Source organism: Ruegeria sp. CL7 (assembly GCF_056536445.1).
Genome location: NZ_JBQFPQ010000010.1, coordinates 55,893 through 109,904, shown reverse-complemented (window position 1 = coordinate 109,904; position 54,012 = coordinate 55,893). Strand labels below are relative to the sequence as shown.

Below are 54,012 nucleotides of genomic sequence, written 5' to 3'. Positions count from 1 at the left end.
GTCTACATCCCCGAGGAAGATCGCGGCACGCTGTGTATCTCGTCTCAGGTGGGCTGTACGCTGACCTGTTCGTTTTGTCATACCGGCACTCAAAAACTTGTACGAAACCTGACATCCGCCGAAATCGTTGGCCAGATCATGATGGCGCGCGACGATCTTGAAGAATGGCCAACCCCCGGCGCACCTAAGGACGAAACCCGCCTGCTGTCGAACATCGTTCTGATGGGTATGGGCGAGCCGCTTTACAATTTCGAAAACGTGCGCGACGCGATGAAGATCGCCATGGACCCCGAGGGCATTTCTCTGTCGCGCCGGCGGATTACTCTGTCGACCTCGGGCGTGGTGCCCGAGATCGCGCGCACCGCCGAGGAAATCGGGTGCCTGCTGGCGATCTCGTTCCACGCCACTACGGACGAAACTCGCGACGTTCTTGTGCCCATCAACAAACGTTGGAATATCGAGGAACTGCTGACCGCTTTGGCCAGCTATCCGAATGCTTCGAACTCTGAACGGATCACGTTTGAATATGTGATGCTGGATGGTGTGAATGACAGTGACGAAGATGCGCATCGTTTGATCAATCACATCAAGCGACACAACATTCCGGCCAAGATCAACCTGATCCCGTTCAACGAATGGCCCGGCGCACCGTACAAGCGCAGCTCGAACAACCGCATCCGCGCCTTCGCAAACATCATCTATCAGGCCGGCTATGCCTCGCCCATCCGCAAGACACGCGGTGAGGACATCATGGCGGCTTGCGGTCAGTTGAAGTCGGCGACCGAACGGGCGCGCAAATCACGCAAACAAATCGAGGCCGAAACGGGTCTGAGCCGATAGGGTTTGGTCCATCTGGGCCAGGCTTGATTGGATCGCGCCTTAAGTGTTTTCTGGCTTTGTCTGCACGTCACAATTGTTTTGTTCAAACTTAATGTTTCAGATGCTGAAACTACATGCATGATTTGCTATATTTCTCGTGCCCGTCGCTGAATTTGCCTCTTCAATTCGATGCACAAGCCGGTGAGGTGTCCGGGTCAGAGATGGCAAGTTTTTGCGATTCCGCTAGACTGTTCCAAGTGGTGCAGAAAGCGCTCAGGTGAACTGAATTTCAGGTGGGCCACGATTATGAATGCAAGTTCTTTTTCGATCATCCGTTTTGGTGCCGCTGCGCTCGCTATCGTCTCGGGTTCAAGCTTGGCCTTTGCTGACGGCCAGGACGCTCATATTGCAATCGAAAACCCTGCCGAGTTGAGCAAAAAAGAGGCTTTGGAACACTACCGATCCCTCAATCGCCGCATGGCGCGTGGCTACGCCGTGGCGCAACTGGACCTGATCCTCAACTACCAAAGCTGGCCGATTTTCAACGATGCGCCCTATATTTCGGCAACCCACGGGCAAAGGTATGTGAACAGCTACGCCAATCGCATGGCGCATAACTACGCGACGTTGCAGGAAGGTGAAGAACTTCCCATGGGGTCGGTTCTTGCCAAGGACAGCATGACCGTGACGGATGAAGGTCACGTGCATCCCGGTGCCATGTTCGTAATGGAGAAACTGGCAGAAGATGCCAGCCCGGACACGGCGGATTGGCGTTACATCATGGTCTTGCCGGACGGCTCGGTCTTTGGGGACACTATGGGCGACCGCGCCGGTGCCGTGGCCTATTGCCATGTCTGCCACGAACAGGTGGCAGATCGGGACTATACGTTTTACGTGCCGGAAGAGTATCGAACACGCGACTGAGCCGGCTCAGGCTTGTTGTGCGCCCGGCAGCTTCAGTTCCGTCGCCTCACGGCGGCTGAGTTGTTCGCCCTGCTTGCGCTTTGACAAAACTTCACGGGCCAGCGCGTATTTGTCGTCCTGCCAGAAAATCAAGCAGCCGTTGCAACCTTTGCCACAGCAACCCTCGGTGCCGATGCGGTTGGTTTTGAAACGGCGTTCGTTGCCGTCTTCGCCGATCTTTTCAACCAAGGCGTCGCGACGGCGGGCATAGGCGCCAGGGTTGTCACGGCCCGAGGTTTCCAAACCCTGCACCAGCTTGTCAAAGCGGATGCGGCTCCAGTGTTCGTCAGTCAGGGCGCGTTCCTTGCGCAGAACGGAATAGGCGGGGAACCGGGCGCGCAGATCGTCGATATCCTCGTGGTCGAACAGGGTGAAGGGCAGGCGGATCACTGTTTTGGTGCTGCCATGCACTACGTCCATCCGCGCACCATCGGATGCGCGTTCGAAATCATAGACCCTCAGCAGAACCGTCTCGCGCGAGATGGGCGAGACGAAATCCAGCACATCGCCGGGTTCCAGCTTGTTCTTTACCTCGACCAGAAAGGCATCCTGGGTCACTTCGGTGACGATCCCGGCATATTCCCATTGCGCGATGGACGCCGTGTGCTCGTAATCATGGGCGTAGTTGGTCAGACGCCCCTCGTGGAAGGCCAGCGTATAGCCGCGGTTTCCCACGGTCTCCAACTCGCGCATATAGGGTTTCGGGTCCCAGTTCTGGGGGTCGGCATAGTAATCGTCGATGGCCATGCGATAGGCGCGCGCGACGATGGCGGCGTAGTATTCCGACTTGCCGCGCCCCTCGACCTTGAGGCTGTCGACCCCGATCTTCAGGTATTCGTCCAGCTTGGGCATGATGCACAGATCGCGCGAATTGAGGATGTAGGAACCGCGGTCGTCTTCCTCGATCGGCATCAGATCGCCGGGGCGGCAGCCTTCTTCCAGCAGGAATTCGAACAGGTCGGCGTTTTCTTCGGTGATGCGCAATTCCTGATGTGTGCCATCCTTCAGGCGCAGTTTCAGCGCATAGTTCCAGCGGCAGGAGTTGGCGCAGTTGCCCTGGTTGGCGCCACGTTCCGCCATGAAATTCGACAGCAGGCAACGGCCCGAATAGGTCATGCACATGGCCCCGTGGACGAAGGCCTCGAGCTTGATGTCGGGGCATTTTTCGCGGATTTCCACCAGTTCGGGGTAGGAAACCTCGCGCGCCAGAACCACCAGTTCCGCGCCCTGATCCTGCCAGAACTTCACCGACAGCCAGGAACAGATATTGGCCTGGGTCGAGATGTGCAGCGGCAGTTCCGGCGCGCGGTCGCGCACGTACTGGAACACGCCGGGGTCGGCGATGATCAACCCGTCCGGCTGCACTTTGCGGACAGTGTCGATATATTCGTCCAGCTTCGGGATGTCCTTGTTGTGCGAGAACAGGTTCAGCGTCAGATAGGCGCGCCGGCCATGGCTGTGGCAGAACTCGACGCCCTCGATCACCTCTTCCAGCGAAAACTCGGATTTCGTGCGCAGCGACATATCGGGCGTGCCCAGATACACCGCATCCGCCCCGTAAAGGACAGCGAGTTTCAGCTTGCGCAGATTGCCCGCAGGCATCAGCAATTCAGATCTGGACTGGGTCATGGCGCCACCTGTCAAAGGATCAAGCCGGCCTTCTAATCCAAATGTTTCGAGTCCAAAACCCCGTTATCTGCGACGGAATCGCGCTGTACCGATGACCTTGACCAGTTGCTGCCGCACAGGTTCGGGTTGCGCCTCGATCGCGTTCAGAACTTCGCGCAGTTCGGCCCGCAGCCCATGCAGCTGGTCGATCAGTGAGATCATCATCGACAGCGCATCCGCCTCCATGTCGTACTGTTCGTGCAACTCACAGGCCAGTTCCAGACGGGCGACGTCGATATTTTGATAAACCAGCCCTTGATCCGACTGTTCCGGAATCACGATTTCCGCCGCCAGGTATTCGGTCAGGCGGTCCGAGGTCAGGCGGGTGACCGTTTCGATCAGTTCCTTTTCGGTCAGGATCATAGCTGCATTCCTTTCCGCGGATCATAGCGGTGCTTTTGACGCCAGGTTTCCATGAACTGCTTCAGTTCATCATCGATCTTGTCCGGTGTCGCAATGGTCAGCTCAATCAGCTGATCACCACGGGCGGACGAGCCGCGCTTTTTCACGCCTTTTCCGCGCAACCGAAGCGTTTTGCCGCTGCTGGTGCCTGCCGGGACGTTGACATTCACACCGCCGTCTATGGTAGGGGCCGGGACTTTTCCGCCCAGAATGGCCTCGTCGATTGTGATCGGCAGCGTGATATGGATGTCGTCGCCCTGACGTTCAAAAACCGGGTGCTTGGCGACCGAAACCGTCACCAGTGCGTCACCTGGAGGGCCTTCGCCATATCCCGGCGCGCCTTTGCCGCGCAAACGGATGGTCTGGCCGTCGGTGATCCCGGCCGGGATTTTGACCTCGATCCGGTCTCCATCCGGCAAGGTCAATTTCTGACTGGCGCCGAACACGGCATCCAGAAAGCTGATTTGCAGTGAATAGTTCAGATTGTGACCCGGTGCGTGAAACTGGTGGCCGCGCTGGCCCCCAAAACCGCCGCGACCACGCATGAACTCGGCAAAGATGTCTGACATGTCGTCGGGATCCGCCTGACGCCCGCGATAGGGGTTTCCAGCAGCCTCGGCATAGTCCCGGTAATACTGCTGTTGCGGGCGTTCCTGACCCGAGGCGTCTATTTCCCCGTTGTCGAAACGCGCACGTGTTTCAGGATCTTTCAACAGATCATAAGCAGCGGCGGCGGCCTTGAATTTGGCCTCGGCCGTGGCATCGCCGGGTTTCAGATCCGGATGGCAATCCTTGGCGATACGCCGGTAGGCTTTTTTGATCTCGGCTGCACTGGCGTCCTTCGAGACACCAAGAACGGTGTAGGGGTCGTCGCTCATCTCACTCTCACAGGTCAGGGGCGGGTCTGATCACGATGAAGGTGTTCTACCATTTGATTTCAATGGTTGAAACGGAAGAGGCGATTGAATTGTCTCGTAAAATCCCGAAGACCTGATAGTATATGCATATTTATACTTGTCGAATGACGGAGACCGCCGCATGTCACGCAGAATAAAATCCGCCCTGGCCCTGATGGCCGGGAATGCCATTGGGTTGTTGCTTGCCGCGCTGATATTGTCGGGATTTGCGATCAAGCCGATCTCGTTCATCGTGGTGGTGATTGTCTTCACCGTCGTACAGGTCGTGGCTGAACCCCTGATCCTGAAACTGGGCGAAAAGAAAGCGCCCGCCCTGAAAGGTGGGATCGCCCTGATCGTAACCTTCGTGGGCCTTTTCGTGACCGACCTGATTGCAGCCGGGCTGACCGTTGGCGGGGTTTCGAACCTGCTGGCGGCAACATTGCTGGTCTGGCTGGGGGCGTTGATCGCCAGCGTTGTGCTGCCGATCTACGTGTTCAAAGAACTGCGTGAGCCCAAAAAGTAATCACACGACGTTCAGGCTGGCTTCGATAGCTTGCCACAATTCTTCCACGGGTTCGCATCCGACGGATAGGCGGATGAAGGCCGGATCAACGTCGTCGCCCCAGCGCGCGCGCCGCTCGGCCGAGCTGTGGACGCCTCCGAATGACGTGGCTGGGCGCAGAAGCGAGCAATTGTTGATGAAGGCTTCGGCCCGGTCTTCGCTGTTCAGCGTCAGGGACAGCAGAAATCCGAAACGTGTGGTCTGTTCTTGCGCCAGTTTATGCGACGGGTCGTTGGCCAGCCCGGGATAGCGCACCTGTTTCACTGCGGGATGTGCCGTCAGGCGTTCGGCCAATACTTCGGCCGAGCTGCACATCCGGTCGAACCGAACGTCCAGCGTTTCAAGTCCGCGATGAAGAAGCCATGCTTCATGTGGCCCCGGAATCGAGCCGGAGACTTTCCGCCATTCCTCGACCCGTTCCATGATGTCGCCGTTGCGGCTGGCCACATGGCCCATCAGCATGTCGGAATGCCCGCCCATCGCCTTGGTATCGGACGAGACGACCACATCGATGCCCAGATCGAGAGGACGCTGACCCAGCGGAGTCATCGTCGTATTGTCGGCAATGGTTATGCCCCCGGCAGCGCGCACCCGATCCGCCACCTCGGTCAGATCGATCATGTCCAACCCCGGATTCGAGGGGCTTTCGGCAAAGACCACATCGAACCCGTCAAAACCGCCGTCGGCAAAGGCGGTGGTGGGGCGTTCCTCAACGATCACGCACAGCCGCGACAGGAAACGATCGGCCAATAGGCGCGTCACGTAATAGCCGTCGGAGGGGATCAGCAGGCGTGATCCGGCCTTTACGGTGGCAAACAGTGCTGCGGAAATCGCTGCCATGCCCGAGGGAAAGCTGAGGCAGGGCGCGTCTTCCAAATGCGACAGAACATGCTCCAGATGCACCCAGGTCGGGTTGTCCACCCGGCCGTAACTCGCCTGCCCGTCCGGGGTGCCCGGCAGGTGGTACATGCTGCTTTGGGTCAGTGGCAGCGCTACGGGTTCGCCCTTGCTCAGGGCATTTCCGCGCAGATGCAGCATCTCTCCGGTCTTGGGCGCCATGGTTCAGCGCCCCGGTATTTCGTCGCGGGGCGGGGCGGGCTCCCAGTTTTCAATGATCTCGACCGCTTCCTGCGCCGTGTCCACAAAGCGGAACAGGTCAAGATCCTCGTCCGAGATGGTTCCGGCATCGGCCAGCGCTTTCCAGTTGATGACCTTTTCCCAGAATTCGCGACCAAACAGCAGGAAGGGCACGCGGTCCATCCGGCCGGTCTGAATCAGGGTCAGGGATTCGAACAGCTCGTCCAATGTGCCGAAACCACCGGGGAAAATCGTGATGGCGCGGGCGCGCATCAGGAAATGCATCTTGCGGATGGCGAAATAGTGGAAGTTGAAGCTGAGATCCGGCGTCACATAAAGGTTCGGGGCCTGCTCGTGCGGCAGAACGATATTCAACCCGATCGAGCATCCGCCCGCGTCCTGTGCCCCACGGTTGCCTGCCTCCATCACACCGGGGCCGCCGCCCGTGACGATCACGTTTTCACGGCAGCCGGTCTCGTTCGATTTCACGGTCATCAGCCGCGCGAACTCGCGCGCCTCGTCGTAATAGGTCGACAGACCAGCCAGCGTTTCCGTTCGTGCGGTGTGTTTCTGCGATGGTTCAGGGATGCGCGCGCCGCCGAACATCACGATGGTCGAGGTGATCTCGCGCTCACTCATGATCATCTCGGGTTTCAGCAGTTCCAGTTGCAGACGTACCGGGCGCAGCTCGTCGCGGCACAGGAATTCGTCATCGGCAAAGGCAAGGCGATAGGCGGACGATCGCGTTTGCGGCGTGTCCGGCACTTCGCTCGCGGTCGAACGATCTGTCTGCGCATCGCGAAACGGATTGTGGCGGTCTTCTCTCATGGGTGATCGATCCCTGCTTGCGTGTTTTCCAAACAGCTATAGGGTTCGCGGGCAGAGTGCCAGTCACGGAAAGACAAGAATGAATTGGAAGAGCGAAATATCAGCGGCGCGGGATCGTATCGCCGGGCATACGCAGGTGACGCCGGTGATCGAGAGCCGAGTTCCGGGCCATCCCATTGAGCTGAAGCTGGAGCACATGCAGCACACGGGCAGTTTCAAGGCGCGCGGTGCGTTCAATACGTTGCTGAGCCTCGACGTGCCCGATGCAGGTGTCGTGGCTGCATCCGGTGGCAATCATGGTGCAGCGGCGGCCTTTGCGGCGCAGGCGCTTGGTTATCCGGCCAAGATTTTCGTGCCCGAACTGGCGGGGCCATCCAAGATTGCATTGATCCGGCAAACCGGCGCGGATCTGAGCGTTGTGCCCGGCGAATACGCCAATGCGCTGACACAGGCGCAGGCGCATGAAGCGGAGACCGGCGCGATGCAGATTCACGCCTATGATGCGCCGGCTACCGTGGCGGGGCAGGGGACCTGCTTTGCGGAATGGGATGCGCAGGGCCTACAGGCAGATACGGTGTTGGTCGCCGTGGGCGGGGGTGGGCTGATCGCCGGGGCGTTGGCCTGGTTTGACGGAGCGCGCAAGGTCGTGGCGGTCGAACCCCAGACCTCTTGTGCATTGAATGCGGCGTTGCAGGCCGGTGAGCCGGTGGATGTTTCCGTATCCGGCATCGCGGCAAATGCGCTTGGCGCGCGCCGGATTGGGCAGATCTGTTTCGACCTGGCACAGGGGATGACGTCGGTCCTGGTGTCGGATGATGCCATCGCGGCGGCTCAGAAGACGTTGTGGCAGGCGCATCGTATTCTGGTGGAGCCGGCGGGCGCCACGGCGTTGGCAGCCTTGACCTCGGGCGTGTATCGGCCCGAACCGGGCGAGCGCGTGGCCGTTCTGGTGTGTGGTGCGAATGTCGCGCCGGACCCGCTTGCGGGGTGAATTATCTGGTTGAGGATAGCTGTCGTAGATTTTATCTATAATTTATGACCGCTACGATCTCGGACACGATTTACCAGAACCTCAGCCAGCAAATCATAACCGGAGAGCTGAGCGCCGGGGAAAAGCTGCGGCAGGATCATATTGCCCGCACCTTCGACACCAGCCATGTTCCGGTGCGGGAAGCCCTGTTGCGGCTTGAGGCGCATGGACTGGCCCGGCACGAGCCGCGCCGGGGCATGCGGGTCACGGCGCTGGACCCGGCAGAGGTGCGAGAGGTCATCGAAATGCGCGTGGCGCTGGAAACACTGGCGTTGCAGCAATCGGTGCAGAACATGTCTCCGGTCGCGTTGGACAAGATCGACCGCGCACGCATCGCCTGTGACGAGGCGCAGACGATGCCCCAATGGGAGGCGTTGAACAGAGCATTCCATCGCGCCATCCTGACACCTTGCGGGCTGCCCCGTCTGTTGCACACCATCGACGATCTGCATATCGCAAGCGCACGCCACTTGTTTGCGCACTGGCGGTCGAAATGGGTGCAGCAAACTGACAAGGATCACGCCGCACTTGTTCAGGCACTCAGGCGGAAGGACCTGAGCACGGCAAAAGGTATTCTGACCCGACATATACGCCGCGCCAGCTGATTGCGGGCCTTTCAGACGCAAAACGGCCCGTGTTCGTCGCATTGCGCCATGGGCCCGGCTTGCGTATAGGCCAAACCAACATGAACAGATTCTGTAGGGAGACGCCCCATGTCCAACGCGCAACTGGAAGCCGCCATCGAAGCCGCCTGGGAGGCGCGCGACACGATCACACCTGCCACGGCAGGTGAACAACGCGAAGCGATCGAAGACACGCTGAACGCGCTGGACAGCGGGTCGCTGCGTGTTGCCGAAAAGCTGGAAAACGGCGACTGGCACGTGAACCAGTGGGCCAAAAAGGCGGTTCTGCTGGGCTTTCGCATCAAGGACATGGAAATTCAGACAGGCGGTCCGCAGGACGGCGGCTGGTGGGACAAGGTGGACAGCAAGTTCGCTGGTTGGGGTGAAGATCAATGGCGCTCGGCCGGGTTCCGCGCGGTTCCCAACTGCGTTGTCCGCAAATCGGCCTATATCGCGCCGGGCGTGGTGCTGATGCCATCCTTTGTCAACCTTGGCGCCTATGTGGATGAAGGCACCATGGTCGACACCTGGGCGACCGTCGGCTCATGCGCGCAGATCGGCAAAAATGTCCACCTGTCGGGCGGCGTAGGTATCGGTGGCGTGCTGGAGCCGATGCAGGCCGGCCCGACCATCATCGAGGACAACTGCTTTATCGGCGCGCGCTCCGAGGTGGTCGAGGGCTGCATCGTCCGCGAAGGCTCGGTTCTGGGGATGGGCGTGTTCATCGGCAAATCAACCAAGATCGTGGATCGGGAAACCGGCGAAGTGACATATGGCGAAGTCCCGCCCTATTCCGTGGTCGTCGCGGGTTCGATGCCGTCAAAGAACAACATCAGCCTGTATTGCGCGGTGATCGTGAAGCGGGTGGATGAAAAGACCCGGTCGAAAACCGGCATCAACGAATTGCTGCGGGACTGATCGCCCCGGTTGTACAGAAAGGCCGGAGCTGACCCGCTCCGGCCTTTCCGTTTTTTGGGGTGTTTGACTTATGCGACCGCACCTTGGTCAGAGCCTGTCCTGAGATTGTGTCCTGGCTCAGACGAACGCTCTGTGTGGGTCAGCGATTTTCACCCTGCATAGCGTCAACTTCTGAGTTTCCTGCGTTGGTTTCCGTGCCTTCGCTTTCGTTATCGCCGCCGCTTTCGTTATCGTCGCCGCCTTCGTTGTCGCCGCCGCCTTCGTTGTCGCCGCCGCTTTCGTTACCGTCGCCGCCTTCGTTATCGTCGCCACCTTCGTTGTCGCCGCCGCCTTCGTTGTCGCCGCCGCCTTCGTTATCGTCGCCGCCTTCGTTGTCGCCGCCGCTTTCGTTATCGTCGCCGCCTTCGTTGTCGCCGCCGCTTTCGTTATCGCCGCCGCTTTCGTTATCGCCGCCGCCTTCGTTGTCGCCACCGCTCTCGCTATCGCCCCCGTCTTCGCTATCGCCACCGCCGTCTTGGGCGTAAGCTGCACTTGGCGTCACAAAAGACAGCACGGCGACAGCAGGTACTCCGGAAAGCACAATCACACTTGCAGTTGTCATCATTAACTTGGACAGAACACTCATTTTAATTCTCCTGTAAAAAAATGACTTACGCAGTGGCACCATCCTAGGGTTGGCTTCTCTTCACCGTTGTGAAAGGCAGGAAACGCGTCGAACTCAGCAGGAAATGGCTAAAATTGAGGTCAAAATGTGGCAAAAATGTGCCCGATTCAACTTAAGGAATGGAGTTGAAGCGCGGCTCAATTTTTGGGCGAAAATGGGGAAGGGGCTTTGCTGAGTCGCATTCCTTCAAATCCTCTAGGCTTGTGGGCCGGGCAGGGGGCTGCGGAAGATTCCACGCTCAAAGCCTGGATCGATGGAAGCAGTTGACCCTCCAAAACACCGCGCGTAATGCAAGGCCCATGGAAAAGCAAAAGAAGCCCTCTCGTCAGCAAGTCTATACCCTTCTGGTCCAGATCGGCCGCAAGGACGGCGACGGGCTGCCGGACGGTGCGACGGGGGCGGCACTGATCTGCTACGCCAGCGGCGTGGACGAAGCCGAGGCCGTGCGCGAGACGGTGGCTATTCTGAAGCAGGCCGACACCGCGCCTTTGGATGTCACCGGCTACGGGACCCTGGCCGAGCGTGAGGCACAGGGACATGACATCGAACCTGACGAACGTGCCCTGATGCAGCGTGCCCTGGATGAAAACGCCGTGATCGTCGCGCAGATGACACCGTTCTTCGGGGACGAGGCGCCGGCCTAGTTCCGCATACCGAACCACTTGCGATAGATTTCGTCATAAGTACCGTCTTCACGCAACGAAAGCAGGGCCTGGTTGACATCCTCGACCAGAGGCGACCCGGTCGGGAAAGCGATGCCATAGTTCTCGCGCAGGAAGACGCCGCCTGTCATCGACGCCGTTCGCCGGCCTTCATGGGCCGCATAATAAGACAGGATCGGCGCGTCGAATACGACAGCATCCAGTTGTTTGGACTGGAACGCATCCAGCATCTGCTCCAGCCCGGGATAGCCGGTGAATTCAATATCACGCCGGTTCAGAAAACTTGCCGCGGTCGAGTCCGAGATTGTCCCGACATTTTTGCCATACAGGTCATTCACCGAATTCACGCTGCCCGTGATCGCATCCACCGTCATGACCGAGGTGATGCGGGCCGTGAAAACGGACACGATGAACAGTGACGAAACAACCAGAATGACACCCAGAAGCCGGCCGAAAGGCGTGCGCGGCATCCTCTCTTCGAACCCGCCGTTCACGACGAGGTTCAGCGCCCACCAGAACGAGGGAAACCATGCCTCGTTCAGCTTGCGATCGAAATAGGGTTGAGCACTGCGCTCAAAGCTCCACATCAACATGCCGCCGCCCAACAGAATGGCGAAGGCCAGGCCGATGGCGATAAAAAGCTCTTTTGAGAGCAGCGCATGCAGCAGCGAAGGCTGGCGCGCGGCTTCCGATGGCACCATGATCTGTAGGCCCGCCTCAAAGATCGGCTGGCTGAAGTCCATTTGCGTTTCCCGCAGCGCAGTGATCGAGATATTGGCGACTGCAAGATCGGCGGACCCATTCTGAACCGCCTCCAGCATATCCGAGAATGAATCCACCCGATTGATGGAATAGTCCCAGTTCAGCGCTTCTGCCAGCGCGGCGAGCAGATCCATCGAAAAGCCGGTTTCCGCACCGTCTTCGACATAGGAAAACGGGGGGCGGGTCACCGTCGTGACCGTGAGGGACTGTGCCATGCTCTGCTGCGCTAGGACGGCGAAAGTCAGGCAGATCAGTGCGTAGAATGCGCGCTTCATTTTCATTCACCTGTTTCGCGGCCCTGTAACGCGATTGCGCGGCTGGCGGCAAGATGGTCGCCGGGTAAACCGCCATGATTTGTCAGGGTATCGCTTTGATATCTGCTCAGTCGGGTGAAATGATATTTTTGCGAATTGGGGTTGGAAAACCGGCCAATTCGTTGAATCTGTGCGCGAACCCGCGAAAGACACCGTTCCAGAGGCCATTGCATGACCGACCCCGTCCAATTGACAGCCGATCTGATCCGTTGCCCATCGGTCACACCAGCCGAGGGCGGCGCGCTTGTTCTGCTGGGATCGAAGCTGGCGGATGCGGGGTTTGAATGCACGCGTGTCGACCGTGGTGGCGTCAGCAACCTGTTCGCACGATGGGGCCAGAAAGGCCATCCGCGCAGTTTCGGGTTCAACGGCCATACCGATGTTGTGCCGGTCGGCGACGAAGCCGCATGGACGATGCCGCCTTTCGGGGCCGAAATACGCGATGGTGTGATGTATGGGCGTGGGGCAACGGATATGAAATCCGGCGTTGCGGCGTTTGCGGCGGCGGCAATCGATTTCGTGCGCGACACCCCGCCTGACGGCGCCATCATCCTGACGATTACCGGCGACGAGGAAGGCGACGCGCTGGATGGCACGACCGCCTTGCTGGATTACATGGACGGCGCCGATGAACATATGTCTGTCTGTGTGGTGGGTGAGCCCACTTGCCCGAACAAGATGGGTGAAATGATGAAGATCGGCCGTCGGGGGTCGATGACCGCATGGTTTACGATCACCGGTGTTCAGGGGCATTCGGCCTATCCGCATCGTGCCAAGAACCCGTTGCCAGCCATGGCCCGGCTGATGGATCGGCTGGCGGGTCACGAACTGGATCAGGGCACGGACCACTTCGATGCTTCGACATTGGCAGTGGTGACAATCGATACCGGGAATGCGGCCACCAACGTAATCCCGGCGCAGTGCAAGGGAACGGTGAATATTCGATTCAATGATCTGCATTCCGGGGCCGGCCTGAGCGACTGGCTGAAGTCGGAAGCAGATCAGGTGGCCGCTCGGTTCGGCGTTGAAATAGATGTCGCAATCAAGATTTCAGGCGAAAGCTTTCTGACCCCGCCGGGGCCCTTGTCGGATCTGGTGGCCAAGGCGGTAGAGGCGGAAACAGGCGCAACGCCCGAGCTTTCGACGACCGGTGGTACGTCGGATGCGCGTTTCATCAAGAACCATTGCCCGGTTGTAGAGTTCGGTCTGGTCGGTCGCACGATGCATCAGGTTGACGAGTGCGTCGAGGTGGCCCAGATCCAGCAACTCAAATCGATTTATAACCGCATCCTGACCGATTATTTCGCCTGATCCATGCAGCGCACATTGGTGATCATGGTGAAGGAACCTCAACCGGGCCGCGTCAAAACGCGGCTTGGACGAGAAATCGGCATGGTCGCGGCGGCGTGGTGGTTTCGGCACCAGACTCGGACCTTGATCCGGCGGCTGCGTGATCCCCGTTGGCGAATCGTTTTGGCCGTCTCACCCGATCAGCAGGGTCTGAACAGCCGGGTATGGCCCGCTGACCTGCCGCGCGCCGCGCAGGGGCGTGGGGACCTGGGGGATCGTATGGGGCGGATGCTGCGCGGGATGCCCAAGGGCCCGGTTTGCCTGATCGGTGCGGACATTCCGGGCATTTCGCGCCGCCATATTGCCCGTGCTTTCCACGCTTTGGGGCGTTCTCAAATGGTGTTTGGGCCAGCCCCGGATGGTGGCTATTGGCTGGTCGGCGGGCAACGATATGCAGCCTTGCCGGCAAGTCTGTTCCAAAACGTGCGCTGGTCGACGGAACACGCATTGGCTGACACGCTGGCCTCGATTTCTGGCGGTCGGGTGTCATTGCTTGATCAGCTGCGCGATGTGGATACGGTTGCCGATCTTGACCCCTGAGGCTTTTTGGTCATGACGCGGTCGCAAACGCGTGCTAGGCCGGACGTATGACTCGCATCCCTACCAAGCAGGAGGTCCTGGACTGGATCTCGGCGAACCCCACCCTGACCTCAAAACGCGATATCGCCAAAGCCTTTGGCATCAAGGGCGCGGATCGGATTGATCTGAAACGTATCCTCAAAGAGCTTGAGGCTGAAGGCCATCTTGAGAAGCGCAAGCGCAGTTACCGCGACCCGGATCGCCTGCCGCCGGTCAGCGTGTTGCAGGTAAAGGCGCCGAATGCCGATGGCGACCTGTTCGCGCGGCCGCTGGAATGGCATGGCGAGGGGGTCGAGCCCATCGTTCTGATCATTGCTCGCGCCAGCGACCCGGCGCTGGGCGAAGGTGATCGCATTCTGGCTCGTCTGACCGTGGTGCATGAGGAAGATCACAATTACGAAGCCCGCCTGATCCGCCGTATCGGAACGAACCCTCGGAAAATCGTGGGTATCTTCCGCAAAGGGGCCGAAGGCGGGCGGATCGTGCCGATCGACAAGGCCGGATCGACCGAATGGCTGGTGGCCGAAGGCGCTGCGCTGGGCGCCAGGGATGGCGAACTGGTCGAGGCCGAGCAAGCCGGGCCGAAAAACCGCATGGGGCTGCCACGCGCGCGTATCGTTGAACGGCTGGGCGACCCTACTGCGCCCAAGGCCGTTTCGTTGATCGCGATCCATCAGCACGGCATCCCGGATGATTTCCCCGACAAGGTGATTGCCGAGGCCGACAAGGCCAAACCTGTCGGCCTGAAAGGCCGCGAGGATCTGCGGGATATGCCTTTGCTGACGATCGATCCCTCGGACGCGCGCGATCATGACGACGCCTGTTATGCCCATGCTGATGACGACCCGAAAAACCCGGGCGGTCATGTGATCTGGGTCGCCATTGCTGATGTCGCCGCCTATGTGCGGCCCGGCACCGCGCTGGACCGCGAGGCGCGCAAGCGCGGCAATTCCAGCTATTTCCCCGACCGCGTCGTGCCGATGCTGCCCGACCGTCTGTCGGGTGATCTGTGTTCGCTGCACGAAGGCGTGCCGCGCGCCTGTATCGCGGTGCGGATGCAGATCGACGCGGATGGCAACAAGATCGGTCACCGGTTCGTGCGCGGTCTGATGCGCTCGGCAGCCTCGTTGAACTATGCCGAGGTGCAAGAGGCCATCGACGGTCATCCGAACGACCGCACTGGGCCGTTGCTGGAGAGCGTTCTGAAACCGCTTTATGCTGCATATGCCGCGCTGAAAAAGGCCCGTGCTGATCGCCAGCCGCTGGAGCTGGACCTGCCGGAGCGCAAGATCGTTCTGAACGACAAGGGCGAGGTCGAAAGCGTAGCCTTCCGTGACCGGCTGGACGCGCACCGGCTGATCGAGGAATTCATGATCCTGGCCAACGTGGCCGCCGCCGAGACGCTGATCGCCAAGCGCAGCCCGCTGCTGTTCCGCGTGCACGAAGAACCCGCGCCCGAAAAACTGGAAAGCCTGCGCGAGACGGCGCAGGCCGCCGGGCTGAATCTGGCCAAGGGGCAGGTGCTCCAGACCCGTCACCTGAACGCGCTGCTGAATGCCGCCGCCGGCACCGAGGATGCCGAGCTGATCAATCTCAGCACCTTGCGGTCGATGGCGCAGGCCTATTACAGCCCGGAAAACTTCGGCCATTTCGGGCTGGCGCTGCGTAATTACGCGCATTTCACCTCGCCCATCCGGCGCTATGCAGACCTGATCGTGCACCGGGCGCTGATCTCGGCCCATGGCTGGGGCAAGGACGGGCTGACCGAGGATGAAATTGCCCGGCTCGAAGAAACGGCCACGCATATTTCGGATACCGAACGCCGCTCGATGATGGCCGAGCGCGATACGACCGACCGCTATCTGGCGGCCTATCTCAGCGAACGTGTGGGCAACGAATTCACCGGGCGGATCAGTGGCATTGCCCGGTTCGGGGCCTTCGTGAAAATGGACGAAACGGGCGCGGATGGCCTGGTGCCGGTGCGGTCTTTGGGGCGCGAATTCTTCCATTTTGATCGAGAGGCCGGAACGCTGATGGGCTCGGATTCCGGGCTGATCATCGCCATCGGCCAGCGGGTCACGGTGAGGCTGACCGAGGCGACACCTGTGACCGGCGGGTTGGAGCTGGAACTGCTGTCCATCGACGATCAGGCCCTGCCGCGCGGGCGCGGGCCCGCCAAGCGGTCGACGCGACGCAAGGCAGCCAGCACCAAGCGCAAGAAGGACAAGATCAAGCGCAAGGTCGAACGCAAGCGCCGTCAAAGGTGATAGGTCAGCGCCCGGGCAATCAGCCAGCCATGGCGGGTTTCATCGATCTGGCTCGGGTCATCGAACAGAATGGCCCGGTTCCCGTCGATTCGGTCCTCGCCCGGAAAGGCCGTGGTGAAATCACCGATCAATCGGCTTTGGCAGCGCACGAACAGTGCGAAATCCGCGGATTTGTGAGCCCCCAGCCAGATCGTTGACCCTTTGGGGGCAAGATAGGCGGGCTGGCCCCAGCGCAGCTCTTCTCGCAATGGAGTGGCGGCGGGCAGAGACTCTGCTGTATTCAGTATCAGATCACGAAGCGCCAGGGCTCCCGCGCGTGCTTGCGGGGGCAGGGCTTCAAAGGCCGAGGCGACTGTCGGGTCATCAAAAGGTTTCATGCAATCGGTATCGCCTGTTCCATCCGGTCTACGTAACTGTTCAACAGATTATCTTGTTTGATCCTTCGGGTCAGTGGGGTATCGGCAGGCGTTGCGCGCATGGCGGCGAGCATTGGGCCGACGCTCATATCTGCTGATGTCGGTTGATCCGCCAGCAGGAACCGGGATTGCCACAGATGGGCCGAGATCGCCTCGAGATCGCGTTCGACCCGGTCCAGGCGCTCGGGCAACGAGAACCGGCCGATCCCTTGTGACCTGGTTCCTTTCAGAACGGATTTTCGGATCGCATTGGACGCCGGCTTTCGGATCAGAGCCGGAATTCCGGTGAAAAAGGTTTCGCGAAGGATTGGCCAGACCTCGTCATTGCCCCAGCGGTCCAGAACGATGTGGAAATACAGATGCTCTTCGGCCATTCGTACCAGCGCGCGGGATTGCGCTTTTTCCACATCCGAAAGCCCCTGATCGAACTCCGCCCCCTTCCGTTCCAGCCAATCGCGGATCAGATCGCTGTCCGGAATCAACCGCTCTGGCGTGCGCAGCACTGGCAGTTTTTGATGCGGCATCCTGCGCGGGTCAAGCATGTCCGAACGCTGCCAGACCTGACCGGAGTGCTGAAGCATCAAGGCTGTCTTGACGCAGAACGGACTGGCGCTGAACAGTCCGAAGGCGGAAGGATAGGTGAGAAGGGTCAGCATCGCGTGGCTCCGTATATTTGACGTGCCGGATGAGTAAACCGAGCTGATGACAGTTTTTGTCATTAGGGATAGGCTAGGGTTCATCATGTCCCGCACCGCCCGATTGTTCCAACTGATGCAAGCCCTGCGTTCTGGCCCATCGCCCAGAACGTCTGAACAACTGGCGCAGGATCTGGGTGTTTCTGCCAGAACGATACACAGGGATATTGACGCGCTGCGTGGTCTGGGGGCCGTTATCGACGGTGAGGCAGGGTTTGGATTCACCCTGATCGAAGATGCCACTTTGCCGCCATTGGGTTTCACCGATGACGAGCTTGAGGCCCTGGTTCTTGGCTTGCGCGAAGTTCAGGTGATTGGTGACCCGGCCTTGTCAGATGCAGCCAGCGCCGCCCTGCGGAAATTGCAGGGGCGATTGCCACAGCGTCAGTCCCATCGGCTGAGCCACGCGGTTCTGGCGGCAACGCGGTTCAATCGCCCGCCCGCGCCAACAATCGACGTGGCCATTTTGCGGCAGGCGACGTGGGACGAACGCGCGATCGAGTTCTCGTATACGGACGCAAAGGGCGGTGCCACACAAAGACGGGTCAACCCGCTGAGCATCGTCTATATGGATCGATCAAATGTGTTGCTCGGCTGGTGCCACCTGAGACAGGATTTTCGCGTCTTCCGGTTGGATCGCATGCAGGACATGTCCGTGACAGATCAAAGCTTTAGACCTTACCGGGTGCCCATGCTGCGCGAAGTTTTGGCGCAAATCCGCGCAGCGCGCGACGCGCAAGAACGCGATGAGGACGCCTGAGACTTTGTGATTCGCCGATTTTGCGCTACCCTGAGGTCGAGCAGTAATCAGGAAAAATCGGAATGCAAAAATGCGTAGGCGGCGTCATGACCGTCGCATTGTGGGCATCCATGGTGCAGGCGGACATATCAGAAAATACGACTTGGCCAGACAGTGCAGTGTCCGGCAAAACGATACAGCTGGCCTCGGCGGATGTGGCGGTTTCGATCCGTCCGGTCCCGCGCCCGGCGGTTGAGGCTTTGCGGGTGTCCGCGGCCGTGACCGCACGGTTTCAGGCCTGGCTCGGCGCGTTTCACGAGCGCGCGAAGCAGCAGGGTATATCGGAAAGAACATTGAACAGGGTGTTCCCGGACATGATCTTTGACGAGGACATCCTGAAACGAGACCGCAATCAGGCTGAATTTTCGAAACCGATCTGGGCGTATCTGGATTCCGCCGTCTCGGACACGCGCGTTTCCAATGGTCGTGCCGCGATGCAACGACATCGGCAGGTGTTGCAGCAAATCGAGGCGGTATATGGCGTAGAAAAGGAAGTGGTCACGGCGATCTGGGGGTTGGAAACATCATTCGGCTCTTATCGTGGCAGCAACCGGACGCTGAGTTCCTTGGCGACGCTGGCCTTTGATGCACGGCGGGCGCAGTTCTTTGAAACGCAGTTGATCGCCGCGCTGAGGATCGTGCAGGCAGGCGATGTCAGCGCCAAAAACATGCTGGGCAGCTGGGCAGGTGCGATGGGGCACACGCAATTCATGCCAACTTCGTATCTGGATCACGCAGTTGATTTCGATGGCGATGGTCGGCGAGACATCTGGTCGGATGATCCGACGGATGCGCTGGCCTCGGCCGCGTCCTATCTGGCGCGACACGGTTGGAAAAAGGGGCAGCCCTGGGGCGTCGAGGTGCGCTTGCCCGAAGGGTTTGACTATGCCACCGCCAAACGGGACTTCACCCTGCTGCCGTCAGATTGGGCGGCGCGTGGCGTGGTCGGGCGTGACGGCAAACCGGTCCTGGATCACGGGCAAGCCGCAATCCTTTTGCCCGCCGGGAGGCATGGCGTGGCGCTGATGATTTTCGACAATTTCAGCGTGATCGAGGCCTATAACGGGGCCGACGCTTACGTGATCGGTATCGGACACCTGTCCGACCGGCTTGCGGGTGGCGCACCGTTTCAGTCCGACTGGCCCCGAGGGGAGCGGGCGCTAAGCTTCACCGAGAAGAAAGAACTGCAAACCCGCCTGACCAATGCGGGGTTCGATACAAAGGGTATCGATGGGCGTACAGGGCCGAATACCATCAATGCGGTTCGCGCCTACCAACTGGCGCAGGGCTTGGTGCCGGACGGCTATCCAACTGCGACACTTTTGGAGCGGTTGCGGTGAACGATAAGAGGCGACCCAGACGGGCCGCCCCTTAATAGAACCTTTTTCTGATCTCAGGATGCGGCTTTCATCAGTCCCTGAGCGATGATTTCCGCCTGTGCTTGGTCCAGAGATTTGTAAATCCGCACGAACATCTCGTCGATATCTGCCGGGGTCAGGATCAGCGGCGGCGAGATGATCATGCGGTCGCCCACATGACGCATGATCAGATTGTTGGCAAAGCAACGGTCACGGCAGATATAGCCGACCGTTCCGGGCTCGGACGCGAATTTGGCGCGGCTGGCTTTGTCGGGTGTCAGAGCGATGGAGGCCATCATTCCGACGATCTTCGCCTCACCCACAAGCGGGTGATCGACCAGGGCCTCCCATTTCTGTTTCAGATAGGGGGCTGCAACGTCGCGCACATGCTCGACGATCTTCTCTTCTTCCAAAATGCGTAGGTTTTCAAGCGCCACGGCGGCGGCGACGGGGTGGCCGGAATAGGTGTACCCGTGGTTAAATTCCGTCCCGCCGATCACTTCGGCGATCTCATCATTCACGATGGACCCGCCGATCGGCGCATAGCCCGAGCTGAGCCCCTTGGCGATGGTCATGATATGCGGTTTGATGCCCACGGTTTGCGATCCGAACCAGTTGCCGGTTCGGCCGAACCCACAGATCACCTCGTCTGCAATCAACAGGATATCGTATTTGTCGCAGATGCGCTGAATTTCCGGCCAGTAGGTATCGGGCGCCACGATCACGCCGCCTGCACCCTGAACCGGCTCGGCGATAAAGGCCGCGACACGGTCCTCGCCCAGCTCCTGTATGGCCTCTTCCAGCTCGCGCGCGCGGGCCAGGCCGAATTCCTCGGGCGACATGTCGCCGCCTTCCGCCCACCAGTTCGGTTGGTTGATGTGGTGAATGTTCGGGATCGGAATGCCGCCCTGCGCATGCATACCTGCCATGCCGCCCAGCGAAGCCGACCCGACAGAAGACCCGTGATACGCGTTTTTCCTGCTGATGATGATATTTTTGTCCGGCTGCCCCTTCTCGGCCCAGTATGTGCGCACGAGGCGGATGTTGGTGTCGTTTGCCTCGGACCCGCCAGCTGCGAAAAAGACATGGTTCAGATCACCTGGTGCCAGTTCGGCGATTTTGGCCGCCAGTGCGATTGCGGGCACATGGGTCGTCTTGAAGAAGGTGTTGTAGTAGGGCAGTTCGCGCATCTGACGCGCCGCGACATCGGCCAGCTCATCGCGGCCATAACCGATATTGACGCACCAAAGTCCTGCCATTGCGTCCAGGATTTCCTCACCTTCGCTGTCGGTCAGGTAAACCCCGCTGGCGCGTGTAATCACGCGGGCCCCTTCCTGCCCCAGCGCACCATTGGCCGAGAAAGGATGGATGTGATGCGCCGCATCCAGCGCCTGCAATTCGGCGGTCGGCATATGGTTGGTTATGGTGGACATCGGAGAATCTCCTACAAGAACGCGGTTGCGGATCACAATATGATCAAATTCATCGCTGTCAATCGAATCAGGCTGAGTTAAGCGGAAGTCAGGGCGTCCGACATCAATTCCATGCCTTGTTCGATGTCCTGAGCCGTTGCCTTTGCCGCTTTTTCGGCGTCGCCTTCGCGCAAAGCGGAAATTATATCCTTGTGTCGATCCGGCAGGCTTTGAGTCCCGAATCGACCACACACGACACGCAGCGAAGGGCCGAACCGCAACCAAAGCCTTTCGGCGAGATCACTGAGAATCGGTGCGTTTGCATGAGAGTACAGCGTTTCGTGGAACGCCTGGTTCAGACGCAGATATCCGCCCACATCCCCGTCGGCGATCATACGGTCCAAATGCGTATCAAGCCGCTCAAGATGATCGATATCCTCGGCCTGCAAATTCGACGTCGCGCGCCTTGAAAGCTCTGATTCTATTGAGGTTCTTGCAAAGATCATTTCCTGGATATCGCCCGGGGACAGCAGCGGCACACTTACACGCCGATTGCCCTGGAACACCAATGCCCCGTCCGAGATCAACCGGCGGATGGCTTCGCGCACCGGTGTCATGCCAACACCCAGCGAATCAGTTAGGCCCTGGATCGTGACAGGCTGGCCCGGAACCAATTCGCCGAACAGGATCTGTGATCTGAGCGTTTGATAAACCTGCTCATGCGCGGGCTGTTTCCCTTTGTCGACTATCGACGCAGATGCCTTATTTTTGATCAAATCCAATCGGTTCTTCCCATTTCGACTAACCCTGACTTGTCAGGTGACAGACCTCGTGAAACCATACGCTGGATCGAGGGAAAACGCAAAACTTGATCAAATCCAAAAAAACGGGAAAATAGCCGTACACTTGCAGGGAGAAGAATATGACAATCAAAACGCTGACCATGACAGCGGTCATCGCATTGGGGACTTCGGCGGCATTCGCCGAAGAGGTGCGTGTTTATAACTGGTCCGACTATATCGACGAAGAATTGCTAAGCAAATTCGAGGAAGAAACCGGTCTGACCCTGATTTACGATGTGTTCGACAGCAATGAGGTTTTGGAAACCAAGATGCTGGCCGGTGGTTCGGGATACGATGTGGTGGTGCCGTCGGGCACATTCCTGCAACGCCAGATTCAGGCGGGCGCGTTTCAGGAACTGGACATGGCCAAGTTGCCGAATGCGGAAAATTTGTGGGACGTGATTCAGAAGCGTACCGCAGGATATGATCCGAACAATGCCTACTCGATCAACTACATGTGGGGAACGACGGGCATCGGCGTGAACGTCGACAAGGTCAGGGAAGTCTTGGGTGACGACGTGGCCCTGAACAGCATGGATTTGGTTCTGAAGCCAGAAAATATGGAAAAGTTGGCCTCGTGTGGCGTTCACTTACTTGATGCGCCAGCCGAAATGATACCGATGACCTTGCAGTACATCGGTGAAGACCCCGACAGCCATGACCCGGAAGTGATCAAGAAGGTCGAAGACGTTCTGACAAGCGTTCGCCCCTACATCCAGAAGTTTCACAGTTCGGAATACATCAACGCGCTGGCCAATGGCGATATTTGCGTAGCCGTGGGTTGGTCCGGTGATATTTTGCAGGCGCGGGACCGCGCGGCCGAAGCCGACAACGGTGTGAACATCGAATACCACCCGTTCGCAGAAGGGTCGTTGATGTGGTTCGACCAGATGGCAATTCCTGCCGACGCGCCGAATCCGGAAGGTGCGCACAAGTTCCTGAATTTCATTCTGGATGCCAACAACATGGCTGCTGCGTCCAACTACGTATACTACGCCAACGGCAACAAGGCGTCTCAGGAGTTTCTTGAGGAAGACGTGATCGGCGATCCGGCAATTTATCCGGATGAAGCCACGATGCAGAACCTGTACATCACGACTCCGTACCCCGCGAAAACACAGCGGGTCGTGACCCGTCTTTGGACCAAGATCAAGTCAGGCACCTGATCCGGTCAAAAGCGCGGGGCGGTCTGGCGATCGCCCCGCCGCACTATTGTCCAAACTGACCATGCGGGGGCTGCTTTGAGTTCTGACGTTTTTGCGCCGTGGAATGACCCACAGGCGAAACCCTTGATCCAGTTCCAGAACGTGACCAAGCGCTTTGGCGAGTTCACGGCGATCGACAACCTGTCTCTGGATATTTTCGAACGTGAGTTTTTTGCCCTGCTAGGCCCTTCTGGGTGCGGCAAAACAACGATGATGCGGATGCTGGCCGGGTTCGAGACCCCGACCGAAGGCCATATCCTGCTGGGCGGGCAGGATATTGACCCCATCCCGCCGAACAAACGGGCCGTGAACATGATGTTCCAGTCCTATGCCCTGTTCCCGCATCTGAGTGTCTGGGAAAACATCGCTTTCGGTCTGCGCCGAGACAACATGCCCAAGCACGATCTGAAAGATCGGGTCGAAGAGATGCTGCGCCTGACCCGGCTGGAACAGTTCGCCCGTCGCAAACCGCATCAGATCTCGGGCGGTCAGAGGCAGCGCGTCGCGCTGGCGCGCTCGTTGGCCAAAGCGCCCAAGCTTCTGCTGCTGGATGAACCGCTGGGCGCGTTGGACAAGAAGCTGCGTCAGGATACCCAGTTCGAATTGATGGATATCCAGGAAAAGACCGGCACCACCTTTGTCATCGTCACTCATGATCAGGAAGAGGCGATGACAGTCGCCACCCGCGTCGCGGTGATGGATCAAGGCCAGTTAAAGCAAGTGGCCACCCCGGATCGCATCTATGAAAACCCTGAATCTGTTTATGTCGCTGACTTCATCGGAGATGTGAACATAATCGAAGGCCGCGCGACTCCATCCGGAGAGGACGCCTATCAGATCGATTGGGCCGAAGGTCAGGCCCCGTTCACGGCATCTTCGCCTGCCGGTTTCTCAGACGGCCAGCCCTGCCATCTGGCGATCCGCCCCGAGAAAGTGACAATCTCTGCCGAACGGCCCGTCGATGCGGTCAACGCCGTGCAGGGCAAGGTTCACGACATTGCCTATCTGGGCAATCTGTCCACCTATCACGTTGAATTGGCAAACGGCACAATCATCAAGGCGCAGACGGCCAACACCCGCCGCATCTCGCGCCGTTCTTTCACCTGGGAAGACCCGGTCTGGCTGTCCTGGACAGCCACGGCTGCGGTTCTGTTGGCCAACTGATGCGCCGCGCCGTTCTGATCGCCATTCCTTACGTCTGGCTGTTGGCACTGTTTCTGGTGCCGTTCTTCATCGTTCTGAAGATTTCGCTGTCGGATACCGCGCTTGCCATACCCCCTTATGCTCCGACTTTGGACCTGTCTGCCGGTTGGGCGGGGATAAAGGAGTTTTTCAGCCAGCTTGATCTGGAGAATTATGTCTGGCTGACCGAGGACGACCTGTATTGGAAAGCCTACCTGTCCAGCGTCAAGATCGCTTTGATTTCGACCTTCCTGACACTGCTGGTGGGCTATCCCATTGCCTACGGCATGGCCCGCGCGCCTCAGGAATGGCGACCGACACTGATGATGCTGGTCATCCTGCCCTTCTGGACTTCGTTCCTGATCCGGGTTTACGCTTGGATGGGCATTCTGTCGAACGAAGGGTACCTCAACCAGATCTTGCTGTGGACCGGTATCATCTCGACGCCGCTGACGATCCTGAACACGTCAACTGCCGTCTATATCGGCATTGTCTACACCTACCTGCCTTTCATGATCCTGCCGATCTATTCTGCGTTGGAACGGTTGGACGGATCATTGATCGAAGCGGCCGAGGATCTGGGGTGTTCCCGTTTGCAGGCCTTCTGGTTGGTGACCATCCCGCTATCCAAACCCGGTATCATTGCAGGGTGTTTCCTGGTGATGATCCCTGTGATCGGTGAATTCGTGATCCCATCCCTTCTGGGTGGTTCCGGTACGCTGATGATCGGCAAGGTTCTGTGGGAAGAGTTCTTTTCGAACCGTGACTGGCCGGTGGCAAGTGCGGTGGCCATCGTGCTGCTGCTGATCCTTGTCATTCCCATCGTGCTGTTCCAGCGCAACCAGCAGAAACAGGCGGAGGCCGAGGGATGAACAGATTGAGCTGGTTCAACACGGTTTCGCTGACGCTGGGTTTTGCGTTTCTGTACATCCCGATGATCATCCTGATCGTCTTCAGCTTCAACGAAAGCAAGCTGGTCACGGTCTGGGCCGGGTTTTCGACGAAATGGTACGGAGAGCTGCTGCGGAACGAAGCGTTCCTTGATGCCGCCTGGGTCACGATCCGGGTCGCGGTCTTTTCGTCGACGCTGGCGACAATTCTTGGAACGGCCGCCGCTTATGTACTGGTCCGCAGCGGGCGTTTCTTTGGCCGGACACTGTTTTCCGGCATGATCTATGCACCGCTGGTCATGCCCGAAGTGATCACCGGCCTGTCGCTGCTTTTGCTGTTTATTGGCATCGGCCTGGATCGGGGTATTCTGACCATCGTTCTGGCGCATACGACCTTTTCGATGTGTTTCGTTTCCGTTGTCGTATCCTCGCGCCTCATCACCTTTGACCGGTCGCTGGAAGAGGCTGCGCTGGACCTTGGGTGTTCGCCCGCGCAAGCCTTCCGTCTTGTTACCCTGCCGATCATCGCACCTGCGGTAATCTCGGGCTGGTTGCTGGCCTTCACCTTGTCACTTGATGATCTGGTGATTGCATCCTTCACTTCGGGGCCGTCGGCGACGACATTGCCGATCAAGATATTCTCGGCCGTGCGCCTTGGTGTCAGCCCGGAAATCAACGCGTTGTCGACGATCATGATCGCTGTGGTGACGGTCGGGGTAATCACGGCCTCGCTTGTGACCAAACGCGCGATGGTACGTCAGCAGCAGGACGAAATGGCCGCAGCGCGCACCGAATGAAGCGGATTTTTCCAGACTACGCCTTTGGCAGCGAACCTCGCGACGGCTGTTGGTGGGACGAAACTGTTGCCAGCCCGGATTGGCCGAACTTCCAGGGCGACATGCATGTGGATGTGGCCATTATTGGCGGTGGTTTTACAGGCGTTTCGGCTGCTCTGCATTTGGCTGAAGATGCTTCGGTTGCGGTTTTCGAAGCCGGCGCACCGGGGTGGGGTGCCTCGGGCCGAAATGGCGGGTTTTGCTGTCTTGGCGGCTCAAAACTTGGCCACGCATCCATGCAGCGCCGATTTGGCCGCGATGCTGCTTTGGACTATGCGGCAGCGGAACAGGAAGCGGTCCGACTGGTCGCTGATCTGTTGGCACAGCATCAGATCGATGCGGATACCCACTCCAGCGGGGAAACCCAGCTGGCGCATTCCAGGCGGGCGATGGACATGCTGCGCCGCAATGCCGACGAGGCGGGAACCCTGCACGAAGCCAGAGACCTGCCCGCGAAGGGCATGGGTGGCGCGTTTCATGGTGGATACACTTCGCCGGTTGGTTTCGGGTTGAATCCCCGCAAATACCTGTTCGGGATTGCCCGAGCCGCCGAAGCAATGGGCGCGCATCTGTTCCGGAATTCCCCAGTTCTGAGCGTTGAAAAAACGGCGTCCGGCTTTGTGTTGCAAACGCAGAGCGGGCCAGTCAAAGCGCAGGCGGTGTTGGTGTGTACCAACGGCTACTCCAGCGAGGATATCCCGGCCTGGATGTGCGGACGATACATGCCTGCCCAGTCGACCGTCATGGTAACGCGACCCCTTGGCCAAACCGAGCAGATGGCACAGGGATGGACATCGGATCAGATGTGCTATGATACGCGCAATCTGTTGCACTATTTCCGCCTGATGCCGGACGGGCGTTTTCTGTTTGGTATGAGGGGCGGCCTGCGGTCATCGGCCGAGGCTGAAGCAGCCATTCGGCGAAAGGTTCAGCAGGATTTCAAACATATGTTTCCTGCTTGGTCGACGGTCGAGGTCACTCATATCTGGTCCGGTTTGGTGTGCCTGTCGCGGGCCCTGACACCTTTTGTCGGCCCCGTTCCGGATCAACCGGGGATGTTCGCCGGTTTTGCATATCACGGCAACGGCGTCGCCATGGGCACGTATTGCGGTCGAGCATTGGCGCGGTTGGTTCTGGGGCAGGACTCCAGGCTGCCGGCCGTGATGACGCAAACACCGGGTCGGTTTCCTTTGGGTCGCTGGCGCCGTGTGCTCATGCCGCCAGCCTACGCCATGCTGGCACTGGCCGACCTGCGATGAGGCGGGGCGTTACAGAATTGCGGTTTCCAAGTTCAAACCTGTCGCGTAATCGGGCGCACCATTTTCAGCGCGCCAGAGGCAATACGTCGCCATGCGCCACGCATACCATGGCCTGAGCTGTTCATAGCGCGCGACGATTTCGGGCCTGCCGTAGGCCGAAAGAAACTGGTCTTCCTCTTTCTTCGACAGCGGTGAGCCTCGGTAAAGCTGCTGCATAGCAGGCGACAAAAACAGCGCAAGGTCTTCGCAGGGATCGCCCTGGGCCGGGCATTGCCAGTCGATCAAGGTCAGACCACCGGTCGCCACCAGGATATTGCCTGCCACGGGGTCGCCATGGATCAGGCACGTCTGTTGCGTGGGTGCGACCGAATTTGAAGGTTGCAAATCAGCGAGTTCGTCGCGCCCGTTTGACGTGCAGCCTTGCAGAATTCTTTTTCCATGAGCGCGCAAGTCTGCGCTGCCATTGCATCCGGCTGGCGCCTGGACGGCAATGGGCAGGGTATGAAGCTTGCGCAGCAAGGCGCCAACCTGGGCTGAATCCTGCCGCCAGGGGGCTCCGGGGGCGTGGTCGTAAAACACCCAACGGGCTTCTTTGTATTGCCCTGTGGCCCGCAACCTTGGCACGAAGCCCGTGGTGCCAAGCGCCTTCAGACATTGGGCCTCCAACTCTGCATCATTGCGAAACAAAGGATTGCGCAACGCTGTGCTGTAGAGTTTCAGGACTTTGTCACTGTCGCGGCCCTTGACCTTCCACACCCTGTTGGTGCGCCCGCCGTACAAGGTCTCGAACCGGGGATGCGCGTTGACCAATCCTTGCGCGTGGAGATGGTCAACCAGATCACGAGGGGGGGCAGGCAGGTCGGGCAGAGGTTCCATCACTTCTTATGGCGAGTCGATTTGCCAAGGTTTGGCCCGTCCCGCCCGACAGATCAAGCACCAGTTCGGACTGCGGTGACCTGAGTTGCGGGAACCACCTGACCGCCCTGCAAGGTCAGCAAAACAGCATCGTCGCCAACCTGTGCTTCGACGACGCGATTGTAGGCGGCGACAGGTTTTTCGGAGAGCAACTTGTCGCCCTTGTAGCTTTCCAGTGTTGCGGTGTAGTTGCCTGATGCCAATGGATTGCCTGAAGAATCCACTCCGGCCCAAACAAACTCCTCAGTTGTCGTGGGCACGGTGACATTATCGATCACCGTGCCGTCACTGTCGCGGATCACCAATTTCGTCGCGTACGCATCAGGGCCGGCCTGGGCAAACAATGTCACGGGCTGGCCGGCAAAGTGAAAGGCTGATGTCGAACGGACGTCCATGCCCACCCAGCTTGCAAGCTCGTTCAGTTTTGTGCCGCCCAATGCGTTGGCCAGGTTGGACAAGAGGTCATTGGTCTGGACTTGTTGCTCGACCATCGAGAACTGCGCCAACTGAGACGCATATTCGGTCGAATCCATCGGCTCCAGCGGATCCTGATTCTTTGCCTGCGCCGTTAGCATCAGCAAGAAAGTCTCAAAGTCGGACGTAATCGCGGATTTCTGAGATGCCCCGGCCTTTTGTTGATCCGCAAAGGGCTGCGCGGTGTTGACAGGCGTAATCATTGGTCAAAACCTCATGTCGATGCCTTGGCCCGAGGCCAGATACTGTGTTTGGGAAGTTGTGTGATCGATCCGTTCATGCGGCGCAGCTTCAGAATGTGAAGGGGATTGTGTGTCAGCGTCGTTTGCATCCTTTTGATGTGCGCTAGAACCCCAAGAGGTTCCCAGGTCAAAGCTCAGATCCCCATAACCCAGCTTCTGAAACTCTTCTGTCAGAACGGACAAATGACGCCGCATTAATTCGAGGGTTTCCGGGCGCTCGGTCGCAATGGTGATTTGCAGGCCGTCCTCCCGACCGTTCAGAACAATCGACACACGCCCAAGCTCTTCCGGATTCAGCGCTATTTCCGTTGCTCCTGATCCGATACGAGTCTGGACAGCTGCTGACAGCTGACCAGCAATCGACCGGGCGATTTCCGTTCGGGCAGCAGTGGACGGAACCGTAATTTGAGGCGCGGACTCACGCGAGGTCAGCGGCAAAGGTTCCTCTCTGGCGGCCGGCAGGGCCTCAGCTTCGATAATGGGTGCCACGGGTTCGGCTTCAACGGCAGTTGCCATCAGCTGAAGCTGCGCCACCGAGGGCGCCCGGTCAGGCGCTGACGGTTTGGGCGTCGGAATGTTCACTTCGGGCAACGGCTTCTTTTCAGGGTCCAGCGGAAAGGGGACGGCCCCCATTTGTTCGACCGTGCCTGTGGGCTTTGCAAGCTGATGAAACATCTGGCCGATTTCGGTCATGGCTGTCACTTGCACAGGTTGGGACGTCGGACCCAGCGCCTTCTGCGAGAGCGCCGGAACCGGGGAAGGCGTGTCGCTTTGTGTGGGCAAACCTTTTGGTACTGATACCGGTGGTTGTTTCAGTGTTTCCGAGGGTGCTTGATTTACCTCCGCCAACTGAACCGGCACCACCTTTACCTCGTCCAGGTCCGGGGTTTCCAGAAATGCAGAAGGGGGTTGCTGTTCGCCGATGTGTTCTGAAATCGGGGTGGGATGGGCCGTTTCAGATGCCTCGGCCGTTGTCTCCGGCACAGGTTCGGGCTCTGATTCGACAATTTTCAGCTCGGCATTGATGGCAGCGTTTTCGCCTTCAGGGCGGCCGGTGGCACCAACCTCTTGCCCGAGGATATCCTGAAAGCTCTCCGAGCCAGTGTTTTGGCCCGGAGCCTTACGAGATGTGACGGCTTTCTCGGTTGTGGTCGGCGTTGCGTTCGCCAGCGTTAGGGGGTTGGGCATTTTGCTCCGGCTCCGTGTGACTGGTCGGAACACTGCCTGTAGGAAGTTACGTTTATTTTAACCGCTTTCACCTTTGATCGAGAAAGTTCGAAGCAAATTCGGAGAATGCCATGAAGGTTTCCACCCTTCCTCACGTATCTCAATTACAGTCACCCCAGACCCGGCTGAAAAACGCCGCCATAGAGCTGGAGGCCGCGTTTCTGGCCGAAACGCTGAAATCTGCCGGGTTGGGAAAGACCCGTCAGTCCTTTGGCGGTGGCGCCGGTGAGGATCAGTTTTCTTCGATGCTTGTTCAACATCAGGCGCAGCAACTGGCCCGGTCCGGCGGCGTGGGCCTTTCCGAAATTCTGTTCAAGTCACTGATGGAGAAAACCGATGACTTCTAAGGCCGATAAAGCGTTGATCAAGTCTTTGGAAGAAGTCCTGGATTTGGAACGTGCAGCACTTGTGCAGGGGGATCTGGATCGTTTGTCCAGCATGGTGCCTGAAAAAGAAAAGCTGATCGGGGCAATCAATGATCTTCAGGTGCTGGAAAGTGAGGCACTGATTCGCGTTCAACAGAAAGCCGAGCGCAATCAGGCGCTGCTGAACAGCGCGGCTGAAGGCATCCGGGCGGTCGCCAGCCGAATGGCTGAATTGCGGCGCGTTCGGCAGGAATTCAGCACCTATGGTGCAGACGGACAGCGAAGTGAATTCGCGGTGCGCAGCACGGCAAAGCTGGAAAAGCGGGCATAGGCAGAAGTTTGATTCAAATCCGAAATTTCTGGGCCGGGCGCTTTAGCACTCCGTTAGGGGATCGAGTTCAAAAGTGGTGTTGCACCTGAGATCAACAGGTGGCGCGAACGGCCACGCGGCGCGTCGCACAGGTCAGAAAGACACCAATGCCCGCAAATAGTGCGGGGTGAACATGGGCAAAATGGCCCGAACGAAAAGGATGAAAGCTATGTCCAGCATTCTGACAAACAATGGCGCGATGGTTGCGCTGCAAACTCTCAAGTCGGTCAACAAAAACCTGGCGATGACCCAGAACGCGATCTCGACCGGCAAGGATGTCGCAACGGCCAAGGACAACTCGGCAGTATGGGCGATTTCCAAAGTGATGGAGTCGGACGTCAAAGGTTTCAACGCCATCAAGGACAGCCTCGCGCTTGGCGAATCGACCGTCGCCGTTGCCCGGAATGCCGCAGAAACCGTCACTGATCTGCTGACCCAGATGAAAGGCAAGATCGTCGCCGCGCAGGAAGACAACGTTGATCGAGGCAAAATCAATGATGATGTGACTGCTCTGAAAGATCAGATTGCGTCCGTTGTCAGCGCAGCGCAGTTCAATGGCCTGAACCTGGTTGACGGCTCTGCTGGTTCCGCTTCGGTTCTGGCGTCGTTGGATCGTGACAATACCGGGGCCGTGACCGCATCGTCGATCACCGTTGCAGGGCAGAACCTGTCAACCGGCGGTTATGTCACCAAGCAGGTTTTTGACGGTTCGACCGGCGCATCGGCAGGCAACGATCGCGTCGGCGCAACCATCGACAACGGCGCGACTGCTGCGACCGCGCTGGTCACCGACGAATCCAGCGGTGCATTTGCCGCCGGCGACAAGGTTGTCGTCGCGATCAACGATCAGGTCGTGTCCTATACCGTGTCTGCCGAAGACGCCGCCGCGACAACAACCGGTGATCTGGTTGCCGTTGGATTGAAATCGAAGATTGAAGAGCTTGGGATTACCGGTCTGACCGTCGACTATGACTCGGGTACAGCAGGAACCCTGTCCATCACCAACGGTACGGGCTCTGACATTTCATTCTCGGCTCAATTCGTGAACGCCGGCGCAGGTGGTCTTGCCGCGCTGGCCGGCATTGATGTATCGACCGGTGCGGGTGCGACCGCTGCCCTGGCCGCCGTTGAATCGCTGATCGATACTTCGATCGATGCATCAGCTGCTTTCGGTTCCTCCCAAGGCCGGATCGAAACTCAGAAAGAGTTCATCTCGAACCTGTCCGACTCGTTCAAGTCAGGTATCGGGTCTCTGGTCGACGCGGACATGGAAGAGACTTCGGCGCGGCTACAGGCGCTTCAGGTTCAGCAACAGTTGGCAACACAGTCGCTTTCGATCGCCAATCAGGCACCGCAGTCGATTCTGTCGCTGTTCCGCTAATTCGCGAAATCGGTTGGGGCGCGTTCTTCGCGCCCCATCAATGACTGCCTGATGACGGCCCTTTGGAAGGATTTCAAGTGACACCGCAAACCCTAGCCCATCAAACTTATGCGCAAACCACCGCGCCGACTCGGACGCCTCGAGACACAGAATACGAAGCGATTTCAAGGATCACACGGCGCCTGAAGGCAGCAACAGCACAAAAGGCAACGGATTTTTCGGGTTTTGTTCAGGCCGTGCACGAAAACCGGCGGCTATGGGGGGTGCTCGCAACCGGCGTTGCCGATTCCGAGAATGCCCTGCCCAACGACCTGAGAGCCAGGATCTTCTACCTTGCCGAATTCACCGAACAACACAGCAGCCGCGTTCTGGGAGACGGCGCAACCGTTGAGCCGTTGGTGGAAATCAACACGGCCGTACTGCGCGGGTTGCGCCAAATGAGGGCAACTTGATGAGCGGTCTGGTCCTAAAGCTTGCCCCGAAAGAAAGGGTTCTGATCAACGGGGTCGTAATTGAGAACGGCGATCGCCGCGGCCGGTTTTCGATTATGACGCCCCAGGCAAATGTACTTCGATTGCGGGACGCGATTCATCCGGATGAGGTGAATACGCCGGTGCGCCGCGTCTGTTATGCCGCGCAGCTTGTATTGTCAGGGGACATCGAACCTTGCCAAGCACGTCAGCAACTGTTGCGCCGCGTGGAAGAGCTGAGCCAGGTTTTTACGGATGCAGATAGCCGTCGGGTCTTGGCCGAAGCCACGGATGCCCTGGTTGCAGAGCATTATTACAAGTGCCTCAAATCGCTTCGCTCGCTTCTGCCGCGCGAAGAGCGGCTGATGGCTTACCAGCAATGACATTCCAACCCGTCATCCCAAGCGGCGGAATCGTGGGCTGGCGGTTCCTGCAACGTACCTATGAAAGTCAGTTCCAGAGTTTTTCGTCGTCAGCTGCAAATGAAAGAGAGACAAAGTATTTTCTGGACAACATCGGGAAAATCCAATCCGCTGAAGAGCTGGTTTCGGATCGCAGGTTGTTGCAGGTCGCTTTGGGTGCGTTCGGTTTGGAAGGAGATTTGGACAACCGGTTTTTCATACGCAAAATCCTCGAGGATGGGACACAGGCGGATGACGCGTTGTCCAATCGTTTGGCCGACAAGCGATACCGGGCATTTTCTGACGCCTTTGGGTTTGGTCCCGGAGCTGTCCGAAAAACCGCGCGGACGTCCGACATGGAGCAAATCGCCCAGGCCAATTTGACCGCCAGGTTTGAAATCGCCGTTGGCGAGTCGGATGAAACGATGCGAATTTCGCTCTATGCACAACGAGAGCTTTCGGATCTTGCCAACAGGACCTCAAGCGCAGACACAAAGTGGTTTGATCTTATGGGGTTGCCCCCTTTGCGCAGCATGATGGAAACGGCACTTGGACTGCCGTCATCCTTTGCGCAGCTGGACATTGACAAACAACTGGTCGAGTTCAAGGCCAGGTTGCTCAAACTGACCGGCTCGGATGACCTGGCACAGTTTTCGAACCCAAAGTCTGTTGAGAAACTGACCGACACCTATTTGGCCAGAAGTCAGATTGCGCAACTTCAGAACACGATCTCGCCGGCGCAGACCGCATTGATCTTGTTGGAAGCCGTTTGAGCAGAACGCCTCCGGATCGAAGTGATCGGTGAAGCATGATCGCAAGGGCGTCACGTTGATCAAGGCAATGCGGGTTTCTTCAGAACTGCAAACGACAGGCCTCAACCGTTCAGAATCTCATCGGCTGCGGTTCGTAAAGCGTATGATCTGACGGGACGGGACACATTGTGCAGATTGACGTCTCCCAGCGGTACAGCATTGGAACAGGCCGGTTCGATGTCTTCTGAAACGACAATGCGGTGCCCTTGCGACTTGCCGAACTCGCCCAAACGTGCGGCGATGTTTGCGGCCTGACCGATAACTGTGAAATCAAGCCGTTCGCGAGATCCCACATTGCCGTAGGTGACACGCCCATACGCGACGCCGATCGAACAGTCGCAATGCCTGTCCGTACCTACTTTTCGCAGCTCTCCCAAAGTTTCGACGATTTTGATCGCCGAGCGCTGGGCATTGGTGCGGGCCGTACTGGCATCCTCGTCCGTTGCCGGGAAGACGGCAAGCACAGCGTCGCCAATGAACTTCAGGACTTCTCCGTTGTTGTCATGAACAATGCCCGAGACCGTTTCAAAGAACTCGTTCAGCAGATTGATATACTCGCCCCGGCCCAGCTTCTCTTCCAGGCTCGTTGAATTACGGAGGTCGCAGAACATGATGGCGGCGTCGATCTCATCCCCGTCACCCCGCCTGATTTCGCCGCCCAATACGCGCGCGCCGGTGCGTTTGCCGACATAGGTTTCCAGCAGGACCTGCGCGTTTTCGCGCTGCATGAACACTTCGTAGAAACGGGCGATTACCGAGGAACATTCAAAGACAAGGCCCAGATTTTCGGTGGTAAACCCGTCCGGGTGATCGCAGGTCAGCGTCAGAACATTGGTGCGCCCGTCGGAAAACGGCAAGGGCATGGCCACGTAATCTGTTGCGCCCTTGGCCCGCAGGTCCTCCATGATCGGGAAGCTGTTATGCGGGTTTTCATCATTCAACCTTTGCCGCACGCCACCCAGGCCGTTCGAGACATGCCGCAAGGGGCTGTTGATGAAAGCTGGGTGATCATAGATTTCGTATGTCGGAGCCCGGGTCAGAATCTCTTCTTCATCTTTTTCCCAGATATAGTGCTTTCCCGCGATCAGGGGGTGAAGGGACCAGGCCAGAATGCTCAGCCTTTGTATTGCGATGCCATGCTCCAGCATCTTTTCGGCCAGCGCTTCGGTAAAGCTTTCGGGCGTTGCCGCGGTCGAAGCACCACGCATCAACCAATCAATCAGGGGCCCGCTGATGTTGCCGTCTTCAGGTTCGCGAAGGCGGTTGTCGCCCAGATCGATCTTCGTATAGGCGCCGGGCACAAAGCCGATACAGCCTTGAATGGCCGCGCTTTCGGGCAGGGCTTCCTCATAGGCCCAGACAGAATTGGCCAGGTTTTCGGACCCCAGATTGATGTCGTGATACGTGGCAGTGCCTTTGAACGGGCAGAATGTTTGCAGGTCTGTCTCTTCGCTCAAATCAACACAGACATCCGCGCGGGGAACATAGATCGTGGGCGGCAGGCGCGTTTCATACATCACCTTGGCATCTGTGCTTTCAGCCAAAAGCACATCATTGCGATAAATGGCAATTGTGCCATTCAGCGATTCAACCGATATTCCATACCCATTGATTTTTGGTGCGGCGTGGACGTTCATATGCGACCTCCCTTGCCTGGGTTTTTTCTAGAATGGGGCTTTGCATCCCACATTCCAAGAGGCGCAGAAGGGAAAAGTGCCAACGCATACGGTCATGCAGCAAGGTTCAGACCATTTGTATGACGTCTTTTTCGATGGACAGCATGTACCCTTTTTTGGCGATGTTTTTGACCAGAAGTTCACTGACCATCTGATTGCCAAGCGCATCCCGCAACCGTTTGATCCGCGTCGCGCCTGCGGCTTCGTCGCAATCGGCTTCATTACGGCCGGAAATCATCGCCTCGATCTGGGCGCCGGACAAAACCTCATCATCCAGTCGCGATTCAGCCAGAACCGACAAGGTTTCCATGGCGGCAGGCGTGAGTTTGAAATCCATGTTGTTGAGGTAGACGGTGTTTTCCTCGCGGCTGATCAGCAACGAAGTCACCTGAATGCCGGTGCGTTCGATCTGCGCCATGCGTCGGTTCAGCAGTACCAGCATAACCAGAAAGACCAATGCCGAGGCCATCATGGCACAGGCAAAAACCAGAAGCACATAGATCACCATCCGATAGCTGGACAGGGTGTCGGCGAAGGCGGTGCCGGACTGGGCCAGAATTTCAAGCAGGCGAATCTCGGTCTGTGAAGTCAGATCGGTCTCGATGAACAATCGCTCGACCCGCGCGTTGAATGCGTTCGCGTCCGGCAGGGTCCAGAACAGGAAAACGGCAGCGGTGATCAGAATGGCGATAATGGCTGCGACGCCCAGCACAACCAGACGGACCCCCGACCGGCGTGCGTCAGAAACGGAGATAGAATTGTCCGGCATTGCCTTTCCTCTGATCCAACCCTTCCGGCCCGAAAACGGACTGCACTTCAAGCAAGGTCCAGCCTGACGCGCTCAGGCGCTGGGCGATTTCTGCTTGGGCCTGGCCCTTGTCGCAGTTCGAGACCTGGATAACCCCATAATGCAAACGCAGCGGGTTGTCTTTCTTGGCCTTGTAATCCGCATAGCAATCCGCCGCAGACGCAGCAGAGCCAAGCGATATCAGGACCGCAAAGGTCAGAGAAGAGAGGATCTGTTTCATAGGCCGCATCCTGCGCACGAGTCGCCGCGATATTCAATAACCCAAGGGGTTTGCGGGTTCTGATATCCGATAACACCGGGCCGTTATTGCTTGTCTGGGCCGGTCGCCCCCAGTGTCAGGGCAATCAGGACGCGCTCCGTCACACGGTCGCCCAAACACTATGAAGGACACGCATCATGCACAGGAAATTCATCGCATTCATCGTTGCGACCGCGGTTGCAATAACCGGGGTGTCTGCGTCTCAGGCACGGGCTGCGGACGCAAAGGACATTCTTGGCGGGCTGGCCGCCATCGCGATCATCGGGGCCGGGGTTCACTATTACAACAAGGAAAAGAAAAAGGATCGGGCGACTCGCCACCAAACCTATACCCCGGCACCTTACACGCCGCAGCCGGTGCGCCCTCTGCCGCCGCGCGTGGCGCGTTATGATCTGCCCCAGCGCTGCCTGCGCACATTCAACGGGTATTCACAGGATCATCCGCTGCTTGGGCCGAAATGCCTCAAGAAGCACTACAAACATGCCAATAGCCTGCCGCAAGAGTGCAAAGTCGGTTTCTGGAATGGGCAAAAGGTCAAGCGGGCATACGAACCCGCGTGCCTGCGCCAGAAAGGATACCGTGTCGTTTACCAGTAACACCGGTTGAGCAGGAGCGGCGCCAAAGAAGCGCCGTGTGAGAGAGGGCGGTGTGGGCTGCCCTCTCTTTTTTTCTTGCGGCGCTGTGTGAAACACGGTTTTCCAAAGGCATGACAAAACCAGATTTCGAACTTGAACAGGCGCTGCTGGGCCGGGGCCATTGCCGCATCGCGGGCGTGGATGAGGTCGGGCGCGGCCCCTTGGCCGGCCCGGTCGTCGCGGCAGCGGTGATCCTGAACCCACAGGCCATCCCCGAAGGGTTGAATGATTCCAAGAAGCTGACGGCCAGACGTCGGGCCGCCCTGGATGCCGAGATCCGGCACAGCGCCGAGTTTGCCGTGGCCGAAGCCTCGGTCGCCGAGATTGACGAGATCAACATCCTCAGGGCATCGCATCTGGCGATGCTGCGCGCGGTTGAGGCACTGTCGCCGGCCCCCGATTTCCTGCTGATCGACGGGAATATGATTCCACGCGGCCTGAAAATCCCGTCGCAGGCCGTCGTGAAGGGGGATGCCCGATCGGTGTCGATTGCAGCCGCCTCGATCCTTGCGAAAAACTGGCGCGATCAGGTGATGGTGGATTTGGCGCAACAGCATCCGGGATATGGATGGGAAACCAACGCCGGCTATCCGTCAAAACAACACAAGGAAGCGCTGCAAAATCTTGGCGTGACCCCACACCATAGACGTTCGTTCAAGCCAGTGCACAATATCTTGTATCAAGAGTAAATCGTAAGTCGCTGATTCAAAAAAGAAATTGACGGCGAATCGTCTTTGACTCATCCTTGTCTCAACCAAATGAGCGCAAAAGCGCCGTGGATACTTGAGGCAGTGATATGACAACGACCACCAAAAAGGGCGCAAAAGCGCTCCCTTTAAACACGATTCTATCCGGTGACTGCATCGAAGTGATGAACAGTCTGCCCGAGGCGTCGGTTGACCTGATTTTCGCCGATCCTCCGTATAACTTACAGCTGAAAGGCCAGTTGCACCGCCCGGATAACTCTCAGGTGGATGCGGTTGATGATCACTGGGACCAGTTTTCTAGCTTTGGTGCCTATGACCAGTTCACGCGCGAATGGTTGAAGGCAGCACACCGTCTGCTGAAGCCCAACGGCGCGATCTGGGTGATCGGTTCTTACCACAATATTTTCCGTGTAGGCTCGGCTTTGCAGGACGCAGGATATTGGATCCTCAACGATGTGGTCTGGCGCAAGTCGAACCCGATGCCGAATTTCCGGGGCAAGCGCTTTACCAACGCGCATGAGACGATGATCTGGGCCAGCAAACGCGAAGGCGCGAAATACACCTTCAACTATGAGGCGCTAAAGGCTCTGAACGAAGGCGTGCAGATGCGCAGCGATTGGGTGCTGCCGATCTGCACCGGGCATGAGCGTCTGAAAGATGAAAACGGCGACAAGGCACACCCGACACAAAAGCCGGAATCGTTGCTGCACCGCGTGTTGATTGGCTCGACCAATCCGGGCGATGTGATTTTGGATCCGTTCTTTGGCACAGGTACAACCGGTGCAGTCGCCAAAATGCTGGGTCGCGAGTTCATCGGGATCGAGCGCGAGGAAAGCTACCGCAAGGTGGCCGAGAAGCGTATTGCCAAGGTCCGCAAGTTCGATCGTGAGGCTCTGGAAGTTAGTGCCAGCAAACGCGCCGAACCGCGCGTGCCCTTCGGGCAACTGGTCGAACGTGGCATGCTGCGCCCGGGCGAAGAGTTGTATTCCATGAACCAGCGCCACAAAGCCAAGGTCAGGGCCGATGGCACATTGGTCGGTGACAACGTCAAAGGCTCGATCCATCAGGTGGGCGCCCATCTGGAAAATGCGCCGTCCTGCAATGGCTGGACCTATTGGTGCTTCAAGCGTGACGGCAAAACGGTTCCGATCGACGTTCTGCGCCAGCAGATCCGGGCCGAGATGAACTGATACAAAGAACACCGCCGGTGCCTGTGGCCTGACACAAGGCACTACGCCTTGCCCCGCCGATCCTACGGCGGGGTCTTTTGTTTTCGGATCAACAGTGATTGCATGTTGTTGACCCTGACACTGCAAGAAAGATCACGGCCATGACCGAGACAACCGCGCAGCCCCGCCGCAGTCTGTTTTTCACGGAACCTGACACGTTCGATCTGGACAACAAATACACCGAGGCCGCGTTGGAGCGGCACAAGCGAGAAGGGTTGGAACTGGCCGTCCGCGCGCGCTGGGTGGCGATGGCGCTGACCGGGGTTCTTCTGGTTTTCCTGAACCCGCAATGGGAGGTGCTTTGGTATCACTTCATTCTGCTGCTGATCTGCGCCAACGGTTGGCTGATCCGCCGTTCCGGTCGGGTGGGACAATCGCGGGTCGAGCTTCTTTTGATCTTCGTGGATTTGCTGATCATGACCCTTGGAATGATCGTGCCCAACCCGTTCAGTGACGATGTTCGCCCTCTGGCCATGCAATACCGGTTCGACAATTTTCAGTACTTTTTCGTCATCCTGGCGGCTGGAACCCTGGCTTATTCCTGGCGAACGGTCATTGCCATCGGTTCGTGGACGGCATTGATGTGGACGATCGGTTGGATCGTTGCCTCGTGGGTGGCAACGCCGATTCCGGGGATCAGCGAAAAGGTTGCAGAGGCCTTGCAGGGCTATCCGGATGTTGCCGAGCTGTTGGACCCCAACAGTTTCATGGTCCCTCAACGTATCCAGCAAGTGATCGTATTCATAATGGTCGCGGTAACGCTGGGCATTTCGATGCGGCGTCTCAATCAATTGTTGATGAACAACGCAGGATTGGAACGTGAACGGGCCAACCTGTCGCGGTATTTCTCGCCCAATGTGGTGGATGAGCTGAGCCAGAACGATGAACCGCTGAAACAGGTCCGCAAAGAAGATGTGGCCGTTCTGTTCATCGATATCGTCGGGTTCACCAAATACGCCGCCGGGCGGGATCCCTATGAAGTGATCGAGGTTCTGCGCGGGTTTCATGCCCGTATGGAAACCGAGGTATTCAGGCACCACGGGACCTTGGACAAGTATCTGGGCGACGGTTTGATGGCGACCTTCGGCACTCCGGTGCCGACGCCCCTGGACGCGAGCAATGCCTTGGACTGCGCGCGCGCAATGGTGGGTGTGATCGACCGTTGGAATCTGGAACGTCGCAGGGTGGGAGAGCCCGAAATCCATGTCGGCGTTGGGGTGCATTACGGCTCGGTCGTACTTGGGGATATCGGCGCCAACCGGTTGGAATTCGCGGTGATTGGCGATGCGGTCAATGTGGCGGCCAAGCTTGAGGCACTGACGCGTGATTTCAAGGCGCGTATCGTTGTCAGCGATGCCGTGCGTTTGCGGGTTGAGGAAGAAAACCCGCAGGCGCCGGAGGTCATGGCCGGTTTTGGTGCCTGCCGCGACCAAACCGTGCGAGGGGTCGAGGCGCCGATGGATGTCTGGGTGATGAAAAGCTGAGGGCCTCCCGCCCGTCAGAACAGGATCGCAGATGCAGTGCTGACAGTTGGGTCAAGCAGCGCGCCAGTGCGCGCTGCGGTCACGCTTTGGGCATGGGGTTCAAAGATTTGTTGTAGGGGTGCCAGTCGGTGATCTCGGGATAATAGTGGCGTCGCCACGCGCGAACGCGCGGGTTCATGACCCGCCGCCAAAGCGGAGGGATCATAGCGAACACGGTCATGACGGGATAGCCATAGGGCAATTGTGGGGCTGTGTCCGACGCGTGATGTTGCAGCAGCGGAAACCGGCGATTGGGTTTGTAATGGTGGTCCGAATGGCGCTGAAGATTGATCAGCAACCAGTTCGAAGCTTTCTGCGAGGCATTCCAGGAATGGCGTGGCAGGACATGCTCGTACCGTCCGTCGCCCAGGTGTTTTCGGGTCAGGCCGTAATGCTCGACGTAATTGACCAGCTCGAGCTGCCAGATCGCGACACCAGCCTGAAGCAGAAACAGCGCCACGCCGGACCATCCTCCGATCAGGCCGGCCAGTGCCAGCATCCCACCTTGCAGCGCCCAGTACCGCCAGAACGGGTTTGAACGATCTGTCCACGGTCTGCCGATGCGGGCCAGCTTGTTGCGCTCGGCGTTGAAGGCCGAAACCCAGCATTGCCACAGAACGCGGGGATAGAAGCGATGGAAACCTTCGTTGTAGCGCGCCGTTACCGGATCGCGTGGGGTGCCAACATGGCGGTGATGGACCAACAGGTGCTCGGACCGAAAATGAGAATACAGCACCATGGCAAGAAGGATGTCCCCCAGCCAGCGTTCCATACGGCTTTTCTGGTGCATCAACTCGTGGCTGTAATTGATCCCAATCGTGCCCGAAATGACGCCCATGCCAAAGAAGAGGCCGATTTTCTCAAGCGTTGACAGATGGGTGCCGTGGGTTGCGTACCAGATCAGACCAAAAAGGGTGACGAACTGGATCGGGGCCCAGAGTTTTGTCAGTAATATGTACCATTGCAGCGCCGTGTCCGGCGTCTCGGGGTCGGCGTTTTGCGTGTTGAGCCCGGTGATCCGGTCCAGCACTGCAAAAGCCCACCAGGTTGCGGCAGGAACCAGCAGCAGTGACCATCCACCGGTGGCAGCTGAAAACCAGACCAGCGGAATCAGCAGCAGCGACACCCAGAAAGGGGATGCAGATTGCCAGCGGGACAATGTGCCTGTTGCGATCATCTTTTCTGCTCCGACTTTACGGAGATATCCTAGCCATGGCCCGAAAATTTGCACAGCGGACTTATTGTCCTCGCCAAAGATCATAGGCCTTGCGCATCACGGTTGGCAGGTCGCCGGGCCTGAAGCTGTGTTTGTCTACAACTGTCAGATGTTCGGGTATGTCGTGATCGGCGGCATCCGTGGTCCAGATCCGCAAAATCAGGTGGAAATGCGTAAGTGTATGGCGGACTTCGCCCGGCAACATCTTCCAATTCGCCGGGAACGGAGGCCGTTCGGCCGGGGCATCGTTCCACTCTGATCCGGGCCAGCCCAGCATTCCGCCCAGCAAACCTTTGTCAGGCCGGCGTTCCAGCACCATGGCCCCGTCTGCGCTTTGCGCAACATACACGTGCCCATAGCGCGTGGATTTGGGCTTTTTGGGTGTTTTTCGTGGCAGGTCGGCCTGGGTGCCTGCGACGCGGCTCTGACAGGGGTCACGCAGGGGGCAAATGCCACATGCCGGCGACTTTGGCGTGCAGATGGTTGCCCCCAAATCCATGACCGCCTGCGCGTAATCGCCAGGACGTGTGGCCGGGGTCAGGGTCGACGCCTTTTCCTTCAGCAGGGGTTTGGAGCCGGGCAGCGGATCGTGAATGTCATGGAGCCGGGCCATGACACGCTCGACGTTTCCGTCCAGCACGGTTTCAGGCCGATCAAACGCGATGGCCGAGATCGCAGCGGCGGTATAGGGGCCTATGCCGGGTAGGTTCAGCAGCGCTTCAACGCTGTCGGGAAACCGGCCATCGTAGTCTTGCGTGACGGCCCGGGCGCATTTCAAAAGATTGCGGGCGCGGGCGTAATAGCCAAGCCCGGCCCATTCCCCCATGACCTGATCGTCCGGTGCGGCGGCCAGAGCCTGAACCGTAGGCCATCGGGTGGTGAAGCGCAGGAAATAGTCGCGAACGGCGGCAACTGTTGTCTGCTGCAACATCACTTCGGACAGCCAGACCCGATAGGGGTCGGGGCGCATCCCGGCGGCGCGATCTGCCGGACCGATGCGCCATGGCATTTCGCGGGCGTGCCGGTCGTACCATTCCAGCAACGCATCACTGACGGTGAATTCAGCAGAGTCACGCAAGTTTTATTCAACTCCCGGTCGGGTTTCGCTGGCACATGGTGGCCTGCCCAGTACAATAGAGGTGTAGGAGCAGGAAACCAGATGCAACGCAGACGTTCTTCGACCCGCGGGTTCAAACGCACCGCATCCTTGCTGAACGATCAGATCCGGCGCGCCGGGGAAAGCCGGGGGTTTGCCGTGTCGCGGCTTTTGACCCACTGGGCCGAGATTGTCGGCCAGGAAACCGCCGCCATCGCGCGCCCGGTCAAAGTGGGTTATGGCAAGGGCGGATTTGGTGCCACCCTAACTGTGTTAACGACCGGGCCACAGGCTCCGATGCTGGAAATGCAGAAGGAACAGCTGCGCGGCAAGGTAAACGCGGTCTATGGCTATAACGCCATCAGCCGTGTCCGTATCACCCAGACCGCTCCGACCGGATTTGCCGAGGGGCAGGCCAGTTTCGACCACAAGCCGAAGCAAGCCAAACCCCAGATTGCGCCTGACATTGCCGCCGAGGCCGACAAAATGTCACGCGATGTACATGATGTAGATTTGCGCGCGGCTCTTGAACGTCTCGGGCGCAACGTTTTATCCAAACAGAAACGCTGAGAAAGGGCTGAAAATGAGCCGTATTGCAACCGTAATCTGTGCGGCCGTCGCCGTGGCCGCTGGTGGCTATTGGCTGACAGGGTCGAACACCAATGTCACCATTCCACTGGTCAGTGCCGCCGAAGCGCAGGAGGCAGACCTGGATACTTCGACGATCGTCGAGATGGTGCAGGGCGCCGAGGATGCACCTGTCGAAATCATCGAATATGCATCATATACCTGCCCGCACTGCGCAAACTTCCACACAGGCGCGTATAAGCAGCTCAAGAAAGACTTCATCGACACCGGCAAGGTCAAGTTTACCTATCGTGAGGTGTATTTTGACCGCTACGGCCTTTGGGCATCGATGGTCGCACGCTGCGCTGGCCCCGAAAAGTTCTTCGGTATCACAGACCTGATCTATGAAGGGCAGGCAGAATGGACACGCGCAGGTGGTCCGGCCGAGATCGTGGATGAGCTGCGCAAGATCGGTCGTTTGGCCGGCATCGATGGCGACCAGCTTGAGGCTTGCCTGCAAGACGGTACCAAGGCGCGGACATTGGCTGCGTGGTATCAGGAAAACGCCGAACGAGATGGTATTCAGGCGACCCCGTCGTTCCTTGTGAACGGCAAGAAAGTCGACAACCAGTCCTACGCTGACTTCAAAAAGCTGATCGAAGACGAACTGGGCGGCTAAAAACCCTTTTCCGGTTGGCCCTGTAGGGGCCGACCGGGCCTATTTTGGTGCCGGTGCTGCATTCAGCAGCATATCCCGGACTTTGTCAGTTTCGCCGACTCGTAGACGCACCGGCAGAGTGATCACTTTGCTCCGAAAAGCCGGGGGCAGACGTACGGCGTCTTTCTCGGTCGTTATCATCTGAATACCCAGTTGGCGCGCCTCGTTTTCCAGACGGGCCATCAGTGCCTGAGACAGAGGCTGGTGGTCGTCCAGGGCTTCGGCGCGGACCAGGTCTACGCCCAGCTGTCGCAGGGTTTTGAAGAACTTCTCGGGGTGGCCGATACCGGCAAATGCCAAAGCGCGTGTGCCGGTCCAGTCCATGCCGGTTTGCAGGGGCTCGATTGCTCCGGTGACATGGGGAACAGACAACTTGTCGCCCCACTGACCGGTGAAAGCCATTTGCGCGGCCTCATCGCCCAGAGACAACACAAGGTCGGCCCGTTTCAACCCGATGTCGACCGGTTCCCGCAGTGGCCCGGCAGGCAGGCACAAACCGTTTCCGAACCCGCGTTGAGCATCGACAACAATGATCGAGAAATCCTTGGCCACCGAGGGGTTTTGAAAACCGTCATCCAGCACGATTGCCGTGGCGCCCGCCGCTGCGGCGGCCCGTGCGCCCGCCGCCCTGTCCTTGGCAACCCAGACTTCGGCAAACATCGCCAGAAGCAGCGGCTCGTCTCCTACTTCGGCAGCCGTGTGCCGGGCCGGATCAACCTGCACCGGCCCATCCAAAGAGCCTCCGTGCCCCCGCGTGACGACATGTGGTTCGTGCCAGGCGCCTCGAAGCTGTTCAAGGGTCCAGATCACCGTTGGTGTCTTACCGGTTCCACCAGCATTGAGGTTGCCGATACAGATCACGGGCACACCCGGCTTTTCGCCGGATTCCGAGGCGATCCTACGGGCGGTTGCCGCTGCATACAGGCGCCCCAACGGTGCCAGCATACGCGCCCTAAGATCCGGTTGGTCCGGGGTCGTGTTCCAGAAATCAGGTGCCCGCATGATCCGCACTCCGCTGATCCAGAATATCCTGCACCATTTCGATCAGGGCGTCAGCCTGCGGTGCGCCTTCGGTCAACAATTGCCATCCCGCCAACGCCATGTCGGCAGCTTGATCCGGCGCCAGAAGCTGCACAACGGCGTCGCCCAGTTCGGTTGCCGTTTTAACCTCTTTGGCGGCGTTCACCTGTTGCAGGCTGGAATAGAATTCCTGATGGCGATGCACATATGGTCCGAACATGATCGCAGACCCCAGCGCGATTGCTTCGGACGGATCCTGACCGCCCGCGCCGCGTTCCAGTGAACTGCCCATGAAGGTCACTGGTGCCATGCGATGCCACAGGCCCAGGTTTTCGGGGTCCGATGTCAGGACGACCTGCGTGGTATCTTCAATCATGTCCCCTTCATCCCAGTTGACGCAGCGCAGGTCCATCGATTCCAGCCGCCGTCTCAGCGGCGAGACTTCCGGCTCGTTTGCCACGTGCAACACCAGAACCAGCCGATGCAGCATCCGCAGTGCCTGACGGTGGGCTGTCAGAACCGAGATGAACTCCTTGTCCTGAACCCATGCCGCCAGCCAAACCGGGCGCCCGGCAAGTGTATGAGTGGTCTCGATAAGTTCGTCTTCTGGCCAGGGCCGAGGGTTGGGGCTGATCCGCAAAGGCGGTGATTCCGCAACTTTTCCGGATTGGATTCCGAGGCGGCGGATCTGTCGAGCCGTCTCGGCGGATGGCGTGAGAATCTTGCGGAAACAGTCAAAGGTCACCCGTGTGATGTCCGGCAGCCAACGGGCGTTCCGGGACAGTGTGACGCTGAATTGGGCGTCGAACAGGACCAGCGGGATCGCCTGTTCGTCAGCGCGCGTGACAATGTTGGGCATCAGATCGCCACCGACCCACAACCCCATGTTCGGACGCCAGTATTCGATAAACTCGCGGGCGGCGCCACTCTGTTCCTGTGGCAGGTTGATCAAAGGGAACCTGCTGTCCGGCCAGTTGGACAGATCCTCATCCGGGGGGGCTGTAAGCAGGAAATTCAGCTTGGCCCTGACCTGCGACAGCCGACGGCAGAAGTCGGTCACAGCCCGCAGCCGATCCGGGGTGGCAACATGGATCCATAGCAACTCACCTTTGGGGCGCGGCAGGTTGGATTGCGGCGCAACCCCGTTGCGCAACCCCCATGACAACACCCTGTAGGCGGCCAGGCTGAGTGAGCGCGGTTTGCTCATGTTCCAATTCCCGGCCCGGCCGGATCCAGCAGTGCCGACAGTTGCTGATGAATCGAGGCGCTGGCGGCGATCACGCCGTTCAACCTGGGATGCATGTTGTTGAAGATCAGCCGTTGACCCGTACGGTCGGAACACACGCCGCCGGCCTCTCGGATGATCAGGTCGCCGGCGGCAATGTCCCATTCCCAACTGGGGCGCAGGGTCAGCATGCCGTCGAACCGCCCCTGCGCAACCAAAGCCATGCGATAGGCAAGTGACGGACGATACGCGCGTTCGAATTCTGGCGCCTGCGCATTGCGCCAATGCCGTGCGTCAAGATTTGGCTTGGCGGCCAGAATTTCTGATTGCAAAAGCTCTGCGGTGTCCGAGGTCGTGATCGTCTTACCATTGAGAGACGCGCCCTGACCTTGGGCCGCCGTGTACAGCAAATCCCGCATCGGCAGGTAAATGACCGCCGCCGTCACCACGCCGTTATCGGCGACGGCTATGGAATGTGCCCAGGTGCGCGCGCCTTCTGCAAAGCTCCGGGTGCCGTCGATCGGGTCGATGATGAAAGTGCTGTTGCGGTCCAGCCGGTCGGTGGAATCCTCGGATTCTTCACTGAGCCAGCCATAGCCCGGTCGCGCCGAACACAACCGCTCCTCTAGCATCGTGTTCACGGCAAGATCCGCCTCGGTCACTGGGCCGGCGCCATCGGGTTTGTCCCAGCGCTGTGCTTGCGTGCCGGAATAGCGCGTGGCGATCTTGCCGGCCTCCAGCGCCGCCTCGATCAGCAGGGGCAGATCAGTTGCCGGCAAGTGTCATTCCTTCGATCAGAAGCGACGGAACCACGCGCGACAGGTATGGGCGGGCATCGTTCGCCGGGATGATCCGGCGCAGCATGTCCCGCAGATTGCCCGCGATGGTGCATTCATTGACCGGATGCGTGATCTCGCCATTCTCGACCCAGAAGCCCGATGCACCCCTTGAATAGTCACCGGTATTGGGGTTGATCGTTGAACCGATCATGGACGTGACCAGCAACCCGGTTCCCATATCGCGCAGCAGGTCGGCGCGGCTTTGGTCACCTTGTGTCAGGCTCAGGTTCCAGTTGCTGGGCGATGGCGGGCCCGAGACCCCACGCGCGGCATTTCCCGTGGACGCCATGTCCAGTTTTCGCCCGCTTGACAGGTCCAGCGTCCAGCCGGTCAGAACGCCGTTTCCCACGATTGCCCGGCGTCGTGTCGGCAGACCCTCGGCATCAAAGGGACGCGAGCCCGAAACGCGCGGGCGGTGCGGGTCTTCGATCAGGGACAGATGCGCAGGCAGAACGTCCTGCCCCAAACAATCCTTGAGCCAGGATGCGCCTCGCGCGATTGCCGCGCCATTGCTGGCGGCCAGAAGGTGGCCGATGAGCGAAGACGAGATCCGTTCGTCGAAGAGAACCGGAAAACTTCCCGTCTCAGGTTTGCGCGCACCAACCTGTTGCGTGGCGCGTTCACCTGCTGTGCGCCCGATTTCTTCCGCGCTGCGCAGGTCGGATTGGAACGTCCGGCTGTCACCGTCATAGTCCCGTTCCATCCCGGTGCCTTCGCCCGAGATCGCAACACAGGAAACCGACCGGCTGCTGCGCGCGTACCCGCCGGTGAACCCGTTTGTCGCGGCCAGATGCACATGGTGGGTTCCATAGCTTGCGGCCGCATCCGACACCTGGGTGACGCCGGCGACGGCCAGCGCTGCGGCCTCGGCCGTCAGGGCATCCTGCATCAGGGCTTCGGCAGACGGGGCCGGGGCGGGGTCTGACAATTCCAGTGACTCTATGTTCCAGTCTGTGACCAGCTGGTCCTTGTCAGCCAGCCCGGAAAACGGATCTTCGGGGGCCTCCCTGGCCATTGCGACAGCTCGTTCCGCCATGGCGCGCAGGGTTTCAGGGCGGCTGTCGGAACTGGACACAATGGCGGATCGTTTGCCCAGAAACACCCGCAATCCCAAATCAGTCCCTTCCGAGCGCTCGGCATGTTCCAGCGCGCCGCCCCGCACTTCGACGGAAACAGAGGATCCGTCGATAACGATGGCATCCGCCGCGTCCGCGCCTGCCTTGCGGGCCACGTCAAGCAAGTGATGGCTGATTTCTTCTGGTGAGCAGGTCATGAGGCCTCCGGGTTGATTGCCAAGGACCTAGCCTTGGACCGCCCGTCTCGCAAGACCTGTGACCAGATTGTGCGTTGAGGATCGCGGTGAACCCGTGCCGTTTCAGAGGTTTGGGCAAGGGTTGGCAGGGCAGAGAAAGGGCCGCATGTTGCGCGGCCCTTTCCGTTGATTGTCACTTGATACGCTGACCATTCGCCAGGATCTGGCCGTCTTCGGTGAACTCGATCTTCGAGTTCAGTGTGTCCGGCTCTTCGCCCGGAACTGCCATCAGACCCATCATCATGCGGGCACCCAGCGCGTCTTCGTCCGAGATGATTCCCATGCCGATCAGGGTGTCGATCAACTGGTTGGCGCCAACCAGCTGAAGGTTCGCCACGCCGCTTGGGCTGGGCAGGCCATCAAACTCTTCGGTATTGGTGTTGTCGAAAGCAAAATCACCGGTACCGGTCAGTTTGGCGCCAACCAGCGAAACCAGCAGTTCGTTGATCTTCAGCGAGTGCAGTTCCCCCGGCGCTTCGTCGGATTCGACGTCGATTTCAGGATCGAAGATATTCATCAGCACTTTCGCGGTTCCCGTCGCATCCAGCGCAATCGTCGCCGGATCACGCGGCAGCGCGCCCGCAGAATCGAAAATGCCCCACAATACGTCCGACATGGTGAAATCGGTCAGGTTCAGCCCAAAGCCGAAGGGTTGAACCTCGTCCGATTGCTGGATGGGGAATTCGAAGTTCAGGCCCGCCTTGGCCATCGAAAGATCGATCGGGAACGGCAGGCCCGCCGTGGTAACGGCCATCTTCGTGCTGTTCTGGTCAATGTCATAGACGATACGCTCTGCATCGATGCTGGCTGCAAAACGCCCGCCTTCGGACGTGCTGTTCATCGAGAACGCCTGACCTTCGCTGGTCCCGCTCAGATCCGTGCTGCCTGCGGCATAGGTGAAGGTGCCGTCAAACGAAAAACCAGCCTTGTAAAAGGCTTCTGGGTCCGAAAAGTCAAAATCCGGCGGGACGACGTTGTTGCCCTCAAATGCCAGTTGATCGAGTTTACCGTTGATCAACCCGTTTTCGCCGCTTTCAGGATCCTGAAAGTTCAGATCATATGTTAACGTGGCTGCGTTGAACGTCTGGCTGATGTTCCGATTGTCGCCGATCTGCATCCGCGAGCTGCCGGACAGATCGCTTGCTTGGACATCGATGCCAAACACATCATTGGGCAGCGCCTCACCATCGACCTCAATCGAATCCAGTTTCACGCCCAGATTGTCAGCCTTGTAGTCATAGGTCATGTCGTCCGGTGTGCCCGACACGACCATGTTCAGTTGGCTGTGGGAATAGGTGACAGTGGCTGCGAAGTTTTCGTCTTCGGCCTGACCGGTGATTTCCATGGGAAAGCTTTCCGGCAGGTCAATGGTAACGGTCCCGTCACCATTTTCGGTCAATGTCATTTCCGGCATGACCATCTGAAACTGTCCGTCCTCTTCGGGAAGGGCCACTGAAAGTGTCATGTTGGAAATCGTGGTGACGTCGCCCGAAGTGCTTTCGTCTCCTGTGACGGTGTAACCCATCGAGGTGAAATAGCTCTGCCAATCGGACCAGACGTCATCGGCCGACAGATCGGCAAACGCCCCTTGGGTGGCAACGGCATAAGCCAAGGCAGCGCCGCAGCTGCGGCGAAGGAAAACGGACATAAGGTAACCCTTCTTGATCAATTTGTGGCGCATGGTCGGTTTTGTGGCGGGTATCGTCAAGGGGGCAAGGGCTGGACCCTTTCCCCGTTTACGCGTTACGGCTGTAGCCGACAGAGATTGCAATGCGTGAGGAAGGGCAAATGCAGGGAAAAACTGTTCTCATAACCGGGGCCAGCCGAGGAATTGGGGCCGAGGCAGGGCGCGTTTTTGCCGCAGCCGGCGCCAATGTCGCATTGGTGGCTCGCAGTCAGGATCAGATTGACGCTCTGGCGGCCGCATTGGGCGATAAGGCCATCGCATTGGCCTGTGACGTCAGCGATTTCGCGCAGGTGGAACAAGCCGTGGCCACATGCGTGGACCGGTTCGGTGGGTTGGATGTTCTGATCGGCAACGCGGGTGTGATCGATCCGATCTTTCATCTCTCGAATGCTGACACCGAGGCGTGGAGCAAGGCCATCGACATCAACCTGAAAGGTATTTTCTACGGGATGCGCGCGGCGTTGCCGGTGATGCGGTCTGCGGGAGGAGGGAGCATTCTGACGATCTCGTCCGGTGCAGCGTCGAACCCGGTCGAAGCCTGGAGCCATTATTGCGCCTCGAAGGCCGGGGCCAAGATGCTCACGGAATGTCTGCATCTAGAAGAAGCCCATAATGGTATTCGCGCCATGGGCCTGTCACCGGGGACGGTGGCCACCGATATGCAGCGGTCCATCAAGGCCAGCGGCATTAATCCCGTCAGTCAGCTGGACTGGGATGTGCATATCCCTGCGGACTGGCCCGCACGGGCGCTGTTGTGGATGTGCTCGGATGATGCCGATGAGTTTCTTGGCACTGAAATTTCGCTGCGGCTTGAAGACATTCGCAAACGGGCCGGGCTGATATGATCGATTTGACCAAAGAAGGTGGCCTGTGGACCGTCACGATCAACAATCCCGGCAAGGCGAACGCCCTGACGGGGGCCATGCTGGCGGAACTGGCCGAGATCGCCGAATCCGCGACAGAGGCCAAGGCGTTGATCCTGACGGGCGCGGGCAAAGTGTTCAGCGCCGGGGCAGATCTGGACGAAGCGCGCGCCGGTCTGGCCAAATCGGATGTCTGGGAAAGGCTGTCCGGCGCCATTGCTGCGTTGCCCTGTCTGACCGTTGCCGCACTGAACGGCACTTTGGCAGGCGGGGCCAACGGTATGGCACTGGCCTGCGATCTGCGCATTGCCGTGCCGTCGGCCAAGTTCTTCTATCCGGTGATGAAGCTGGGGTTTCTGCCACAACCGTCCGACCCCGCGCGGCTGGCGGCTCTGGTCGGACCGGCAAGGGCCAAGTTGATCTTTATGGCGGGTCAGAAGATCACCGCGCAAGAGGCGTATGAATTTGGCCTGGTGGACCGGATTGTCGATCCCGATCACCTGATGCAAACCGCACGCGATCTGGTTGCCGACAGCGTGAACGCCGACCCCGAGATCGCGGCGGGAATCGCAAGGTTGTGTTCATGAGGTTGTCTGCACTGCGCCTGCGGGTCGCTGACCCGGATCGGCTGGCCGCGTTTTATCGCGACATTCTGGGCATGTCCGTTGGCCGAACAGAAACCGGCCACCGTGTCGGCTATGACGGTGCAGACGCAGATATTTTGTTGCTGCCGGGTGGAGGAGGGTACACCCATGACAAGGGGCAGCGCTACTGGAAGATAGGAATCACCGTGCCGGATGTCGATCTTGCTGCGGCTCATCTGCGCAGGTTTGACGTTCCAGTGAGCACGCCGAATCAGTTTCTGGACATCGGCTACATGTGCCATCTTGCGGATCCCGAAGGGTTCGTCATCGAGCTGCTGCAACATGATTTCGAAGGCAACCGACCGCCGCATGCAGCGGACCCTGACGCGCCTTTTGCGCAGGCTCGGATCGGTCAGATTACCCTTCGAACCGGCGATATTGCCGCCGAAGACGCGTTCTGGCGCGCCCAGGGCATGTCGTTGTTGTCGATGCAGGAGGTCGCCCCTTACGGCTTTGACCTGCATTTTTATGCTTTTACGGACGAAACCCCGCCCAATCCTGATCTTTGGGCTGTTGAAAACCGCGAATGGCTGTGGAAACGCGCCTATACGACGTTGGAATTCCAACTTGTTGCGGGTGCACAATTCGTGCATGTACCGGACTTTCGGGGTATCGAGATCGAAGGCCTGTCCGAACCTCTTACAGATATTGTCGGGGACCAGATCCTGCCAGGTTGATCAGCGCCCGCGCCGCTTGCCCGGAACTTTCGAACGAAATCCGGGTGGGCGTTTGCGAACCCAAGTCAGAAATTTCTCGAGCCTTGGATGCGCACGCAGGGCCTCGACCGTGTTGAAACTGCGTGCCAGTTCGGCTTCGGTCAGGGTGGCGTGCACCTCTTTGTGGCAGATCTGATGCAGCAGAACGGTAGGTCCGCCCTTGCCTCCTTTGAGTTTTGGGATCAGATGATGCAGGCTGCCACCCCCGTCGGGGATCGGGCGGTCGCAAAGCGGGCAGATTGGATCGCTGTTCGTCATGATGATGTGAAACTTGCGCCTGTGACGGGCGAAGGCAAGAGGGTGCGAATGGCGCAGGCAGTGGTGATCGGAGCAGGCCCCGCCGGGTTGATGGCGGCCGAACAGCTCGCCGCAGCCGGGCATTCCGTGTTGGTGGCCGAGGCCAAACCTTCGGTCGCGCGCAAGTTCCTGATGGCCGGGAAATCGGGGCTGAACCTGACCAAGGACGAGCCGCGTGATGACCTGATCCGCGCCTATGGTGAAGCGGCAGATTGGTTGCGTCCGATCATGTCTGACTTTGATGCCGAAGCTGTTCAGCACTGGGCGCGCGGGTTGGGGCAGACGCTGTTTGTCGGCTCGACGGGGCGCGTGTTTCCCCAAGCAATGAAGGCCTCGCCCTTATTGCGGGCCTGGTTGGCACGATTGGGCAAGGCCGGGGTCGAAATCAGGACCCGCTGGCGTTGGACAGGCTGGGACGGTGATGCGCCGGTGTTTGACACTCCGGACGGGCGGCGCAGTGTTTCGACGGATGTCACCGTGCTGGCACTGGGCGGTGCAAGCTGGGCCCGCCTTGGCTCGGACGGTCACTGGGCGCAGATATTGGCCGGAAAAGACGTGGCTTTGGCACCCTTTGAACCCGCAAACTCAGCCATTTCCGTTGATTGGAGCCCACATATGCAGCCCCATTTCGGGGCCGCATTGAAATCGATCCGATGGATGGCAGGCGATTTGGAGAGCCGAGGAGAGGCTGCGATTTCCAGAACCGGTCTGGAAGGCGGAGGGCTGTATAAGCTGACACCGGCTTTGCGCGCGGGGACACCGTTGTTTGCTGATCTGACGCCTGATCTGGACCAACAGGCTCTGCTGGCGCGGTTGTCCGCGAAACGGTCGAAAACAACGCTGTCCCAGTGGATGAGGAAATCGCTGAACCTGTCTGCTCAGAAAATCGCCCTGTTTCATGAAATGGCAAAACGCGGTGGCCACCCTCAATCCGTGCAAGTGAGCATGTTGAAAAAGCTGCCTGTCCGGCATGTCGGCCTTCGCCCGATGGACGAAGCCATTTCGACCGCAGGTGGTGTCAAACAGGCAGCGCTGGA

General features: G+C 58.8%; 58 protein-coding genes (2 of these 58 running past the window's edge). 33 read left to right on the top strand and 25 right to left on the bottom strand.

The genetic code is table 11. From position 1 onward, the window contains the following. Together rlmN and ACR0LI_RS18795 are read left to right on the top strand one after the other, a co-directional pair. A protein-coding gene (gene rlmN, locus ACR0LI_RS18800; RefSeq protein WP_209835418.1) for a dual-specificity RNA methyltransferase RlmN crosses the window boundary here: on the top strand, positions 1-840 show its 3' portion. 348 nt of this gene lie to the left of the window's left edge; the window shows 840 of its 1,188 coding nt (coding positions 349-1,188); its start codon lies off the left edge, out of view; its stop codon occupies positions 838-840. Between the two features lie 285 nt (positions 841-1,125). Then, a complete protein-coding gene (locus ACR0LI_RS18795; protein ID WP_480492462.1) occupies positions 1,126-1,743 on the top strand; it encodes a cytochrome P460 family protein in 618 nt (205 codons plus the stop codon). A gap of 6 nt (positions 1,744-1,749) precedes the next feature. Here the strand turns inward: ACR0LI_RS18795 and ACR0LI_RS18790 are convergent, their stop codons facing one another. The 3 genes from ACR0LI_RS18790 to ACR0LI_RS18780 form a co-directional block, all read right to left on the bottom strand. Continuing rightward, the gene (locus ACR0LI_RS18790) at positions 1,750-3,411 is read right to left on the bottom strand and encodes a U32 family peptidase (protein WP_480486436.1); all 1,662 of its coding nucleotides are present in this window, start codon (positions 3,409-3,411) and stop codon (positions 1,750-1,752) included. A 63-nt stretch (positions 3,412-3,474) separates the two neighbouring features. Next, positions 3,475-3,813, bottom strand: coding sequence for a hypothetical protein (locus ACR0LI_RS18785; protein WP_171638611.1), 339 nt, complete (start codon positions 3,811-3,813; stop codon positions 3,475-3,477). Continuing rightward, on the bottom strand, positions 3,810-4,730 hold the full coding sequence (locus ACR0LI_RS18780; RefSeq protein ID WP_171638609.1) for a DnaJ C-terminal domain-containing protein: 921 nt from the start codon (positions 4,728-4,730) through the stop codon (positions 3,810-3,812). Before ACR0LI_RS18780 ends, ACR0LI_RS18785 begins: the two co-directional genes overlap by 4 nt. A gap of 160 nt (positions 4,731-4,890) precedes the next feature. On the opposite strand from ACR0LI_RS18780, the gene ACR0LI_RS18775 reads away from it, so the two are divergent. Next, positions 4,891-5,274 (top strand): hypothetical protein, encoded by a 384-nt coding sequence (locus ACR0LI_RS18775; RefSeq protein ID WP_171638607.1) that lies wholly within the window; start codon positions 4,891-4,893, stop codon positions 5,272-5,274. Here ACR0LI_RS18775 and ACR0LI_RS18770 read toward each other — a convergent pair whose 3' ends face one another. Both ACR0LI_RS18770 and ACR0LI_RS18765 read right to left on the bottom strand, forming a co-directional pair. Next, positions 5,275-6,372: a cystathionine gamma-lyase gene (locus tag ACR0LI_RS18770; protein WP_480719012.1), complete on the bottom strand. Its 1,098-nt coding sequence runs from the start codon at positions 6,370-6,372 to the stop codon at positions 5,275-5,277. A gap of 3 nt (positions 6,373-6,375) precedes the next feature. Then, positions 6,376-7,218 carry an LOG family protein gene (locus tag ACR0LI_RS18765; RefSeq protein ID WP_480492460.1) on the bottom strand — a complete coding sequence of 281 codons (843 nt, stop codon included), beginning with the start codon at positions 7,216-7,218 and terminating at the stop codon, positions 6,376-6,378. A 79-nt stretch (positions 7,219-7,297) separates the two neighbouring features. Between ACR0LI_RS18765 and ACR0LI_RS18760 the strand changes: the two genes are divergently transcribed. From ACR0LI_RS18760 to dapD, 3 genes are all read left to right on the top strand, one after another. After that, entirely contained in the window at positions 7,298-8,209 is a 912-nt protein-coding gene (locus ACR0LI_RS18760; protein WP_480486442.1) for a threonine/serine dehydratase, read from the top strand. A 44-nt stretch (positions 8,210-8,253) separates the two neighbouring features. Beyond that, positions 8,254-8,853, top strand: a complete 600-nt coding sequence (locus ACR0LI_RS18755) for a GntR family transcriptional regulator (RefSeq protein WP_171119956.1) — start codon at positions 8,254-8,256, stop codon at positions 8,851-8,853. A gap of 108 nt (positions 8,854-8,961) precedes the next feature. Continuing rightward, complete coding sequence (gene dapD, locus ACR0LI_RS18750; RefSeq protein WP_171119955.1) at positions 8,962-9,789, top strand: 2,3,4,5-tetrahydropyridine-2,6-dicarboxylate N-succinyltransferase; 828 nt, start codon at positions 8,962-8,964, stop codon at positions 9,787-9,789. A gap of 139 nt (positions 9,790-9,928) precedes the next feature. On the opposite strand, the gene ACR0LI_RS18745 is transcribed toward dapD, so the two are convergent. After that, positions 9,929-10,414, bottom strand: coding sequence for a hypothetical protein (locus ACR0LI_RS18745; protein ID WP_480719011.1), 486 nt, complete (start codon positions 10,412-10,414; stop codon positions 9,929-9,931). Positions 10,415-10,752: 338 nt separating this feature from the next. Here ACR0LI_RS18745 and ACR0LI_RS18740 point away from each other — a divergent pair, with 338 nt between their 5' ends. After that, positions 10,753-11,097, top strand: a complete 345-nt coding sequence (locus ACR0LI_RS18740; RefSeq protein ID WP_171637852.1) for a hypothetical protein — start codon at positions 10,753-10,755, stop codon at positions 11,095-11,097. Here ACR0LI_RS18740 and ACR0LI_RS18735 read toward each other — a convergent pair. After that, positions 11,094-12,152 (bottom strand): transporter substrate-binding domain-containing protein, encoded by a 1,059-nt coding sequence (locus ACR0LI_RS18735; protein ID WP_480486446.1) that lies wholly within the window; start codon positions 12,150-12,152, stop codon positions 11,094-11,096. The genes ACR0LI_RS18740 and ACR0LI_RS18735 overlap by 4 nt on opposite strands. Before the next feature lie 210 nt (positions 12,153-12,362). Here ACR0LI_RS18735 and dapE point away from each other — a divergent pair, with 210 nt between their 5' ends. From dapE to rnr, 3 genes are read left to right on the top strand one after another with little or no spacing between them, the layout of a single operon-like run. Then, the gene (dapE, locus tag ACR0LI_RS18730; RefSeq protein ID WP_480719010.1) at positions 12,363-13,502 is read left to right on the top strand and encodes a succinyl-diaminopimelate desuccinylase; all 1,140 of its coding nucleotides are present in this window, start codon (positions 12,363-12,365) and stop codon (positions 13,500-13,502) included. Positions 13,503-13,505: 3 nt separating this feature from the next. Further along, positions 13,506-14,081, top strand: coding sequence for a TIGR04282 family arsenosugar biosynthesis glycosyltransferase (locus ACR0LI_RS18725; protein WP_480719009.1), 576 nt, complete (start codon positions 13,506-13,508; stop codon positions 14,079-14,081). Between the two features lie 47 nt (positions 14,082-14,128). Continuing rightward, the gene (rnr, locus tag ACR0LI_RS18720; protein WP_480492458.1) at positions 14,129-16,387 is read left to right on the top strand and encodes a ribonuclease R; all 2,259 of its coding nucleotides are present in this window, start codon (positions 14,129-14,131) and stop codon (positions 16,385-16,387) included. Here rnr and ACR0LI_RS18715 read toward each other — a convergent pair. After that, the gene (locus ACR0LI_RS18715) at positions 16,378-16,764 is read right to left on the bottom strand and encodes a DUF1801 domain-containing protein (protein ID WP_480719008.1); all 387 of its coding nucleotides are present in this window, start codon (positions 16,762-16,764) and stop codon (positions 16,378-16,380) included. The genes rnr and ACR0LI_RS18715 overlap by 10 nt on opposite strands. Continuing rightward, positions 16,761-17,459, bottom strand: a complete 699-nt coding sequence (locus ACR0LI_RS18710) for a glutathione S-transferase family protein (protein ID WP_480492456.1) — start codon at positions 17,457-17,459, stop codon at positions 16,761-16,763. The genes ACR0LI_RS18715 and ACR0LI_RS18710 overlap by 4 nt, the downstream gene beginning before the upstream one ends. Before the next feature lie 85 nt (positions 17,460-17,544). Here ACR0LI_RS18710 and ACR0LI_RS18705 point away from each other — a divergent pair, with 85 nt between their 5' ends. Both ACR0LI_RS18705 and ACR0LI_RS18700 read left to right on the top strand, forming a co-directional pair. Continuing rightward, positions 17,545-18,258 carry a helix-turn-helix transcriptional regulator gene (locus tag ACR0LI_RS18705; protein WP_171637837.1) on the top strand — a complete coding sequence of 238 codons (714 nt, stop codon included), beginning with the start codon at positions 17,545-17,547 and terminating at the stop codon, positions 18,256-18,258. A 62-nt stretch (positions 18,259-18,320) separates the two neighbouring features. Next, complete coding sequence (locus ACR0LI_RS18700; RefSeq protein ID WP_480719007.1) at positions 18,321-19,637, top strand: lytic murein transglycosylase; 1,317 nt, start codon at positions 18,321-18,323, stop codon at positions 19,635-19,637. A 53-nt stretch (positions 19,638-19,690) separates the two neighbouring features. Here ACR0LI_RS18700 and ACR0LI_RS18695 read toward each other — a convergent pair whose 3' ends face one another. Both ACR0LI_RS18695 and ACR0LI_RS18690 read right to left on the bottom strand, forming a co-directional pair. Next, entirely contained in the window at positions 19,691-21,088 is a 1,398-nt protein-coding gene (locus tag ACR0LI_RS18695) for an aspartate aminotransferase family protein (RefSeq protein ID WP_480719006.1), read from the bottom strand. Positions 21,089-21,165: 77 nt separating this feature from the next. Then, positions 21,166-21,849: a GntR family transcriptional regulator gene (locus ACR0LI_RS18690; RefSeq protein ID WP_171637831.1), complete on the bottom strand. Its 684-nt coding sequence runs from the start codon at positions 21,847-21,849 to the stop codon at positions 21,166-21,168. A 140-nt stretch (positions 21,850-21,989) separates the two neighbouring features. Here ACR0LI_RS18690 and ACR0LI_RS18685 point away from each other — a divergent pair, with 140 nt between their 5' ends. The 5 genes from ACR0LI_RS18685 (at position 21,990) to ACR0LI_RS18665 (ending at position 27,281) form a co-directional block, all read left to right on the top strand. Beyond that, positions 21,990-23,075 (top strand): polyamine ABC transporter substrate-binding protein, encoded by a 1,086-nt coding sequence (locus ACR0LI_RS18685; RefSeq protein ID WP_171724889.1) that lies wholly within the window; start codon positions 21,990-21,992, stop codon positions 23,073-23,075. A gap of 75 nt (positions 23,076-23,150) precedes the next feature. Continuing rightward, positions 23,151-24,278: an ABC transporter ATP-binding protein gene (locus ACR0LI_RS18680; protein WP_480492453.1), complete on the top strand. Its 1,128-nt coding sequence runs from the start codon at positions 23,151-23,153 to the stop codon at positions 24,276-24,278. Further along, positions 24,278-25,168: an ABC transporter permease subunit gene (locus tag ACR0LI_RS18675; RefSeq protein WP_171637827.1), complete on the top strand. Its 891-nt coding sequence runs from the start codon at positions 24,278-24,280 to the stop codon at positions 25,166-25,168. Before ACR0LI_RS18680 ends, ACR0LI_RS18675 begins: the two co-directional genes overlap by 1 nt. Then, positions 25,165-25,983 carry an ABC transporter permease gene (locus ACR0LI_RS18670; protein WP_152459300.1) on the top strand — a complete coding sequence of 273 codons (819 nt, stop codon included), beginning with the start codon at positions 25,165-25,167 and terminating at the stop codon, positions 25,981-25,983. The genes ACR0LI_RS18675 and ACR0LI_RS18670 overlap by 4 nt, the downstream gene beginning before the upstream one ends. After that, positions 25,980-27,281: an NAD(P)/FAD-dependent oxidoreductase gene (locus ACR0LI_RS18665; protein ID WP_480719005.1), complete on the top strand. Its 1,302-nt coding sequence runs from the start codon at positions 25,980-25,982 to the stop codon at positions 27,279-27,281. Before ACR0LI_RS18670 ends, ACR0LI_RS18665 begins: the two co-directional genes overlap by 4 nt. Before the next feature lie 9 nt (positions 27,282-27,290). Here ACR0LI_RS18665 and ACR0LI_RS18660 read toward each other — a convergent pair whose 3' ends face one another. Genes ACR0LI_RS18660 through ACR0LI_RS18650 form a run of 3 tightly spaced genes read right to left on the bottom strand, consistent with a single transcriptional unit; the run spans position 27,291 to position 30,100 of the window. Further along, positions 27,291-28,157, bottom strand: a complete 867-nt coding sequence (locus ACR0LI_RS18660) for an aminoglycoside phosphotransferase family protein (RefSeq protein WP_209835432.1) — start codon at positions 28,155-28,157, stop codon at positions 27,291-27,293. Positions 28,158-28,210: 53 nt separating this feature from the next. Further along, a complete protein-coding gene (locus ACR0LI_RS18655) occupies positions 28,211-28,873 on the bottom strand; it encodes a flagellar hook capping FlgD N-terminal domain-containing protein (RefSeq protein ID WP_480719004.1) in 663 nt (220 codons plus the stop codon). A gap of 3 nt (positions 28,874-28,876) precedes the next feature. Next, a complete protein-coding gene (locus tag ACR0LI_RS18650; RefSeq protein ID WP_480719003.1) occupies positions 28,877-30,100 on the bottom strand; it encodes a flagellar hook-length control protein FliK in 1,224 nt (407 codons plus the stop codon). Positions 30,101-30,210: 110 nt separating this feature from the next. Here ACR0LI_RS18650 and ACR0LI_RS18645 point away from each other — a divergent pair, with 110 nt between their 5' ends. The 6 genes from ACR0LI_RS18645 to ACR0LI_RS18620 all read left to right on the top strand — a co-directional run bounded on the left by ACR0LI_RS18645 (position 30,211) and on the right by ACR0LI_RS18620 (position 33,899). Further along, positions 30,211-30,486, top strand: coding sequence for a rod-binding protein (locus ACR0LI_RS18645; RefSeq protein ID WP_171637817.1), 276 nt, complete (start codon positions 30,211-30,213; stop codon positions 30,484-30,486). Then, positions 30,476-30,835 carry a flagellar biosynthesis protein FlgN gene (locus ACR0LI_RS18640; RefSeq protein WP_152459294.1) on the top strand — a complete coding sequence of 120 codons (360 nt, stop codon included), beginning with the start codon at positions 30,476-30,478 and terminating at the stop codon, positions 30,833-30,835. Before ACR0LI_RS18645 ends, ACR0LI_RS18640 begins: the two co-directional genes overlap by 11 nt. Before the next feature lie 208 nt (positions 30,836-31,043). After that, positions 31,044-32,255 carry a flagellin N-terminal helical domain-containing protein gene (locus tag ACR0LI_RS18635; RefSeq protein ID WP_480486462.1) on the top strand — a complete coding sequence of 404 codons (1,212 nt, stop codon included), beginning with the start codon at positions 31,044-31,046 and terminating at the stop codon, positions 32,253-32,255. Between the two features lie 77 nt (positions 32,256-32,332). Next, positions 32,333-32,707 carry a flagellar biosynthesis regulator FlaF gene (gene flaF, locus ACR0LI_RS18630; protein ID WP_171637813.1) on the top strand — a complete coding sequence of 125 codons (375 nt, stop codon included), beginning with the start codon at positions 32,333-32,335 and terminating at the stop codon, positions 32,705-32,707. Then, positions 32,707-33,108 carry a flagellar biosynthesis repressor FlbT gene (flbT, locus tag ACR0LI_RS18625; protein ID WP_171637811.1) on the top strand — a complete coding sequence of 134 codons (402 nt, stop codon included), beginning with the start codon at positions 32,707-32,709 and terminating at the stop codon, positions 33,106-33,108. Before flaF ends, flbT begins: the two co-directional genes overlap by 1 nt. After that, complete coding sequence (locus ACR0LI_RS18620; RefSeq protein WP_480492448.1) at positions 33,105-33,899, top strand: DUF1217 domain-containing protein; 795 nt, start codon at positions 33,105-33,107, stop codon at positions 33,897-33,899. Before flbT ends, ACR0LI_RS18620 begins: the two co-directional genes overlap by 4 nt. Positions 33,900-34,000: 101 nt before the next feature. Here the strand turns inward: ACR0LI_RS18620 and ACR0LI_RS18615 are convergent, their stop codons facing one another. The 3 genes from ACR0LI_RS18615 to ACR0LI_RS18605 all read right to left on the bottom strand — a co-directional run bounded on the left by ACR0LI_RS18615 (position 34,001) and on the right by ACR0LI_RS18605 (position 36,642). Next, positions 34,001-35,575 carry a DUF427 domain-containing protein gene (locus tag ACR0LI_RS18615; RefSeq protein ID WP_480492447.1) on the bottom strand — a complete coding sequence of 525 codons (1,575 nt, stop codon included), beginning with the start codon at positions 35,573-35,575 and terminating at the stop codon, positions 34,001-34,003. A gap of 106 nt (positions 35,576-35,681) precedes the next feature. Continuing rightward, positions 35,682-36,383, bottom strand: coding sequence for a winged helix-turn-helix domain-containing protein (locus ACR0LI_RS18610; RefSeq protein ID WP_171637805.1), 702 nt, complete (start codon positions 36,381-36,383; stop codon positions 35,682-35,684). Beyond that, entirely contained in the window at positions 36,355-36,642 is a 288-nt protein-coding gene (locus tag ACR0LI_RS18605; RefSeq protein ID WP_171637803.1) for a hypothetical protein, read from the bottom strand. Before ACR0LI_RS18605 ends, ACR0LI_RS18610 begins: the two co-directional genes overlap by 29 nt. A 176-nt stretch (positions 36,643-36,818) precedes the next feature. Here ACR0LI_RS18605 and ACR0LI_RS18600 point away from each other — a divergent pair, with 176 nt between their 5' ends. The 4 genes from ACR0LI_RS18600 (at position 36,819) to ACR0LI_RS18585 (ending at position 40,736) form a co-directional block, all read left to right on the top strand. Continuing rightward, positions 36,819-37,277, top strand: coding sequence for a hypothetical protein (locus tag ACR0LI_RS18600; RefSeq protein ID WP_480486472.1), 459 nt, complete (start codon positions 36,819-36,821; stop codon positions 37,275-37,277). Between the two features lie 110 nt (positions 37,278-37,387). Further along, entirely contained in the window at positions 37,388-38,005 is a 618-nt protein-coding gene (locus tag ACR0LI_RS18595) for a ribonuclease HII (protein WP_171637799.1), read from the top strand. 107 nt (positions 38,006-38,112) lie between these two features. Further along, a complete protein-coding gene (locus ACR0LI_RS18590; protein ID WP_170427508.1) occupies positions 38,113-39,213 on the top strand; it encodes a site-specific DNA-methyltransferase in 1,101 nt (366 codons plus the stop codon). Between the two features lie 140 nt (positions 39,214-39,353). After that, entirely contained in the window at positions 39,354-40,736 is a 1,383-nt protein-coding gene (locus tag ACR0LI_RS18585; RefSeq protein ID WP_171637795.1) for an adenylate/guanylate cyclase domain-containing protein, read from the top strand. A gap of 79 nt (positions 40,737-40,815) precedes the next feature. On the opposite strand, the gene ACR0LI_RS18580 is transcribed toward ACR0LI_RS18585, so the two are convergent. Together ACR0LI_RS18580 and mutY are read right to left on the bottom strand one after the other, a co-directional pair. Next, a complete protein-coding gene (locus ACR0LI_RS18580) occupies positions 40,816-41,952 on the bottom strand; it encodes an alkane 1-monooxygenase (protein ID WP_480719002.1) in 1,137 nt (378 codons plus the stop codon). A 61-nt stretch (positions 41,953-42,013) separates the two neighbouring features. Beyond that, positions 42,014-43,069, bottom strand: a complete 1,056-nt coding sequence (mutY, locus tag ACR0LI_RS18575; protein ID WP_480719001.1) for an A/G-specific adenine glycosylase — start codon at positions 43,067-43,069, stop codon at positions 42,014-42,016. A gap of 81 nt (positions 43,070-43,150) precedes the next feature. Between mutY and ACR0LI_RS18570 the strand changes: the two genes are divergently transcribed. Together ACR0LI_RS18570 and ACR0LI_RS18565 are read left to right on the top strand one after the other, a co-directional pair. Further along, positions 43,151-43,657 (top strand): DUF721 domain-containing protein, encoded by a 507-nt coding sequence (locus tag ACR0LI_RS18570; RefSeq protein WP_171637788.1) that lies wholly within the window; start codon positions 43,151-43,153, stop codon positions 43,655-43,657. Positions 43,658-43,670: 13 nt separating this feature from the next. Beyond that, the gene (locus ACR0LI_RS18565; protein WP_480719000.1) at positions 43,671-44,333 is read left to right on the top strand and encodes a DsbA family protein; all 663 of its coding nucleotides are present in this window, start codon (positions 43,671-43,673) and stop codon (positions 44,331-44,333) included. Positions 44,334-44,372: 39 nt separating this feature from the next. Here ACR0LI_RS18565 and lpxK read toward each other — a convergent pair whose 3' ends face one another. The 5 genes from lpxK to ACR0LI_RS18540 all read right to left on the bottom strand — a co-directional run bounded on the left by lpxK (position 44,373) and on the right by ACR0LI_RS18540 (position 50,416). Next, positions 44,373-45,374 (bottom strand): tetraacyldisaccharide 4'-kinase, encoded by a 1,002-nt coding sequence (gene lpxK / locus ACR0LI_RS18560; protein ID WP_210093835.1) that lies wholly within the window; start codon positions 45,372-45,374, stop codon positions 44,373-44,375. After that, positions 45,361-46,599 carry a 3-deoxy-D-manno-octulosonic acid transferase gene (locus ACR0LI_RS18555; protein WP_480486480.1) on the bottom strand — a complete coding sequence of 413 codons (1,239 nt, stop codon included), beginning with the start codon at positions 46,597-46,599 and terminating at the stop codon, positions 45,361-45,363. The genes lpxK and ACR0LI_RS18555 overlap by 14 nt, the downstream gene beginning before the upstream one ends. Next, the gene (locus tag ACR0LI_RS18550; RefSeq protein WP_171724904.1) at positions 46,596-47,396 is read right to left on the bottom strand and encodes an inositol monophosphatase family protein; all 801 of its coding nucleotides are present in this window, start codon (positions 47,394-47,396) and stop codon (positions 46,596-46,598) included. Before ACR0LI_RS18550 ends, ACR0LI_RS18555 begins: the two co-directional genes overlap by 4 nt. Next, a complete protein-coding gene (locus ACR0LI_RS18545; protein WP_480718999.1) occupies positions 47,383-48,729 on the bottom strand; it encodes a TldD/PmbA family protein in 1,347 nt (448 codons plus the stop codon). Before ACR0LI_RS18545 ends, ACR0LI_RS18550 begins: the two co-directional genes overlap by 14 nt. A 172-nt stretch (positions 48,730-48,901) precedes the next feature. Then, the gene (locus ACR0LI_RS18540) at positions 48,902-50,416 is read right to left on the bottom strand and encodes a DUF2125 domain-containing protein (RefSeq protein WP_480718998.1); all 1,515 of its coding nucleotides are present in this window, start codon (positions 50,414-50,416) and stop codon (positions 48,902-48,904) included. A 140-nt stretch (positions 50,417-50,556) separates the two neighbouring features. Between ACR0LI_RS18540 and ACR0LI_RS18535 the strand changes: the two genes are divergently transcribed. Genes ACR0LI_RS18535 through ACR0LI_RS18525 form a run of 3 tightly spaced genes read left to right on the top strand, consistent with a single transcriptional unit; the run spans position 50,557 to position 52,639 of the window. Next, positions 50,557-51,300: an SDR family oxidoreductase gene (locus ACR0LI_RS18535; protein WP_480718997.1), complete on the top strand. Its 744-nt coding sequence runs from the start codon at positions 50,557-50,559 to the stop codon at positions 51,298-51,300. Next, positions 51,297-51,905, top strand: a complete 609-nt coding sequence (locus ACR0LI_RS18530) for an enoyl-CoA hydratase/isomerase family protein (protein WP_171637777.1) — start codon at positions 51,297-51,299, stop codon at positions 51,903-51,905. The genes ACR0LI_RS18535 and ACR0LI_RS18530 overlap by 4 nt, the downstream gene beginning before the upstream one ends. Further along, a complete protein-coding gene (locus ACR0LI_RS18525; RefSeq protein WP_480718996.1) occupies positions 51,902-52,639 on the top strand; it encodes a VOC family protein in 738 nt (245 codons plus the stop codon). Before ACR0LI_RS18530 ends, ACR0LI_RS18525 begins: the two co-directional genes overlap by 4 nt. On the opposite strand, the gene ACR0LI_RS18520 is transcribed toward ACR0LI_RS18525, so the two are convergent. Continuing rightward, positions 52,640-52,936: an HNH endonuclease gene (locus ACR0LI_RS18520; RefSeq protein ID WP_171637775.1), complete on the bottom strand. Its 297-nt coding sequence runs from the start codon at positions 52,934-52,936 to the stop codon at positions 52,640-52,642. A gap of 48 nt (positions 52,937-52,984) precedes the next feature. Between ACR0LI_RS18520 and ACR0LI_RS18515 the strand changes: the two genes are divergently transcribed. Continuing rightward, positions 52,985-54,012: the 5' portion of a TIGR03862 family flavoprotein gene (locus tag ACR0LI_RS18515; RefSeq protein WP_209835445.1), read on the top strand. Its footprint extends 157 nt past the window's final position; only the first 1,028 of its 1,185 coding nucleotides appear in the window; the start codon lies at positions 52,985-52,987; its stop codon lies off the right edge, out of view.

Bases quoted from the DNA above. Each gene is read 5' to 3' on its own strand.
- ACR0LI_RS18795 (WP_480492462.1), top strand. From the start codon at position 1,126: ATGAATGCAAGTTCTTTTTCGATCATCCGTTTTGGTGCCGCTGCGCTC.
- ACR0LI_RS18790 (WP_480486436.1), bottom strand. From the start codon at position 3,411: ATGACCCAGTCCAGATCTGAATTGCTGATGCCTGCGGGCAATCTGCGC.
- ACR0LI_RS18785 (WP_171638611.1), bottom strand. From the start codon at position 3,813: ATGATCCTGACCGAAAAGGAACTGATCGAAACGGTCACCCGCCTGACC.
- ACR0LI_RS18780 (WP_171638609.1), bottom strand. From the start codon at position 4,730: ATGAGCGACGACCCCTACACCGTTCTTGGTGTCTCGAAGGACGCCAGT.
- ACR0LI_RS18775 (WP_171638607.1), top strand. From the start codon at position 4,891: ATGTCACGCAGAATAAAATCCGCCCTGGCCCTGATGGCCGGGAATGCC.
- ACR0LI_RS18770 (WP_480719012.1), bottom strand. From the start codon at position 6,372: ATGGCGCCCAAGACCGGAGAGATGCTGCATCTGCGCGGAAATGCCCTG.
- ACR0LI_RS18765 (WP_480492460.1), bottom strand. From the start codon at position 7,218: ATGAGAGAAGACCGCCACAATCCGTTTCGCGATGCGCAGACAGATCGT.
- ACR0LI_RS18760 (WP_480486442.1), top strand. From the start codon at position 7,298: ATGAATTGGAAGAGCGAAATATCAGCGGCGCGGGATCGTATCGCCGGG.
- ACR0LI_RS18755 (WP_171119956.1), top strand. From the start codon at position 8,254: ATGACCGCTACGATCTCGGACACGATTTACCAGAACCTCAGCCAGCAA.
- dapD (WP_171119955.1), top strand. From the start codon at position 8,962: ATGTCCAACGCGCAACTGGAAGCCGCCATCGAAGCCGCCTGGGAGGCG.
- ACR0LI_RS18745 (WP_480719011.1), bottom strand. From the start codon at position 10,414: ATGAGTGTTCTGTCCAAGTTAATGATGACAACTGCAAGTGTGATTGTG.
- ACR0LI_RS18740 (WP_171637852.1), top strand. From the start codon at position 10,753: ATGGAAAAGCAAAAGAAGCCCTCTCGTCAGCAAGTCTATACCCTTCTG.
- ACR0LI_RS18735 (WP_480486446.1), bottom strand. From the start codon at position 12,152: ATGAAGCGCGCATTCTACGCACTGATCTGCCTGACTTTCGCCGTCCTA.
- dapE (WP_480719010.1), top strand. From the start codon at position 12,363: ATGACCGACCCCGTCCAATTGACAGCCGATCTGATCCGTTGCCCATCG.
- ACR0LI_RS18725 (WP_480719009.1), top strand. From the start codon at position 13,506: ATGCAGCGCACATTGGTGATCATGGTGAAGGAACCTCAACCGGGCCGC.
- rnr (WP_480492458.1), top strand. From the start codon at position 14,129: ATGACTCGCATCCCTACCAAGCAGGAGGTCCTGGACTGGATCTCGGCG.
- ACR0LI_RS18715 (WP_480719008.1), bottom strand. From the start codon at position 16,764: ATGAAACCTTTTGATGACCCGACAGTCGCCTCGGCCTTTGAAGCCCTG.
- ACR0LI_RS18710 (WP_480492456.1), bottom strand. From the start codon at position 17,459: ATGCTGACCCTTCTCACCTATCCTTCCGCCTTCGGACTGTTCAGCGCC.
- ACR0LI_RS18705 (WP_171637837.1), top strand. From the start codon at position 17,545: ATGTCCCGCACCGCCCGATTGTTCCAACTGATGCAAGCCCTGCGTTCT.
- ACR0LI_RS18700 (WP_480719007.1), top strand. From the start codon at position 18,321: ATGCAAAAATGCGTAGGCGGCGTCATGACCGTCGCATTGTGGGCATCC.
- ACR0LI_RS18695 (WP_480719006.1), bottom strand. From the start codon at position 21,088: ATGTCCACCATAACCAACCATATGCCGACCGCCGAATTGCAGGCGCTG.
- ACR0LI_RS18685 (WP_171724889.1), top strand. From the start codon at position 21,990: ATGACAATCAAAACGCTGACCATGACAGCGGTCATCGCATTGGGGACT.
- ACR0LI_RS18675 (WP_171637827.1), top strand. From the start codon at position 24,278: ATGCGCCGCGCCGTTCTGATCGCCATTCCTTACGTCTGGCTGTTGGCA.
- ACR0LI_RS18670 (WP_152459300.1), top strand. From the start codon at position 25,165: ATGAACAGATTGAGCTGGTTCAACACGGTTTCGCTGACGCTGGGTTTT.
- ACR0LI_RS18665 (WP_480719005.1), top strand. From the start codon at position 25,980: ATGAAGCGGATTTTTCCAGACTACGCCTTTGGCAGCGAACCTCGCGAC.
- ACR0LI_RS18660 (WP_209835432.1), bottom strand. From the start codon at position 28,157: ATGGAACCTCTGCCCGACCTGCCTGCCCCCCCTCGTGATCTGGTTGAC.
- ACR0LI_RS18655 (WP_480719004.1), bottom strand. From the start codon at position 28,873: ATGATTACGCCTGTCAACACCGCGCAGCCCTTTGCGGATCAACAAAAG.
- ACR0LI_RS18650 (WP_480719003.1), bottom strand. From the start codon at position 30,100: ATGCCCAACCCCCTAACGCTGGCGAACGCAACGCCGACCACAACCGAG.
- ACR0LI_RS18645 (WP_171637817.1), top strand. From the start codon at position 30,211: ATGAAGGTTTCCACCCTTCCTCACGTATCTCAATTACAGTCACCCCAG.
- ACR0LI_RS18640 (WP_152459294.1), top strand. From the start codon at position 30,476: ATGACTTCTAAGGCCGATAAAGCGTTGATCAAGTCTTTGGAAGAAGTC.
- ACR0LI_RS18635 (WP_480486462.1), top strand. From the start codon at position 31,044: ATGTCCAGCATTCTGACAAACAATGGCGCGATGGTTGCGCTGCAAACT.
- flbT (WP_171637811.1), top strand. From the start codon at position 32,707: ATGAGCGGTCTGGTCCTAAAGCTTGCCCCGAAAGAAAGGGTTCTGATC.
- ACR0LI_RS18620 (WP_480492448.1), top strand. From the start codon at position 33,105: ATGACATTCCAACCCGTCATCCCAAGCGGCGGAATCGTGGGCTGGCGG.
- ACR0LI_RS18615 (WP_480492447.1), bottom strand. From the start codon at position 35,575: ATGAACGTCCACGCCGCACCAAAAATCAATGGGTATGGAATATCGGTT.
- ACR0LI_RS18610 (WP_171637805.1), bottom strand. From the start codon at position 36,383: ATGCCGGACAATTCTATCTCCGTTTCTGACGCACGCCGGTCGGGGGTC.
- ACR0LI_RS18605 (WP_171637803.1), bottom strand. From the start codon at position 36,642: ATGAAACAGATCCTCTCTTCTCTGACCTTTGCGGTCCTGATATCGCTT.
- ACR0LI_RS18600 (WP_480486472.1), top strand. From the start codon at position 36,819: ATGCACAGGAAATTCATCGCATTCATCGTTGCGACCGCGGTTGCAATA.
- ACR0LI_RS18595 (WP_171637799.1), top strand. From the start codon at position 37,388: ATGACAAAACCAGATTTCGAACTTGAACAGGCGCTGCTGGGCCGGGGC.
- ACR0LI_RS18590 (WP_170427508.1), top strand. From the start codon at position 38,113: ATGACAACGACCACCAAAAAGGGCGCAAAAGCGCTCCCTTTAAACACG.
- ACR0LI_RS18585 (WP_171637795.1), top strand. From the start codon at position 39,354: ATGACCGAGACAACCGCGCAGCCCCGCCGCAGTCTGTTTTTCACGGAA.
- ACR0LI_RS18580 (WP_480719002.1), bottom strand. From the start codon at position 41,952: ATGATCGCAACAGGCACATTGTCCCGCTGGCAATCTGCATCCCCTTTC.
- ACR0LI_RS18570 (WP_171637788.1), top strand. From the start codon at position 43,151: ATGCAACGCAGACGTTCTTCGACCCGCGGGTTCAAACGCACCGCATCC.
- ACR0LI_RS18565 (WP_480719000.1), top strand. From the start codon at position 43,671: ATGAGCCGTATTGCAACCGTAATCTGTGCGGCCGTCGCCGTGGCCGCT.
- lpxK (WP_210093835.1), bottom strand. From the start codon at position 45,374: ATGCGGGCACCTGATTTCTGGAACACGACCCCGGACCAACCGGATCTT.
- ACR0LI_RS18555 (WP_480486480.1), bottom strand. From the start codon at position 46,599: ATGAGCAAACCGCGCTCACTCAGCCTGGCCGCCTACAGGGTGTTGTCA.
- ACR0LI_RS18545 (WP_480718999.1), bottom strand. From the start codon at position 48,729: ATGACCTGCTCACCAGAAGAAATCAGCCATCACTTGCTTGACGTGGCC.
- ACR0LI_RS18540 (WP_480718998.1), bottom strand. From the start codon at position 50,416: ATGTCCGTTTTCCTTCGCCGCAGCTGCGGCGCTGCCTTGGCTTATGCC.
- ACR0LI_RS18535 (WP_480718997.1), top strand. From the start codon at position 50,557: ATGCAGGGAAAAACTGTTCTCATAACCGGGGCCAGCCGAGGAATTGGG.
- ACR0LI_RS18530 (WP_171637777.1), top strand. From the start codon at position 51,297: ATGATCGATTTGACCAAAGAAGGTGGCCTGTGGACCGTCACGATCAAC.
- ACR0LI_RS18525 (WP_480718996.1), top strand. From the start codon at position 51,902: ATGAGGTTGTCTGCACTGCGCCTGCGGGTCGCTGACCCGGATCGGCTG.
- ACR0LI_RS18520 (WP_171637775.1), bottom strand. From the start codon at position 52,936: ATGACGAACAGCGATCCAATCTGCCCGCTTTGCGACCGCCCGATCCCC.